Annotated in this window: 52 protein-coding genes (1 of these 52 running past the window's edge); 4 read left to right on the top strand and 48 right to left on the bottom strand. The window is 28.0% G+C overall.

The genetic code is table 11. From position 1 onward, the window contains the following. The 7 genes from INR60_RS15290 to INR60_RS15260 all read right to left on the bottom strand — a co-directional run. Positions 1 to 2,044 carry the 5' portion of an FAD-dependent oxidoreductase gene (locus INR60_RS15290; protein ID WP_194192369.1) on the bottom strand. 416 nt of this gene lie to the left of the window's left edge, so 2,044 of the gene's 2,460 nt are visible here — the first part of the coding sequence; its start codon is at positions 2,042 to 2,044; its stop codon lies off the left edge, out of view. 35 nt (positions 2,045 to 2,079) lie between these two features. Beyond that, on the bottom strand, positions 2,080 to 2,361 hold the full coding sequence (locus INR60_RS15285; RefSeq protein ID WP_194192368.1) for an ArsR/SmtB family transcription factor: 282 nt from the start codon (positions 2,359 to 2,361) through the stop codon (positions 2,080 to 2,082). Between the two features lie 153 nt (positions 2,362 to 2,514). Continuing rightward, positions 2,515 to 3,144, bottom strand: a complete 630-nt coding sequence (locus INR60_RS15280; RefSeq protein ID WP_194192367.1) for a hypothetical protein — start codon at positions 3,142 to 3,144, stop codon at positions 2,515 to 2,517. Between the two features lie 9 nt (positions 3,145 to 3,153). Continuing rightward, positions 3,154 to 3,789, bottom strand: a complete 636-nt coding sequence (locus tag INR60_RS15275; protein WP_194192366.1) for a DUF4878 domain-containing protein — start codon at positions 3,787 to 3,789, stop codon at positions 3,154 to 3,156. A 143-nt stretch (positions 3,790 to 3,932) separates the two neighbouring features. Further along, the gene (locus INR60_RS15270; protein ID WP_194192365.1) at positions 3,933 to 4,796 is read right to left on the bottom strand and encodes a YitT family protein; all 864 of its coding nucleotides are present in this window, start codon (positions 4,794 to 4,796) and stop codon (positions 3,933 to 3,935) included. Between the two features lie 185 nt (positions 4,797 to 4,981). After that, positions 4,982 to 5,629, bottom strand: coding sequence for an NAD(P)H-dependent oxidoreductase (locus INR60_RS15265; RefSeq protein ID WP_194192389.1), 648 nt, complete (start codon positions 5,627 to 5,629; stop codon positions 4,982 to 4,984). A gap of 55 nt (positions 5,630 to 5,684) precedes the next feature. Further along, positions 5,685 to 6,419: a peptidoglycan recognition protein family protein gene (locus tag INR60_RS15260; protein ID WP_194192364.1), complete on the bottom strand. Its 735-nt coding sequence runs from the start codon at positions 6,417 to 6,419 to the stop codon at positions 5,685 to 5,687. A 195-nt stretch (positions 6,420 to 6,614) separates the two neighbouring features. Here INR60_RS15260 and INR60_RS15255 point away from each other — a divergent pair, with 195 nt between their 5' ends. Further along, a complete protein-coding gene (locus INR60_RS15255; RefSeq protein ID WP_194192363.1) occupies positions 6,615 to 6,902 on the top strand; it encodes a DUF1294 domain-containing protein in 288 nt (95 codons plus the stop codon). Between the two features lie 45 nt (positions 6,903 to 6,947). On the opposite strand, the gene INR60_RS17665 is transcribed toward INR60_RS15255, so the two are convergent. The 17 genes from INR60_RS17665 to INR60_RS15170 all read right to left on the bottom strand — a co-directional run bounded on the left by INR60_RS17665 (position 6,948) and on the right by INR60_RS15170 (position 32,114). Then, a complete protein-coding gene (locus INR60_RS17665) occupies positions 6,948 to 7,640 on the bottom strand; it encodes a TrkA C-terminal domain-containing protein (RefSeq protein WP_194192362.1) in 693 nt (230 codons plus the stop codon). 144 nt (positions 7,641 to 7,784) lie between these two features. Then, positions 7,785 to 9,320, bottom strand: coding sequence for a cardiolipin synthase (cls, locus tag INR60_RS15245; protein ID WP_194192361.1), 1,536 nt, complete (start codon positions 9,318 to 9,320; stop codon positions 7,785 to 7,787). Positions 9,321 to 10,472: 1,152 nt separating this feature from the next. Further along, on the bottom strand, positions 10,473 to 12,830 hold the full coding sequence (locus INR60_RS15240; RefSeq protein ID WP_194192360.1) for a putative bifunctional diguanylate cyclase/phosphodiesterase: 2,358 nt from the start codon (positions 12,828 to 12,830) through the stop codon (positions 10,473 to 10,475). Positions 12,831 to 12,922: 92 nt separating this feature from the next. Continuing rightward, positions 12,923 to 14,893, bottom strand: a complete 1,971-nt coding sequence (pulA, locus tag INR60_RS15235; RefSeq protein ID WP_207729588.1) for a type I pullulanase — start codon at positions 14,891 to 14,893, stop codon at positions 12,923 to 12,925. Positions 14,894 to 14,896: 3 nt separating this feature from the next. Continuing rightward, entirely contained in the window at positions 14,897 to 16,924 is a 2,028-nt protein-coding gene (locus INR60_RS15230; RefSeq protein ID WP_194192359.1) for an amylo-alpha-1,6-glucosidase, read from the bottom strand. Positions 16,925 to 17,051: 127 nt separating this feature from the next. Continuing rightward, positions 17,052 to 19,415 (bottom strand): glycogen/starch/alpha-glucan phosphorylase, encoded by a 2,364-nt coding sequence (locus INR60_RS15225; RefSeq protein WP_194192358.1) that lies wholly within the window; start codon positions 19,413 to 19,415, stop codon positions 17,052 to 17,054. Further along, on the bottom strand, positions 19,415 to 20,896 hold the full coding sequence (gene malQ, locus INR60_RS15220; protein WP_194192357.1) for a 4-alpha-glucanotransferase: 1,482 nt from the start codon (positions 20,894 to 20,896) through the stop codon (positions 19,415 to 19,417). Before malQ ends, INR60_RS15225 begins: the two co-directional genes overlap by 1 nt. A 19-nt stretch (positions 20,897 to 20,915) precedes the next feature. After that, positions 20,916 to 23,063, bottom strand: a complete 2,148-nt coding sequence (locus INR60_RS15215; protein WP_194192356.1) for a TIM-barrel domain-containing protein — start codon at positions 23,061 to 23,063, stop codon at positions 20,916 to 20,918. An 18-nt stretch (positions 23,064 to 23,081) separates the two neighbouring features. After that, positions 23,082 to 24,101: a LacI family DNA-binding transcriptional regulator gene (locus tag INR60_RS15210; RefSeq protein WP_194192355.1), complete on the bottom strand. Its 1,020-nt coding sequence runs from the start codon at positions 24,099 to 24,101 to the stop codon at positions 23,082 to 23,084. 116 nt (positions 24,102 to 24,217) lie between these two features. Then, complete coding sequence (locus tag INR60_RS15205; protein ID WP_194192354.1) at positions 24,218 to 25,933, bottom strand: glycoside hydrolase family 13 protein; 1,716 nt, start codon at positions 25,931 to 25,933, stop codon at positions 24,218 to 24,220. A 25-nt stretch (positions 25,934 to 25,958) separates the two neighbouring features. Further along, positions 25,959 to 26,822 carry a sugar ABC transporter permease gene (locus tag INR60_RS15200; RefSeq protein ID WP_194192353.1) on the bottom strand — a complete coding sequence of 288 codons (864 nt, stop codon included), beginning with the start codon at positions 26,820 to 26,822 and terminating at the stop codon, positions 25,959 to 25,961. Between the two features lies 1 nt (position 26,823). After that, complete coding sequence (locus tag INR60_RS15195; protein WP_420797499.1) at positions 26,824 to 27,711, bottom strand: carbohydrate ABC transporter permease; 888 nt, start codon at positions 27,709 to 27,711, stop codon at positions 26,824 to 26,826. A gap of 112 nt (positions 27,712 to 27,823) precedes the next feature. Then, complete coding sequence (locus INR60_RS15190; protein WP_194192351.1) at positions 27,824 to 29,038, bottom strand: sugar ABC transporter substrate-binding protein; 1,215 nt, start codon at positions 29,036 to 29,038, stop codon at positions 27,824 to 27,826. Between the two features lie 200 nt (positions 29,039 to 29,238). Further along, a complete protein-coding gene (locus tag INR60_RS15185) occupies positions 29,239 to 30,201 on the bottom strand; it encodes a PucR family transcriptional regulator (protein ID WP_194192350.1) in 963 nt (320 codons plus the stop codon). A 43-nt stretch (positions 30,202 to 30,244) separates the two neighbouring features. Beyond that, on the bottom strand, positions 30,245 to 31,357 hold the full coding sequence (locus INR60_RS15180) for an ABC transporter ATP-binding protein (protein WP_194192349.1): 1,113 nt from the start codon (positions 31,355 to 31,357) through the stop codon (positions 30,245 to 30,247). 109 nt (positions 31,358 to 31,466) lie between these two features. Beyond that, complete coding sequence (locus INR60_RS15175) at positions 31,467 to 31,772, bottom strand: hypothetical protein (RefSeq protein ID WP_194192348.1); 306 nt, start codon at positions 31,770 to 31,772, stop codon at positions 31,467 to 31,469. Between the two features lie 69 nt (positions 31,773 to 31,841). Next, complete coding sequence (locus INR60_RS15170; RefSeq protein WP_194192347.1) at positions 31,842 to 32,114, bottom strand: hypothetical protein; 273 nt, start codon at positions 32,112 to 32,114, stop codon at positions 31,842 to 31,844. A gap of 168 nt (positions 32,115 to 32,282) precedes the next feature. Here INR60_RS15170 and INR60_RS15165 point away from each other — a divergent pair, with 168 nt between their 5' ends. After that, complete coding sequence (locus tag INR60_RS15165; protein ID WP_194192346.1) at positions 32,283 to 32,714, top strand: nucleoside 2-deoxyribosyltransferase; 432 nt, start codon at positions 32,283 to 32,285, stop codon at positions 32,712 to 32,714. Positions 32,715 to 32,745: 31 nt separating this feature from the next. Here INR60_RS15165 and INR60_RS15160 read toward each other — a convergent pair whose 3' ends face one another. From INR60_RS15160 to INR60_RS15150, 3 genes are all read right to left on the bottom strand, one after another. Then, the gene (locus INR60_RS15160; protein WP_194192345.1) at positions 32,746 to 33,471 is read right to left on the bottom strand and encodes a hypothetical protein; all 726 of its coding nucleotides are present in this window, start codon (positions 33,469 to 33,471) and stop codon (positions 32,746 to 32,748) included. Between the two features lie 93 nt (positions 33,472 to 33,564). Further along, complete coding sequence (locus tag INR60_RS15155) at positions 33,565 to 33,726, bottom strand: hypothetical protein (protein WP_194192344.1); 162 nt, start codon at positions 33,724 to 33,726, stop codon at positions 33,565 to 33,567. Positions 33,727 to 33,791: 65 nt separating this feature from the next. Next, positions 33,792 to 34,130: a hypothetical protein gene (locus tag INR60_RS15150; protein WP_194192343.1), complete on the bottom strand. Its 339-nt coding sequence runs from the start codon at positions 34,128 to 34,130 to the stop codon at positions 33,792 to 33,794. A gap of 189 nt (positions 34,131 to 34,319) precedes the next feature. Here INR60_RS15150 and INR60_RS15145 point away from each other — a divergent pair, with 189 nt between their 5' ends. Further along, positions 34,320 to 34,745, top strand: a complete 426-nt coding sequence (locus INR60_RS15145) for an IS1/IS1595 family N-terminal zinc-binding domain-containing protein (RefSeq protein WP_194192342.1) — start codon at positions 34,320 to 34,322, stop codon at positions 34,743 to 34,745. Between the two features lie 584 nt (positions 34,746 to 35,329). On the opposite strand, the gene INR60_RS15140 is transcribed toward INR60_RS15145, so the two are convergent. From INR60_RS15140 to INR60_RS15130, 3 genes are read right to left on the bottom strand one after another with little or no spacing between them, the layout of a single operon-like run. Beyond that, the gene (locus INR60_RS15140) at positions 35,330 to 36,121 is read right to left on the bottom strand and encodes an ABC transporter permease (RefSeq protein WP_194192341.1); all 792 of its coding nucleotides are present in this window, start codon (positions 36,119 to 36,121) and stop codon (positions 35,330 to 35,332) included. Between the two features lie 3 nt (positions 36,122 to 36,124). Further along, positions 36,125 to 36,940 carry an ABC transporter permease gene (locus INR60_RS15135; RefSeq protein ID WP_194192340.1) on the bottom strand — a complete coding sequence of 272 codons (816 nt, stop codon included), beginning with the start codon at positions 36,938 to 36,940 and terminating at the stop codon, positions 36,125 to 36,127. Further along, complete coding sequence (locus INR60_RS15130) at positions 36,933 to 37,949, bottom strand: ABC transporter ATP-binding protein (RefSeq protein ID WP_194192339.1); 1,017 nt, start codon at positions 37,947 to 37,949, stop codon at positions 36,933 to 36,935. Before INR60_RS15130 ends, INR60_RS15135 begins: the two co-directional genes overlap by 8 nt. Positions 37,950 to 38,664: 715 nt before the next feature. Here INR60_RS15130 and INR60_RS15125 point away from each other — a divergent pair. Further along, a complete protein-coding gene (locus INR60_RS15125; protein ID WP_194192338.1) occupies positions 38,665 to 39,336 on the top strand; it encodes a YczE/YyaS/YitT family protein in 672 nt (223 codons plus the stop codon). Positions 39,337 to 39,387: 51 nt separating this feature from the next. Here the strand turns inward: INR60_RS15125 and INR60_RS15120 are convergent, their stop codons facing one another. From INR60_RS15120 to INR60_RS15035, 18 genes are all read right to left on the bottom strand, one after another. Then, the gene (locus INR60_RS15120) at positions 39,388 to 39,726 is read right to left on the bottom strand and encodes a hypothetical protein (protein ID WP_194192337.1); all 339 of its coding nucleotides are present in this window, start codon (positions 39,724 to 39,726) and stop codon (positions 39,388 to 39,390) included. Between the two features lie 364 nt (positions 39,727 to 40,090). Beyond that, positions 40,091 to 40,495 carry a PH domain-containing protein gene (locus tag INR60_RS15115; protein WP_194192336.1) on the bottom strand — a complete coding sequence of 135 codons (405 nt, stop codon included), beginning with the start codon at positions 40,493 to 40,495 and terminating at the stop codon, positions 40,091 to 40,093. A 194-nt stretch (positions 40,496 to 40,689) separates the two neighbouring features. Then, the gene (gene glpK, locus INR60_RS15110) at positions 40,690 to 42,186 is read right to left on the bottom strand and encodes a glycerol kinase GlpK (protein ID WP_194192335.1); all 1,497 of its coding nucleotides are present in this window, start codon (positions 42,184 to 42,186) and stop codon (positions 40,690 to 40,692) included. Between the two features lie 33 nt (positions 42,187 to 42,219). Continuing rightward, positions 42,220 to 42,930 carry an MIP/aquaporin family protein gene (locus tag INR60_RS15105; RefSeq protein ID WP_420797498.1) on the bottom strand — a complete coding sequence of 237 codons (711 nt, stop codon included), beginning with the start codon at positions 42,928 to 42,930 and terminating at the stop codon, positions 42,220 to 42,222. Between the two features lie 217 nt (positions 42,931 to 43,147). After that, positions 43,148 to 44,575, bottom strand: a complete 1,428-nt coding sequence (locus INR60_RS15100) for a DUF2705 family protein (RefSeq protein ID WP_194192333.1) — start codon at positions 44,573 to 44,575, stop codon at positions 43,148 to 43,150. A 177-nt stretch (positions 44,576 to 44,752) separates the two neighbouring features. Further along, the gene (locus INR60_RS15095) at positions 44,753 to 45,007 is read right to left on the bottom strand and encodes a hypothetical protein (protein WP_194192332.1); all 255 of its coding nucleotides are present in this window, start codon (positions 45,005 to 45,007) and stop codon (positions 44,753 to 44,755) included. 13 nt (positions 45,008 to 45,020) lie between these two features. After that, the gene (locus INR60_RS15090) at positions 45,021 to 46,271 is read right to left on the bottom strand and encodes a DNA polymerase Y family protein (protein ID WP_194192331.1); all 1,251 of its coding nucleotides are present in this window, start codon (positions 46,269 to 46,271) and stop codon (positions 45,021 to 45,023) included. A gap of 139 nt (positions 46,272 to 46,410) precedes the next feature. After that, positions 46,411 to 46,542, bottom strand: coding sequence for a MetS family NSS transporter small subunit (locus INR60_RS15085; RefSeq protein ID WP_194192330.1), 132 nt, complete (start codon positions 46,540 to 46,542; stop codon positions 46,411 to 46,413). Positions 46,543 to 46,560: 18 nt separating this feature from the next. Next, entirely contained in the window at positions 46,561 to 48,108 is a 1,548-nt protein-coding gene (locus INR60_RS15080) for a sodium-dependent transporter (RefSeq protein WP_194192329.1), read from the bottom strand. 261 nt (positions 48,109 to 48,369) lie between these two features. Then, positions 48,370 to 51,531 carry a DEAD/DEAH box helicase gene (locus INR60_RS15075; RefSeq protein ID WP_194192328.1) on the bottom strand — a complete coding sequence of 1,054 codons (3,162 nt, stop codon included), beginning with the start codon at positions 51,529 to 51,531 and terminating at the stop codon, positions 48,370 to 48,372. A 94-nt stretch (positions 51,532 to 51,625) separates the two neighbouring features. Beyond that, positions 51,626 to 51,814 carry a hypothetical protein gene (locus tag INR60_RS15070; protein WP_194192327.1) on the bottom strand — a complete coding sequence of 63 codons (189 nt, stop codon included), beginning with the start codon at positions 51,812 to 51,814 and terminating at the stop codon, positions 51,626 to 51,628. Between the two features lie 198 nt (positions 51,815 to 52,012). Further along, the gene (locus INR60_RS15065; RefSeq protein WP_194192326.1) at positions 52,013 to 52,324 is read right to left on the bottom strand and encodes a hypothetical protein; all 312 of its coding nucleotides are present in this window, start codon (positions 52,322 to 52,324) and stop codon (positions 52,013 to 52,015) included. A 12-nt stretch (positions 52,325 to 52,336) separates the two neighbouring features. Then, positions 52,337 to 52,960, bottom strand: coding sequence for a nuclease-related domain-containing protein (locus INR60_RS15060; RefSeq protein WP_194192325.1), 624 nt, complete (start codon positions 52,958 to 52,960; stop codon positions 52,337 to 52,339). 212 nt (positions 52,961 to 53,172) lie between these two features. Next, positions 53,173 to 54,075 (bottom strand): sensor histidine kinase, encoded by a 903-nt coding sequence (locus tag INR60_RS15055; RefSeq protein WP_194192324.1) that lies wholly within the window; start codon positions 54,073 to 54,075, stop codon positions 53,173 to 53,175. A 19-nt stretch (positions 54,076 to 54,094) separates the two neighbouring features. Beyond that, positions 54,095 to 54,838: a hypothetical protein gene (locus INR60_RS15050; RefSeq protein WP_194192323.1), complete on the bottom strand. Its 744-nt coding sequence runs from the start codon at positions 54,836 to 54,838 to the stop codon at positions 54,095 to 54,097. 10 nt (positions 54,839 to 54,848) lie between these two features. Next, on the bottom strand, positions 54,849 to 55,583 hold the full coding sequence (locus INR60_RS15045; RefSeq protein ID WP_194192322.1) for an ABC transporter permease: 735 nt from the start codon (positions 55,581 to 55,583) through the stop codon (positions 54,849 to 54,851). Then, a complete protein-coding gene (locus tag INR60_RS15040) occupies positions 55,576 to 56,496 on the bottom strand; it encodes an ATP-binding cassette domain-containing protein (protein ID WP_194192321.1) in 921 nt (306 codons plus the stop codon). The genes INR60_RS15045 and INR60_RS15040 overlap by 8 nt, the downstream gene beginning before the upstream one ends. Before the next feature lie 94 nt (positions 56,497 to 56,590). Beyond that, positions 56,591 to 57,283 (bottom strand): response regulator transcription factor, encoded by a 693-nt coding sequence (locus INR60_RS15035; protein WP_194192320.1) that lies wholly within the window; start codon positions 57,281 to 57,283, stop codon positions 56,591 to 56,593. Positions 57,284 to 57,671: the final 388 nt, after the last annotated feature.

Genomic DNA, 57,671 nt, shown 5'->3' with positions numbered 1-57,671 from the left:
ATGCTATAGCTTTATCTAGATCACCACTGAAAACAACCATAGTTTGACCGTTTTTAGTAGCTTCTTCTTTTACTTCTATACTTTCTACTTTTCCTAAACCTTTTATTAATGTAGCTTTTACAAGACCTTTATCCATGGTTACATCTACTAAAGTGTTTTTAGTTTTCTTTGCGAAAGCTTCAACATCTTTAAAAAATCCAGTATCTGAAGCTGTTACTTCTAAAGTATCACCATTTTCTATCATATCCATCTTCATTTTAACTTCCATTAAAGGCCCTGGGCAACAAAGCCCTTCACAATTTAGCCTATGAACTTTAGATGGAGAAGTTACAGCAACTTCTTTTTCTTCATCTGTATTATCTAGCAAGGGACACTCCTTACTATCTACTTCTTTTGCTTTATAGTTAAATGTTCTATATGAAGTATAGCCACCAGTTAGGTTTTTTACATTTTTAAATCCATTGTTTCTAAGGATTCTTTCTCCTATCCATCCTCTAAGACCTACAGCACAATAAATTAAAATTTCTTTATCTTTTGGAAGTTCATTTAATTTACTTCTTAAAGAATTTAGAGGGATGTGGATAGCACCGTCTATCATTCCGTTTTCTACTTCTATGTCATCTCTTACATCTAATAGGATTTGTTTGTCTTTATCTATATTTTTTATATCTTCTATATAGAATAATTCAGTTAATCCATTTTCTACGTTCTCAGCTACAAATCCTGCCATATTCGCAGGTGATTTTGCTGAAAGATAAGGTGGTGCGTATGCTAATTCTAATTCAGCTAAGTCTTCCATAGTTCCTCTTAGCTTAATTACAGTCGCTATTACATCTATAAATTTATCTACACCTTCGTATCCTACAGCTTGAGCCCCTAAAACTTTCCCTTCTAAATCATATAAAACCTTTATATGAAGCGCTTTAGCTCCAGGGTAATACCCTGCATGAGTCATAGGGTGTATATAAACTTTTTTATATTTGATTCCTTTATTTTTTAAAGTTCTTTCGTTATTTCCTGTTGAAGCTGCAGTTACATCAAATACTTTTATTATAGATGTCCCTATAGTTCCTTTATAAGAAGAGTCTAAACCTGCTATATTATCAGCTATAATTCTTCCTTGTCTGTTTGCAGGTCCTGCAAGTGGAATAAATGCAACTTTACCATTAACGTAATCTTTAACTTCTACTGCATCTCCTGCTGCAAAAACTCCTTCTTTGTTAGTTCTCATGTGGTCGTCAACTCTTAAGTGACCGCGTTCTCCAAGTTCTATTCCTGAATCTTTTAAAAATGAAGTATCAGGCATAACCCCTATAGCAGATACAACTATATCAGCTTTTACTTCTTTTAAACTATCAAGTTTGACAACTACTTTATCTAATTCTTCTTTAAATTCTACAACCTTATCGTTTAATATTATAGAAACTCCTCTGTCGTTCATTTCCATTTCTAGTAATTCTGATATTTCTGAATCAAATGGTGCTAGTATATGAGGTGCAGCTTCAACTAAAGTAACGTTTATATTTCTGTGCTTTAAGTTTTCAGCAACTTCAACTCCTATATATCCTCCACCTATAACTACAGCTTCTTTTACGTTTCCACTATCTACTTCTTTTTTTATTCCATCCATATCGTTTATAGTTCTTAATCTATGGATCCTCTTATTATTTATTCCAGGTAGGTTTGGCATAATTGGTTTTGCACCTGGTGCTAAAACTAAATAATCATAATCTTCTTCGTAATTTCCATCTTTTTTTGATTTAACCTTAACTTTTTTGTTTTCTGTATCTATTGAAACAACTTCACTGTTCACTCTTACATCAATTTCGAATCTATCTCTCATCTTTTCTGGAGTTTGAAGTAATAATTTACTCCTATCTTTTATAACTTCTCCTATATGATAAGGTAACCCACAGTTAGCAAATGAAATATAATCACCCTTTTCAAATACTACTATTTCTAAATCTTCATTTAATCTTCTAAGTCTAGCTGCAGTAGACGCACCTGCTGCAACTCCACCAACTATTAAAACTCTCTTTGACATAATTTATCCTCCTCGATATAAAACTTACATCTTTATTATTTCTCTTCGATTATTTTAATGATATCTATAACTCTTTTATCTTTTACTTTGTAAATTACTTCAAGTCCTATTCTTTCACCTTCAATTATTCCTACACTTCTAAGTTTTTGAAGATGTTGTGATATTGTTGATTGAGGCATTCCTAGGCAGTCTTGCATAAAACCTACGTTGCAGCTCCCCTTATCTAAAAGCCCTCTAACTATGCATAGCCTAACAGGGTGTGCTAAAACTTTTAAAAATTCTGCTGCCTCTTGTAGTTCCTTATAATTATTTTCCATAATTTATTACCTCCTTGTTATCACTATATCATAATATTACGATATAACGATATATGTGTCAACTATTTTTATTTTATACTTTAGTTTATATTATTAACTTTTATTTTATTCAAAAAAATAGAGCTTTAAAAGCTCTATTTTAAATTATTAATCTTATCCTAGTATTACAGATACAGGTAGTCCCCCAAGCATAGCTTGTAAAACTTCATCATCATTTTGGATTTTGTATTTTCCATCAGCTTTTTTAAGTTTTACTAAAACTGTAGTTTCTTTCATAGGAACAGTTTGATTTTCAAGTGCCGCTATAAATTCATCAACGTAATCTATATTACCGTAATTATTTTCTGAGTAATTTGTTTTAGTGTAATCTTCTTCACTACTATTTATAGGATTTTTAATATCGTTATTTACCCTAGCTGGTGCCATACTTTTTATTCCTTCTTCGTAATCTTTATAAATAACATTACCATCTAAAGCATTTATAGTAACCTTTACCTCAGCTTCATCGTTTCCTAAATCTTTAACTTCTCCTATTTTATAAGAAATTTTAGACACCCAGTATCTTAAAGCATTTTCACGTTTTTCATCATAACTTTCAAATTGAGTTATAACTTTTGATATATCATTCCCGTTTACAGCATATTGATTTATATTATTAAAATCTAACGCTTTATAAGAATCAAAAAAATCAGTAACATCTTTTTTAGTGTTATCAGTTCCGCAAGAAACAAGTATTCCTACTGATATAACTAAAGTTAATACAAAGCTTATAATCTTTTTCAAATTTACCACCTACTTAAAATTCACCTTATCTGGGCTTAGTCCCCCGTATATTGCAGTTAATAGTTCATTATTAAACTCTAATAACCATTTTCCATCTTTTTTGTTTAAATTTATATCGACTGTTTTAGATACTATTTCGTTATCCTTATCTTTTAAGGAATTTACTAAAGCATTCCCGTATTTTTCGTCTGCAAGTTTTGCACCTTCTTCATCTAATTCTTCCTGTGCACTTGGCTTTATTTTTAAGATATTATCTTTATACTTGTTATAAATTTCATTTCCATCTAAAGCTGAAACTTTAACTTTAGCAGTAGCCTCATCTCCGTTTACATCAATTTTTATGATCTCATAACTTAATTTTTCAAGCCAATATTTAATCGCCTTTTTCTCCGAATCTGAATAATCTTCCATTCCTTCAATAATTATACTAGATTCTGTTAAGATATCCTTTTGTACTCCACTAAAATTACAATTTTTAAATTTAGTAAAGAAATCTGTAATAACATCTTCTGGTTTTTGCGCTTTAAGTTCTTCTTTAATCTCCGATTTGTTTTTAGGTTCAGTGCTATTTGTAGGTTTGTTATTGCAAGAAACTAAACTTCCTACCATTATAATTCCTAATAAGACCGTTATAATTTTTTTCATAAGCTCTTCGCTCCTTCTACATATATGTAACTATTATTTATTATAACAATAATAAATATATTAATTCCCCATGTTAACACTAATTTTACTTATATTATAAAAAAAATTAAGCAATACGCACTAACATATTGCTTAATCTCTATTTAAAACCCTGATACTATAGGGAATCCTTTTCCCTTAACTTCATCAACTACACCTATAGTATAGAAAACTTCTGTATCAACTTCTTCAATATACTCTTTTAATTTGTCTAATTCTTTTTTATTTAAAACTGAATATATAACCTTCTTTGAATCTCCAGTGTGTGCACCTTCACCTTTTAAGTATGTGCAACCTTTTTTTAATTCAACCCTTATATATTTAGATATTTCCTCTGTCTTTTCGCTTATTATAGTTATTTGTTTTCTTTGATTCATAAATGCAATCAACCTATCTATAAGAGGCCCGTTTATTATTACGCTAGCTACTGCATACATACCCTTGTCTGCGCCAAATGTTATAGCCCCTAAAAGTGTAACTATAAAATCAACACATAAAAGTGATATTCCTATATTGAATGAAGTGTACTTATTTAATATCTTAGCTAAAATATCAGTTCCTCCTGTTGATGCATTTTGGTTAAATACTATAGCTAGTCCAACTGCTGTAAATAGCGTTCCAAATAGCGTAGCTAAAAATAAATCGTTAGTAAGTGCATCTGGTTTTATTACTCCGTCAAAAAACCAAAGCATACCTGATAAACCAAAGCTTGAATATATAGTTTTTACTCCAAAATCTCCACCTACAACTATAAATGCTAAAATAAATAAAACTAAATTTGTAATAAAAGTAAAACTTCCAACATCAAGTGCCGGGAAATAGTTTGTTACTACAACTGCAAGCCCTGTTACTCCACCTGCTGCTAAATCGTTTGGTGCATAAAAATACTCAATACCTACTGTTACAAAAAATACTCCAAGTGTTATTAAAAAATATTCTTTAATATATTCCTTCGTCTTTTGCTTCAACTAAAATCTCCCCTTTACCTATTAGACTTATATAGAATAACAGAATAATTTATATTTGAACAGTATTTTAAAATTAAAATTTCTTACAATTTAAGTTCTAAAAAAAAGCTTAGATACTTTAATAAAAATATCTAAGCTTTTGTTTTTATTTATAAATAATCTATTAGTTTGCATTTTTATAAATGTTATTCTTCTAAATCATTTATTATCTCGTCTATTTTTCCTGTAGCCTTCTCTTCCGCTCTTAACCTATCATCTTCTGTAAAACCTGTTCCATCTATAAGAAGCTCTTTGAATTTTTTAATACCTAAAAACTTCATAATATCTTCTATATACTCAACCCCTTGACTTAATTTTCCTCTAAGTAAGAAAGGAATAGTTCCTCCAGAAGACTGAACGTATACCATTCTTCTGTATTTGTCGTCTAAGAGACCTTTAATTTTGTCTTCTTTAACCATTATAGTTTTTCCCTCTTGAACTATGCAATCTACATATTCTTTTAAAGGAGCTGGATACGAAAGGCTCCAAAGAGGTGCTGCTATAACGTAAATATCTGCTTCTTTGAATTTATCACCTAATTCGTTAATCCTATCTACATCACGTTTTTCTTCGTAAGTTAGATTTTCACAAGTTTTTGAATCAACTACACAGTTACGACCTTTAAATAAGTTGTATTTAAGTTTTGGGATATATTCTTCGTATAAATTTATTTCTTCAAGCTGAAGATCTTTATAAATCTCTAGATATTTGTTTACAAGCTTTCTAGATATTTTTCTACTTGAGGATTCTTCTTCTTTTTTAGAGTTTACAATAATATATAAAAGTTTCATTATATCACCTTCCATTTTTTAATATTATTTTGATATAAAAATACTTTTATTATACATACTAAACTTTTTCTCTGTTATTTTTTATATTCCTTAAAACATCTTTTTTTATAGATTCAATATCTATATTTTTTCCAGGACATGCTGTCTCATTTAAATTTCTGTGTCCTACTATATCTTTAAGGTTATAAGTTACAATTAAACTAGTTGCTACATCAATCAAACTTTTCTTTTGACTATCAGTTAATTCATCTTCTTCAAAATTTCCATCTAAACAAATAGCAATGCTCTTTCTATTGTTATTATAGGCATGTGCACCAATTTTTCCGTCTGGCCTTCCTTTAAATATAGTACCATCTTTTTTTATATAATAATGATAACCTATTCCTCCATATCCTTTTTCCTTATGCCACTTATTGATTTCTTCAGGGCTTGCCCCCTTAGATACAGAGTGATGAATTACTAAGGTTTCTGGATTTTCTAAATCCTCTAGTTCAGGTGAAAAATCATAATTCACATTCTTTATAAGTATTTTATTTTTAAAATTTTTTAGTTCTTCGTTAAGCTCACTATTACTTATCTTTTCATCGCTTCCATAAACCTTTAAATATGTCGAATATTCTTTTCTAAATAAAAACTCATAAGAAGTTATAGAAACTATACTTAAAACTATAAGTGTTACTACTAAATATGTTCTTCTTCTTCTTTTTTTCATAAGCTTATCATACTCTGCTTTCTTCTTTTTATAATAGAATTTTTCTATATCTTGTAGCTTTTTATAATTTTCACTTTTCATAACTACACCTCTACATTAATAACAAAATAATTCAAATATTTTTATTTATGTACAAATTCTACTCTACAATATTTTACCATTAAATGTAATATTTTTCAAATTTATTTTATTTTGTTTTTATTTTTGAAATTATAATTCTTTTATTGATAATTTTATGTTTAGACAACTATAATAATATAGTGGAGGTTTTATATTATGAAACATTATATTTATTTATATTTAGTAATTATTAATATAGTAGGTTTTCTATCTATGTATATTGATAAAAGAAAAGCAAAAAAGCACAAGTTTAGAATAAGTGAAAATACTTTAATGCTTATTGCACTGATAGGTGGAAGCGTTGGAAGTTTAATTGGAATGAATATTTTTAGACATAAAACAAAACATATAAAATTTAGTATAGGTATTCCATTAATATTATTATTACAGCTTGTTTTTATTATGTATTTTGAGTTAAAAGAAATCTATTGGTTTCATCTATAATTAAAAACTTTAAGTTTTAACTTTTCTATAAATAAAAAAAAGTGGCTAAATGCCACTTTTTGTTTTTTTAGATACATGGTCAAAATTCTCTTTTATACTTTTGATATTACCATACACAGTTAGCTTGTCTAAAGGTTCAAATACATAATCTGCTGTTGCAAATTTTATAAAATCATCACCTTTATCTATGTTTAATACCTCTATCTCCATTTCTTTAAGACCACTTTTCTCTATAGACTTTCCTACTAAAAAGCTATCTGCACTTACATAAACTTCGTATACCCCGTAACCTCTATTGCTTGTTATAGCATTAGAGTGCAATAAATTAAGTTTCTTCCATATATTTGATGAAGCTATAACTTTTTCAAAAAAAGTTTCTATCTTTTCTAAAGAATCTGTTCTATATATCAAAAATACTACTATACAAAAAAAAGCTATAACTGCAAAGAATCCAATGCTAGTTACGCTATCTGATAACATTCTAACAAAAAATGATATAAATGTAGCAGTACTTACGTAACTGATTATCATAAGCCAACTTGCAAGTTTTCTTCTTACAGGATGCTGCACAATAGTTTCACTTTCCTTTGTTGTATATCCTGTACTTGATAATAAAGATATAACCTGAAACCTTGCCTTTTGTACTGGAAGTCCTGTCATCCTAAATAATATAGTAAAAAAATTGATTACTAATAAAAATATAGTTAAAAATAAAATAAAAGTTAAAATTAATACCACTTGGTTAATCCTCCATATAAGTTATAGGTATTATTATATATTATGTCTAAATCATTTCTGTTAAGCTTTTTTAAACAAGATATAAAAAATAGGTTTGATTTAAAAATTAATTAAATCAAACCTATTTAAATAATAAATTTCCTATTACATAAGAGGTGCAAAAACTCTTAATATAGCAGTTAAGACTCTATTGTACCAACATACGTGTTTGCAATCATACAAAGATACTTGCTCTGATTTTTCTAAAATATCTAGGAAGTCTTTTTTGATGCTATTTATAGATTTTGTTTTATATAACCATACACCACACTCAAAATGCAGATATAAACTTCTATAATCAAAGTTAATAGTACCAACTGTTGCAATTTCATCATCTGCTACAACAACCTTTGAATGTATAAACCCTGGAGTGTATTCATATATCTTAACCCCAGCTTCTATAAGTTGTGCGTAGTAAGCTCTTGTTACTATGTGCGCATACCATTTATCCTCTATATGAGGAGTAACTATTCTAACGTCTACTCCATTTTTAGAAGCTAAAGTTAGTGCTGTTACTAGCTCATTATCTATAATTAAATAAGGCGTTTCTATATATACGTAATCTGAAGCTTTATTTATTATATTAAGATATACATTTTCCCCAACTATTTCATCGTCTAATGGGCTATCTGCATAAGGCTGCACGTACCCATCTGTAGGAACTTCTTCTCTTTCATCAAATATTTTCTTATAATAATTATAATCGATATCCTCTTTACTATTAAAGCTCCAAGCTTGAAGAAACATAACAGTTAAGTTCCAAACTGCATCTCCTTTTATCATAATAGATGAATCCTTCCAGTGACCAAATCTAACTATCTCATTTATATATTCATCAGCTAAATTTATTCCACCTGTAAAAGCCGTATGTCCATCTATCACAGTTATTTTTCTGTGATCTCTGTTGTTTAAAATTAGAGATAAAAAAGGGACAAAAGGATTAAAAACTTGGCATTTTATGCCTTTCTTTATAAGAGTTTCATTATATTTGTAAGGAAGTGTTGTTAAACATCCCATATCATCATATATAAATCTAACATCTACGCCTTCTTTTACTTTTTCTTCTAAGATGTCTAATATAGTGTTCCACATCTTACCTTCGTGAACTATAAAGTATTCCATAAAGATATACTTTTTTGCTTTTTTAAGCTCTTCTATAAGTCTTTCAAAAAAATCTTCTCCTGGTGATAAAAACTCTGTTTGAGTATTTTTATATATAGGAGACATAGCAAAATTACTAGTATACCTAGCTTGATTTGCTACGTTTTTATTTATTTTCTCAATTTCTTCAATTATATCTGCATCTTGAGATACTACTCTTTTAGATTCATCATAAACCTTTTTTACTTTTTCTTTGTATTTTTTATTCATTTTCTTTCCGCCAAATATCAGATAAAAGAACCCTCCAAAAAGTGGAAATAATAATACAGGTATAGTCCAAGCTAATTTATAAGATGGATTATCACGTCTACTTAAAATATAAATTACAACTAAAATACTAATTATAAAGAAAAATACATATAGGTAGACAAAAGCTTCCGTAAGCTTCCAGATTGCAAAAGTTAAGATAGTTAATTGAAATAATAGTAAAATTCCAACTATCACCATCCTACTAAATAAAAATTCTAAAATCTTTCTCATTCTAACCTCACAAAACTTGTTTCATTTATATAACTTAATTATATAATAATATACAATATTTTTTAGCATTTAGTTATAATTTTATGTTATTTTAAGGTTATTAATCAATACTTAATTTATATAAATTTTATTTTAACCAAAACAGTTTAATTTGTGATACATTAATTTTTATAATTTCCTATACATAAAAAAAGATTTATTGCTACTAGAGTACCAATCTAGTAACAATAAATCTTTTAAATTCTAATAACCATATTCTCATAATACCATTTTATACTAAGTTAAAAAGACATTAACCGTTTAACTTTGTATACGTAAAAAGCTTTACACTTTAAATCCCTTTTGTATAGATATCCCGTCCCCTAAAACGTTTAACCTATAAACTAATCATATACTATTTATAGCCCTTTGTTAATACTTTCGACATTATTAGTACCTAATTATTTTTAAAGTTTTAATAAGTATTTATTTTTCTATTTTTTTTAATATAATTAACTATAAAAATATATTTAACCTAAATTTTCCTAAATAAATAAAAATAAAAGGCTAATTCAAACGAATTAACCTTTTCCCCTAAGATATAATTTATTTTCCGTTAAAATAAAAAGTCCCCACTTTCTATTTTAATAAATATAGCCTGTCACCGTATTGTACATGTGAAAAAGTGCTTTAAAGCTATCCATACCTTAAAATAACTTCTCTTTCATTTTTAATTTAAAATTATATACCATTGTATTATATATACAATCTTAAATTTTGAAAGTCCCTTAGAAGTATTTTATTTTTAATAATTTCCCCTATTATTACTTTTAATTTTAACTCTACTGAAAATATGATCTATAGCCTAAAAAGTAATCTTACTTAGTAGTAGTCTTTTGTATCCCTTTAACCTTATCGTTAAGTACTTTTTTATAATCTTACATTATGTTTTAAGCTTCCATACACTAAATCTCTTATATAATCTTATTAAATTTTGATTATTTCATCGGCTGTTTATAATATTATATCTTTTTATTAACAATTTCAATATATTATTCATATTTTAGACATATTTCGCATTTTAATCTTTTTTTCTACATTTTTTTGATATTTTATTATTTGAAATCGTGCTATTTTAATTATTTTTTCTAATTCTATAAGACTGAATTAAAATTATTTTATTATTTTCTTAAAAACGAGTCCTTTTTTTAAATACTCTATTTCAAATTCTTCTTCTAAAAGTGGTTTACTCCATACGTATCCTTGTATTTCATCGCAACCTAATGATCTAATTTTATCTAACTGCTCTTCTGTTTCTATTCCTTCTGCGATAGTCTCTATATTCATTCCTTTTGCCATCATTATTATAGCTTTAACTATTTTTAAATCAGATTTTTTAGTAGTAATGTTATCTACTAAACTTTTATCTATCTTGATTTCATTTATATTGAATTTTTCAAGATAACTAAAAGATGCATATCCAGTTCCAAAATCATCAATCGAAATCGAGAAACCTAAATCGCTTAAATTTCCTAATACATCTTTTATATAATCATTTCCTTCTAATTTTATTCCTTCTGTTATTTCTAAATTAACTAGACTTGTTTCTACATTATATTTTTTAACTACACTTAATAGATTTTCTGTAAATCCAATACTATTAATTTGTCCAGGTGAAACATTAACTGAAGCTCTTAAGCTAGTCTTGTATTTTTCATTCCACGCTTTAACCCTCTTTAAAGCCTCTATTAAAACCCAATTTCCTATTAATTCAATCATTCCACATTCTTCAGCTATTGGAATAAATTCCGAAGGTGAAATATTACCGCATTCCTTGCTTTCCCATCTAACTAGAGCTTCTGTTCCTATTACAGTTCTCGTATTTATATCAAATTGAGGCTGATAAAGAACTTTAAACTCTTCATCAAAAGATACATTTTTAAGTAATTTTTCTATTTCATTTTTTCTTTCTAATTCTCTATTTAATTCTTCATCGTAAAACTCATAAAAACTTCCTTGAGTATTTTTACATCTATACATAGCAAAGTCCGCCCCTTTTAAAAGTGATCTTCTTGTGCTATCTTTTTTTGATGTGGCAATTCCAATACTTGGCTCTATGTAAAACCTGTAATTATTTATAATTATTTCTTTACTCACAGCTTTAATTATTTCTTTTGCAAAAAGACTAAGTTCCTCTTTAGTTTTTTTACCTTCCAAAATCACTGCAAACTCATCTCCGCCAAGCCTACAAACAATTCCTTCTTTAGGTAATATTTTAATTAATCTTCGCCCTACATATATTAAAATTTCATCTCCTATATCGTGTCCGAAAGAATCATTTATAAATTTAAATCTTATAAGGTCTATAAAATATAAGTTAACGTTCCCAGCTTCTTCTTCTCTTAAAAGTTTATCTACTTCCATATTAAAAAATCTTCTATTATAGATCTTAGTTAAATAATCTTTATTAACTATATCCTCTAATCTCTTATTAGTATTTAATAATTCCCTAGTTCTAACTCGAACCATCTTTTCAAGTTCATATTTTAATTCTTTTTCTTGATTTAGTAATTTTTTAGTGTAATATGAAAATCTAACATAGTAGCTTAGTAATTCTCTAATTAATATTATTCCTGCAAATACTAAAAGTGCAAAAAATTCAGTTTTTTTAATAAATAACATAAAAACTATAGGAAGAAAAATGATTAAACTATTTTTTCTTTTAACTGTTATATTGTAAGGCATTTCGTAATCAAATTTATTAAATTCGCTTTCTTTGAAAACATCAGAATAAATAGCTATAAAAGAAAAAATTAAATATGGCATGAAATTATAACTTTCTACTATACACATACTTTCATAATGACCCTTACTTAAAACTTGATATATAAACCCTAGGTCTACTATAGTAAAAATAATTATACCTATCCCAAAGAGTGAAATAATATTTTGGTTTTTAAAATTTGAAATAGATAATTTTATTATTATAATAATACTTATAGCCGATATATCCGTTAATACATAACATACAGCAACTAAGTGTTTTAAATTTATTATGTTTTTAAAATTTACGTCCATGAAAAATATTATGGAAAAACTCATCATAAGAATAACTACAGTTACTATATCTATAGTTAATTGAACTGATTGAAGATTATATATATTTCTCTTAAAATAATGGATTGCAGCTAGAAGTATAAATATGTTAGGTATAAAATTTATCATGACTATTAGTTCACTATATTTAACTACAGGCCCATTTAAGATATAGCTAAATATCCAAAAACAACCTACTACATAATTACTTAATGCAGCGCTAAATAATAGGAGTACAGTTGTTTTGTACTCCTCCATTTCCCTTACTGATTTATAAAACACTATTATTGTAAAAAATGAGGTAGATAAATACATTTCTGTAGAAAGAACTGTGCTATTTAAAAGTTTTAGAATTATATAAAGGGAATATACAATACATAAAAATAAAATCTTTTTATTACTTTCTTTAATATCTCTCTTTAAATCTACAGTCAATTAACTCGCCTCACTTCAAAATACTTTTTTACATATTTTATCAATAAAATATATATTCTATATAAATAAAGTGTAATTTTAAAGTAAATATACTATTTGTCTATTTTTTCTAAAATAACAGAGCTTCTGCCTAAAACCTCTATAAATTTACCAACAAAATGAACATTATCTTTGTAAATGCCTTTGTGATCTAAAAGTATTTTATAACTTCCATTATCAATTTTTACTACTTTATTCTCTTTGTTTCCATTGTGAATACATATTAGATTGTTTTCACTATTTATTTTGTAGTAAATCAAATTTCTTATTCCTGTGTCTTGAAACCTTATTTTATTATTTATATCTTCTGAGCTTTCAAGTCTAAACTCCTTATATTTTTTTCTAAGTTTTATAAGTCCTTTGTAGTGATTGAATACATCTTGATATTTTTCTTTTCTAGACCAATCAAGTTTATTTACACAGTCAGGTGAATTATAACTATTTTCTATTATATTCCCATTTAAATCTCTTTTAGTTCTTAAAAACTCCTCACCTGAATGAAGGAATACTATACCGTTTGACGTAAGAGTTATATTTGCTATAAGCTTATTCATCTTTATAACTTCTTCTTTAGAACTTCCAGAACTTATAGTTAATTTATCAAATAGAGTATAATTATCGTGAGCTGAATTATAAGTTATAGTTTGATAAGGTTCATTTGCCCAAGGTCCGTTAGAATAAATTACTCTATTATAATCTATTTCACTATGATTGGTAGACGCTACTATTCCGCATTTTATAGTTTCTTCAAAACCTTCTCCCCCACTTGCAAAACCTCTTGCATAAGAATTAAAAACATCTCCTTTTACTCCATCTCTTATATCATCACTAAATGCTGCTATTTGCATTTTGCCGTATTTTGGAGTGTTTACTTTAAGAGCTCTTAAATCTTCTCTTAAAGGAGTATTACCTCCAGTCCAGCCTTCCCCATACATCAAAATAGATTTATCAATTTTATCTAATTCTTCTCTTATTTCTTTCATAGTATCAATATCGTGAAGTCCCATAAGATCAAATCTGAATCCATCTATATGATATTCTTTTGCATAATATTTAACTGAGTCTATCATATATTTTCTAAACATATATCTATCTGATGCTGTTTCGTTTCCACAAGCTGATCCGTTTGAAAAACTTCCATCATCCCATTCTCTATAGTAGTACATAGGAAAAGTCTTATTAAAGTTAGAATTATCTCCTTCAAATGTATGATTATAAACAACATCCATAACAACTCTTATTCCAGATTCATGTAATTTCAAAACTGCTTCTTTAAATTCTTTTATTCTGCTTTTAAAATCACTAGGCGAAGTAGAATATGACCCCTCTATAGAATTAAAATTATCAGGGTCATATCCCCAATTATAATCATTAGTATCAAATTTACTTTCATCTACTGATTTATAATCAAATACAGGTAAAAGATGAACGTGAGTTATTCCAAGTTCTTTTAAGTGATCTAAACCAGTCTTTACAGAATTATATTTAGTCCCATCTTCTATAAGTCCTAAGAACTTTCCTTTATTAAAAACTCCTGATGTTTTATCTATAGTAAAATCTCTAACGTGCATTTCATAGATTATAGAATCTAGAGGAGAATTTAAATTTGGTTTAATATCTTCATTAAAGCCCTTCGGGTCAGTACTATTTAAATCTACTACTACAGAAAACTCACCATTTAAAGAAACAGCTTTAGAATAGATATCACAAGCTTCTGTAGAACTATTATTTATTTCAAAAGCGTATCTATAAAAAGTTCCATCTAAATCTCCCTCTTTTGTAAGAATAAATATCCCTTTTTCATCTTCTTTCATTTCTTCTACTTCATAGATTACTCCATTTTTATCGTAGAATTTTACAAACGCCTTTTTAGATACTGGTGACCAAACTTTAAATATAGTTTTTTCTTTAGAATAAATTGCACCAAGTTCTCCATCATATTTATATTCATTTTGGAATTCAGTGCTATTTAAGGTTTTTACTATTTCCCATTTGTCCTTGTTATACAAATTCTTAACATCCATTTTTTATACCTCAAATCCAAATAAATTTTCTCTTGCCTTATCTAAATTTTTATAATTACCTAATATATCTTCATAATAAACTCTAAGTATTTCTCCAACTCCCCAAGCTTGGTTGTAGCATCCTCTAGCTTTGTTTGGAAATTCACCATCAAATATTTCTGCTATCCCGTAAAGGCAATCATCTTTAATATGCTCTTCCATATCTTTTAAACATTCATCTACAAATTCTAAACTATCTTTACTATAATCATTAGCTTTACATACTCCTGTTAAATAAGCTCCAAGTGGGAAAGACCAAGCTGTTCCTTGATGATATGCCATATCTCTTTTAAATAGTTCTCCTTCATAGTAAGGTTTATAATCTTTATTATTTTTATCTAAACTTCTTAGTCCAAAAGGAGTATATAATTCTTCATAGATTTTATCTAAAATCATCTTTTCTTTTTCTTTATCAAGCATTGTAAAAGGAAGTGATACTGCATATACTGCATTTGGTCTTATTGACTTATCTTTTAAAGTATCGCTTAAAGCATCATATAAATACTTATCCTCTTCTGACCAAAACTCTCTATTAAAGCTTTCTTTTACCTTTTCTCCTAAATCTTTGTATTCTTTAAAGTCTGGATCTTTAAATTTAATAGCTAATAATTCCATTATTTTTAAAGCATTATACCAAAGAGCATTTATCTCTACTGGTTTACCATGTCTTGGAGTTACAACTATTCCATTTACTCGTACATCCATCCAAGTTACTTGATCTAACCCGCTTCCTGCACTTATTAAAGAGTCTTCTTCCATCTTAATAGAAAAATCAGTTCCTTCTTTATATGCCTTAACTATTCTTTTCATAGTAGGATATAATTCCTTATATACAAAGTCTAATTCTTTTATATCATTTTTATATAAAAGATAAGTATATATAGCGTGGATATACCATAGTGATGCATCTACTGTATTATAAAGAGGTTCTTTTCCAAAGTCCGGGAACATATTTGGAATAAGTCCATTTTTCTCATATCTTGAAAATGTCTTTAAAATATCTTTTGCATCATCTAATCTTCCTGTAGACATAGTAAGTCCTACTACTGCAATCATAGTATCTCTTCCCCAGTCTAAAAACCAAGGATAACCAGCTAGTATAGTTTTGCTATCTGTTGAATCTCTATGAACTATAAAGTGGTCTCCCCCTATAGGAAGTGCTTTAGCTAAAATTCTATCTTCTTCAAATGTATTTCTTAAATTATCTATTCTTTCTGTTTCTTTTTTTATAATTTTTATAGGGTCTATTTCCCCTTCTTCTAAAGTACACACAAAGTGGATTTCTTTAAAAGAATAAGGTTTAATACTTATTTTAAATTCACCTGGTATATAGTATTTTTCTAAATATTTATCCCCTGTAGTTTTATCCACATCATAATAAACTTTATCTGTTAATAACTTATATTTTTCTTCTAAAACTGTGCATTCTTTATCTAAAAATAATCTTATATTTAAATCTTTTTTTAGTTCTGGGTTTAATTTGAATCCAGAATCTATAATTTCTCTTTTGAATTTTAAATTTTCTTCTAAACTAACTTCACCTGGGTCTCTAAAAGACATAAATGGAGTTAGTATTAAATCTCCAGAAGTTTTTTTTGATTCTATTTTATATTTTATTACCGCTGTATTTTTTTCTCTTTCTAAAAATACTTCCTTTACTATTTTTATTCCATTAACTAGATAAGTATAAGTAGGTATTCCATTATAATTAAAACTCTCTAAATTTTCATATCCTTTAATAACTTTATCTTCGTATTTAGTTGTAGTTAAAGGATATTCTTTTTCTTCTATTAAAAGCTTTTCTGAAACCTTTGGAAGTATCATATATCTTTCATCAGGAGATTTTAATGAAGCTATTAGTATGCTATGATATTTTCTACTATTTGCCCCAATAATAGTACTTCCTGAAAAGGCACTCCTGCCGTTTGATAACATCCACTCTTTTTCTATTCCTCTTTCATATGTAGGATAACTATTTTTACTAAACCTCATTTTGACTATTCCTCCTAATATAAAACTATAGCTTAAGCCAATTAAGTAGAACTTAATTTTAGCTTAAGCTATAAATTTTAGTTGTATTTTTGATATTAGATTATCACTTCAAAGAAGTGTAATTTAACTATTTTTCATTTTTTTCTCTTTTTACATTCCAAATATCTTTTGCATATTCTAATATAGTTCTATCTGATGAGAATATTCCTGCATTACAAGTATTTAAGAAGCATTTTTTAGCCCATCCATATTTATCTCTATAGCTTTCAAATACTTTTTCTTCTTCATCTTTAAATCCTTTAAAATCAGCAAGTAAGAAGTATTGATCTCCCTCAACTAATAATGAATCATAAAGGTCTTTAAATAATCCTGTATTTGAATCATCTAAAGTTCCATCTATTAAAGCATCTAAAACTCTCGCTATATCTTTATTATTTTTATAGAACTCTTTTGAATTATACTTTTCTTTTAAGCTTTCAATATCTTCAACTCTTAAACCGAATATAAAGTTATTGTCTTCTCCTGACTCTCTAACTATTTCAACATTTGCACCATCAAATGTTCCAAAAGTAGGAGTACCATTTAGCATAAATTTCATATTTCCTGTTCCTGATGCCTCTTTACCTGCTGTAGAAATTTGTTTTGAAACGTCTGCTGCTGGGAATAATTTTTCAGCATATGAAACTCTGTAGTTTTCAACAAATACTATTTTTATTTTTTTACTTACTTCTTCATCTTCGTTTATAAGTCTTGCAACTTCATTTGTAAGTTTTATTATAGCTTTTGCTCTTCTATATCCTGGGAAAGCTTTTGCACCGAAGATAAATGTAGTTTTTTCTATATTCATGTTTGGATTTTCTTTTAATCTAAAGTATAAATCTAATACATATAAAGTATTTAATAATTGTCTTTTATACTCGTGAAGTCTCTTAATTTGAATATCGAAAATAGAATCTGTATCTAGTTCTAACCCTTGAGTTTCTTTTATATATTTTGCAAGTTCTTCTTTTTTCTTATGCTTAATTTCCATAAATCTATCTAATATAGCTTTATCGTCAGCATATTTTTCTAAAGTTTTTAATTTTTCTAAATCAGTTACCCAAGATTCATCTCCTATAAGTTCTGTTATAAGAGCTGATAATTCTCTATTACAAAGTCTTAGCCATCTTCTTGGAGTTATTCCATTTGTTTTGTTTTGGAACTTTTCAGGATATAATTTGTACCAGTTATTAAGTTCTATATCTTTTAATATATCAGTGTGAAGCTTTGCAACTCCATTAACTGCAAATCCTATATGAATAGCTAAGTTAGCCATTCTAACAGTTCCATCATTTACTATTCTAAATTCTTCTATAGCTTCCTCGCTATATCCTTTTCTTTTTAATTCTTTAATAAATCTTGCATCTATTTCTTCTACTATTTCAAGGATTCTTGGGAATAATTCATATATTAATTTTGAATCCCACTTTTCTAAAGCTTCTGCTAATATAGTGTGGTTAGTATAAGCAAATACTGTCTTTGCAGTATCTATAGCTTTATCTATATTTATACCGAAATCATCTACTAAAATTCTAACAAACTCTGGTATAGCTAAAACTGGGTGAGTATCATTTAATTGGACTGCATGTAGCTTTCCGAAATTATCAAAATTTTCACCATGCATTTTTACGTGACTTCTTATTATATCTTTTAATGATGCACTAACTAAGAAGTATTGTTGTTTTAATCTTAATAACTTTCCTTCTTTCATATCATCGTTTGGATATAATACTCTTGATATATCTTCTGCTCTATTTTTATCTTTTACAGCATCATCATATCTTCCTTCATTAAATGCTATAAAATCGAATTCTTCTAAAGGCTCACATTTCCAAAGTCTTAAAGTGTTTATATTTTTATTTTTATAACCGATAATTGGAGTATCATAAGGAACAGCTTTAACTTTCATTCCTTCAAATTCTACAAGTACTGTATCTTTATCTTTTCTAATGCTCCAAGGGTCATTGTATTTAAGCCAGCTATCTGCACATTCATATTGGAATCCGTCTTCGAAGTATTGTTTGAATAATCCGTTTGAATATCTTATTCCATAACCTTTTAAAGGAATTTCAACAGCTGCTGCTGAATCCATAAAGCATGCTGCAAGTCTACCAAGACCACCATTTCCAAGTGCAGCATCTTCCTCTGCTTCTTCAACTGCATTTATATCTATATTTAATTCTTTTAAAAGTTCTTCTACCTCTTCATATAATCCAAGACTTATTAAGTTATTTCCTAAAGCTCTTCCCATAAGGTATTCAGCTGATAAATAATAAGCTTGTTTATCTTCATTATATAAATCTGTTGTATTGCTCCAATCGTCTACTATAGTTCCTACTAAAGCTTTTGAAAGTGCAGCAAATATTTGCCCGTTATCTGCTTCTTTTAAATTAACACCGTAATTAACCTTTAATTCTCTCTCCATATTAGCCTTTAATTCATTCTTAGTCATTAATTTGTCCTCCCGTATAACTTAGTCATATCATATAAATTTTTAGCTAACTCTTTTGTTAAGCTACCTTCTTTCATTCTCCACTGCCAGTTTCCTCCAAGCGTTGAAGGTATATTCATTCTAGCTTCAGTTCCTAATTTTAGAAGGTCTTGCATAGTAGCTATACTTAGTCTACTAACAGAACCCCATATACCTCTTATTAACCCGTAACTTACACCTTCATTAAGGTCTAACTTTAAGTATTTAATAGCTTTTTCTCTTTCCTCTTCACTTATACTTAAAAACCATCCTAGTGCAGTATCATTATCATGAGTTCCTGTATAAGCTATTGAGTTTTCAATGTAATTGTGAGGTAGATCTGTGCTATCTTCACCACCGAATCCAAATTCTAATACTTTCATTCCTGGGAATCCAGTTTCGTCTCTAAAATCTATTACTTCTTTAGTCATAAATCCTAAATCTTCTGCTATTACGTTTACATCACCTAGAGCTTCTTTTATCTTATTAAATAATTTAATTCCAGGTCCTTTTACCCATTTACCGTTTTCAGCTGTTTTATTTCCATAAGGTATTTCGTAATAACTTTCAAAACCTCTAAAGTGGTCAATTCTGATCATATCGTAGATTTTTAAGCTCTCTTTAACTCTTAAAATCCACCAGTCAAATCCATCTTTCTCCATCTTATCCCAATCATATATAGGATTTCCCCAAAGTTGTCCTGTTTTTGCAAAAGCATCTGGAGGACACCCTGCAACTACTTTTAGGTTATTGTTTGAATCAACTTTGAAGTTTTTAGGATTACTCCACATATCTGCACTATCATCTGCAACATATATAGGTAAATCTCCTATGATTTTTATTCCCTTTGAGTTTGCATATTCTTTTAGATTACTCCACTCATAGAAAAACTCATATTGTAAAAAGTTATAATACTCTATTCTTTCTTTTAGTTTTTCTCTATATTCTTTTAATGTTTCCTCGTCTCTATTTACTAACTTTTCATCTTCCCATTCTCTAAATGATTTAAGATCAAAGCTTTCTTTTATAGCCATATAAAGACTATAATCATCAAGCCAAAAGCTATTTTCTTTTTTAAATATTTCAAAGTCCTCATTCTTTTCTTTATAGAAATTATTATATGCAATTTCTAAAATTTCGTTTCTCTTCTTAAAGATTAGCGCATAATCTACTTTTTCTTTATCTTCACCAAAGTTTATATCTTTATAATCTTCTTCTTTTAAATATCCTTTTTTACTAAGTGTATCTAAATTTATAAAATGTGGATTACCTGCAAAAGCTGAGAAACATTGATATGGTGAATCACCATAACTTGTGTGTCCAAGCGGTAGTATTTGCCAATATTTTTGACCTGCAAGCTTTAAAAAATCTACAAACTCATATGCTTCTCTTCCAAAGGAACCGATTCCAAATTCGTTAGGAAGAGATGAGATATGCATTAATATCCCACTTTCTCTTTTCATTTTTAATCCCCCTTATACTCTAGGAAATAGTTATTTTTTTCTCTACTCTACTTCCATCTAAGTTAAATATAGTTAAATTTAACTTTTTCTCTTTCTTTAATCCTATGCTTTTTGCTTCTATTTTATAATTTTCATTATCTTTCTCTATTACTATATCTATTTTTTCGAATTTACCCTCTTTAAAGTCATTTGTTATACCATCATCATTATAGTAAGTGTAAATAGCTTTATTATCTACAAATGCAAATATATCTAATGTATCTTCATTTATTTCTTCTACTCTCTTAGCATTACTATTATTTATCACTAACATCTTATTCTTTCTTATAAAGATTGGTACTTCATTAAGTTCTAAATCCATATAGCTTACGCCTTTTTTGCATACCTCAAACTCTATATTTTCTAAAGAATTTGCTTTTAAAAGTAGCATGTCTTCTGGAATATATACATATCTTCCTTTTGCATTTTCTTCATAAACTGGAGCTATCATTAAGCTTTCTCCAAGAAGTAATTGATCTTCAACTCTCTTTGAAAAATCATCATTGTATTCAAATGCTAAAGGTTTAAAATACATATCGTTATTTAGAATTGATTTCATATATTCACTATATAAATGAGGTATTAGTGCATACCTTAAATCTAATATATTTTTTAATGTCTCTCTTCCTTCTTTTGAGAAAGAATAAGGTTCCTGATTTCTAGTACCAAGTGCTGCATGATTTCTAAATAAAGGAGTAAATAAGCTTAGTTCTGACCATCTTATAACTAATTCCTCATTTGCATCAGATCCAAAGCCTCCTGTATCTGCTCCTGTAAATATAAATCCGCACATATTAATTCCTGGCATCATTTGAAGATTTAATTTTATATGTTCAAACCAAGACGCATTATCTCCAGTCCATATTCCACCGTATCTATGCATTCCAACTGTTGAAGCTCTTGAAAATAGTAAAAATCTCTTATTTTCATCTATCTCTTTTAATCCTTCACTAGCTGATCTTGTCATATTAAATCCAAAAAGATTATGAACTCTATCATGTCTTATTAAATTTCCATCTATGTTATGATAAAAACTTTTGTAATCTTCAATACTATTTTTTAATTTATCGAAGCTAGAACTTAAATCAAAATAATCATAAATTCCAATATTTTTATCTTTAAAAGAATCTATGTAATTAAAAGCTTCTTTTAACCTTTTTTCTGAATAAAATATTGCAGGTTCATTCATATCATTCCAGAACCCTTCAATTCCTTTATCAGTTAAAAATTTATATTTTAATCCAAACCATCTTCTAGCATCCTTATTTAAAAAGTCTGGAAAGTGAACAAGCCCTGGCCACACAGCTGCAACAAAAGGATCTCCATTTTCATCATTGCAATAAAAATTATTTTTTATTCCTTCTTCGTAGACATCATACCCTTTTTCTATTTTGCAACCTGCATCTATTATAGGTATTAGTCTTATTCCTTTTTCTTTGAATTCCTTTATAAACCCTTCGAAATCTTTAAACCTTTCTGTATCTACAGTAAAGTTTTTAAAATCTTTCATATAATCAATATCAAGATAGATCATATCAAGTGGCATTTCTTCTTTTTCATAGCTAGATAAAACATTTCTTACATCTTCTTCGTTTTTGTAACCCCATCTGCTTTGACCAACTCCAAGTGCCCACTTTGGCGCTACGTAACTCATTCCGATTATATCTCTAAAGTTTTTAACTATATCTAAAATATTATCTCCATCAATTATATAAAGGTTAAAATCATTTTCTAAAACCGTTATTTTTAATTTATCTTTATCGTTAAAACCTAAATCAAAGATAACTTTTCCTCCAAAGTCTAAAAACACTCCAAAAGTTTTTTCACCGTAAACTACAAAGAAGTTATGAGCCCCATAAAGACTCTTTTTTTCAGGAGTATGAGAGAAATCATCAGTACAAAAACTTTCAAAAATTCTTCCTCTCTTATTTATTCCTCCGACATTTTCTCCAAGACCATAGATTATATCTTCTTTTTTTAGTCCAAATGTAAGACTTTCTTCTTCTAAAGATAAATACTTTAGATTTTCTTTTACTTCTTCACCTTTATTTTTTATAACTGATTCAGTTTCTAATGGATCCCCAAAAGTATACTTAATTATATTTTTATTTATTTTAAAACTTCTCATAATACCCTCCATTAATATTTACTTAACGCTTGTACAGGACTCTCTTTCAATTATTTTAGTTCCAAAAACAATATGTTTATGGTTTTCTTTTTTTGTTAAAAGAGCTAGTAATAAATCTATACTATTTGTTGCCATATCTTTGTTTGGTTGTTTAACTGTAGTTATCCCTGGATTATAGTATTTTGCTATATCCATTCCGTCAAATCCTGAAATTGATATGTCTTTTCCTACTTCAAGCCCTAAATCTAAAGCTGCTTTAGATGCTCCAACTGCCATAGTATCTGATATAGCAAATATAGCTGTTATATCTTTATTTTCTTTTAAAAATCTCTTAGTTTCTTTATACGCACCATCAAATGTGTATTCACCTATCAATATATTCTTTTCCTCTATTTTTAAAGAAGACATTTTCATAGCTTCCTTGTACCCTTCAAGTCTTTGAGAACTTATTCCGTCGTGCTCTTTATCTCCAAGCATTATAGCAATATTTTTATGTCCTCTATTTATTAAATACTCAGTCATATCTCTAGCTGCTTTTTTATTATCTATACCAATAGATGAAAATTGATTTTCATTTGCCTTATCCATATATAAGGTATTTACAGATGTTAAGATAATAGGTATATTTAAAAATTTAAATGTATCTTCGTTTATATGGTTAAAGTTTCCCCCTAAACAAATCAGTGCTTGAAGTCTCTTTTCTTTTGCAAATGAAATTAATCTATCTGAATCTTCACCATCATTAAAATCATTTTGCTGAAGTATCATAGTATACCCAGCTTCTCCTACCCTATTTGAAATAATACTTATCATTTCTGAGAAAAATGGGTTAAATACACCTTTTACCAAAACTCCAATGTTATTGTTATTATTCTTTTTAAGTATTCTTGCACTATCGTTTGGGATATAATTACTTTCTTTTATTATTCTTTTAACCTTTTCACGAGTTTCATCTTTAACATCTGGATGATTATTTATAACTCTAGAAACCGTACTAACTCCCACTCCAGCCATCTTTGCTATATCTTTTATATTCATATAATTTCCTCCCACATACTCTCTAACTTTATACTTTTTCTGAAAATATTACCGGTATCGTTCCCGTCTATATGGTATATTATACCCCTTACTTAAAGAATATGGAGTAATTTTCCTTATAATTTTAGTATATTGAAGTTAAATTCATTAATCTTTAATTTCTCATCTATAAATATATCTTTTTCACTGTAGATATCTTTATAGTTACCTCTTAAACCTAAATCTAATTCTAAAGGATCTTTAGAATTGTTTATTATTACCATAATTGAATCGTTTCCTAAAACCCTTTTATAAACTAAAGTCTTTTCTTCTGAAACTAAAATCTCTGTAGTTCCATCTATAAGCTCTTTATTTTCTTTTCTAATCTTAGCTAATTTTTTATAATGATTTAAAAGATCTATATCTCTTTTATCATCTTCCCAAATCATACATCTTCTACAATCAGGGTCATCTCCCCCTGTAAGTCCAACTTCATCTCCATAATATATATATGGAACGCCTTCACTTGTAAATTTAAAAACTTCAGCTAAGGCAAGTTTTCTCTTATCTTCTTTGCACTCATGTAAAAATCTAGCTGTATCGTGAGAATCTAAAAGGTTTAGCATCTCTTTATACATAGAATTAATTAAGCCTTCTTTTCTTAAAATTATCCTATCTATTAATTCTCTTGATGATATATTTCCATAAGCAAAGAAATCTAAACAAGCTTCTCTAAACGGGTAATTCATAGTTGAGTCAAACTCATCACCTTTTAAAAATTCATTTCCAAGGTGCATAACTTCACCTATTATTAAAGCTTCTTCTTTTAAATCTTTAACTGCTTTTCTAAAGTCTTTCCAAAATGAATGGCATACTTCATCAGCTACATCAAGTCTCCAACCGTCGATATCAAACTCACGAATCCAATACCTTCCGACTTCTAAGAAGTATTCCTTTGTTTCTTTGTTATCCATATTAAGCTTTGGCATATACTTTAGTCTTTCACCAAAAGTTTTATAATTAATTTTCTCTTGGCATACGCTATCACCATCTATATAGTACCAATCCTTATATTTTGAATTACTATCTTTTTTTAATTCTTCAAAGGCAAAGAAATCATCACCTGTGTGATTAAATACCGCATCTAAAACTATTCTTATACCTTTACTGTGAGCCTTTTCTACTAATTCTTTAAATTCTTCTTTAGTTCCAAAGCTCTTATCTATCTCAAAATAATCCATAATATTATATTTATGATTAGATTTTGATTTAAAGATAGGTGTTAGATAAATAAGGTTTATTCCTAAACTATCTATATAATCTAAATTGTTTGTTATTCCTTTTAAATCTCCTCCAAAGAAACTTTTAGGCTTAACATCGCTTCCCCATTTTTCTATATCTCTTGGATCATTTTCTTTATTTCCATTACAGAATCTTTCTGGAAATATTTGATACACTATAGAATCTTTAGCCCAAGTAACAGGCTTATAAATTTCACTTTCGTGAACATAAGGCTTGTGGAAATTTCCAAGTTCATCAGGCTTATTTTTTGATACTCCCCTTTCACTAAAGAAAATCTCTAAGCCATTTTTATCTTCTACAGAAAAGAAATATTTAGCTTTTCCTTCACTTACATCTATAAGAGTTCCAAAGAATTTAAATAATTCAGTTTGAGCTTCTAAATTCATTTCTTTTTTTGTAAACCCAGTTTTCCAAGCATATTTTTCTTTGTAATAAAGATTAACCTTTTTTAAATCTTCATTAGCTGTTCTAAGTTTTAAATAGATAGTGTTTTTAGAAGTTCCATAACAATATGGAACTTCGGGGATGTGATAAATTGCATGTAAATTCATAGCTTTAGCCCTCCAAAGTTATTTATTAACCTTTTACTGAACCTGCAACTAAACCTTTAGCCATGTATTTTTGACCAACTGTTGCAAGAATCACTATAGGAAGTGATGCCATAATAGCTGCTGCTGAGTATTGAGTCCAGTTAGTTGAGAATTGGTTTCTTATAAATTGTTGTAAACCTATTGGAATTGTTTGACTTGCAGGGTCTTTCATAATTGCTGAAGCAAAGATGAACTCACTGTAAGCTCCTATAAATGTAAATAAGAATATTACAAGTAGCATATTTTTAGTTAAAGGTAATATTACCTTTCTAAATGCCTCGAATTGACTTGCTCCGTCAACATAGGCTGCTTCTGTAAGTTCTTTTGGAATTCCATCCATAAATCCTTTCATAAGCCAAATGTTATATGCACTAGCACCACATTGAATTACGATAAGAGTTATAAGGTGGTCCATTCCGTTTATTCTATAAACTACTGCAAGTATTGCAGGTAATGCCATAGTTGTTGGGAACATTTGAAGTAAAAGTAAGAACATAAGTCCATTTTTTCTTCCTGTAAACTTCATTTTTGAAAATGCATATGCAGTTGGTATAGTTAACATTAATTGTATTATTGAAATTGCAAAACATACAAGTAATGAGTTTTTCATCCAAACTAAGAAATCTGTTTCTGTTAAAACCTTTTTATAGTTTTCTAGTGAAAATGCCTTAGGTAAAATAGAAGTTTGTGTAAAAGCTTCACCTTTTGCCATTGAAGCTCCTATTACCGAAAGTACTGGGAATAATACTATTAAAACCATAAAAATTAAAAATATTCTAGATATCCAAACGCTTCTTATTTCAGCTGGCCTTAGCCTCTTTTTATATTTAATTGCTTCTCCGTTACTCATATTATTCCACCTCCTCGAATTGACCTGACATTTTCATTTGAATGTATGAAATACTAGCTAAGATAATAAATAAGATTATACTGATTGTCGCAGCAATATCGAATCTACCAAATTGAGTTGATAATTTGTAGTTAACTGATGCTAGTATATCTGTGTAACCTGCAAAAGATGTTCCTACCCTTGCTGGTAACCCTTCTGTAATTAAGAATGCTGAACCGAAGTTATTAAAGTTAAATGCAAATGAAGAAATTAAAAGTGGATAAGCTGTTCTAGCTAAGCTTGGAAGAGTTATCTTTCTAAATTGAAGGAACTTGCTAGCTCCATCAACATCTGCTGCTTCATAATAACTATCTGGAATTGAACCAAGTGCTCCTAAACAAACGTTCATCATATATGGGAAACCAAGCCAAACACTAACTACGATTATTGATAATCTAGCCATATTAGGATCTGTTAACCATTGAACTGGTTCGCTTATAATGTGTAAATTCATAAGTAAATTATTTATAGCTCCATAACTTCCATTTAAAAGACCTTGCCATGAAAGAACGGCAACTGTTGCTGGAAGTGCCCATGGAATTATAAGTATTGCTCTATAAAATGCTTTTTCCTTTAAGTTAGGATTATTTAAAGCTATAGCAACTATAAGTCCTAATAAAAATGTTAATACTGTTGCGCAAACAGCAAATATAATATTCCATCCAAATACAGGCATAAATACCTCTTTAAATGGACCTGTAAATACGTCTTTAAAATTTTCAAGTCCTACGAATTTTGGACTTCCTTGAGTAAACATAGTGTAATCAGTAAATGCTATATAAACTGTGTATACTATCGGTATAACTGTGAATATTGCAATTGATATCATAGCCGGTATTAAATAAGGCATTGATTTTATAGTGTTAATTCTATTCTTTTTACTTTTTGGCACCGTTTCCATCCCCTTTCAAAAAAAATAACTTATTTGACAGGGAGGCTTAAACCTCCCTATCTTAAGTTAACTATTTTTGTTGTGCAATACCTTGTTTAATTTGTTCTACCATATTTTTACCGCATTCTGCTGGTGTGATTTTTCCTGAAGTTAATAATGTTAAGTTGTTACCTGCTGGTTCCCACATAGCTTGAACTTCTGGAATGTTTGGCATTGGAGTAGCGTTTTTAGCTTGCTCTGCGAATGCTGCCATTAATTTATTATCTTTAAATTCTTTACTATCTAAATATTGTTTAGTAACTGGTATTCTGTGTCCTGTGTTAAGAATTACTTCGCCTGAATTTTCAACTAAGTATTTACATAACTTCCAAGCTGCATCTTGATTATCTGATTTGTTATTAACAAATGCTGCTTGTACACCCATAAATGTTGGAACTTTCTTACCATCTAAAGTTGGCATTGGAACTACATCAAAGTTAACTCCACCATCTTTGAAAGCTTGAACATCCCAAGGTCCTGAAATATAAAGACCAGAATTTTTATTTAAGAAATCACCTTTAGCCATATCACCTTTGATATCAGCTGGCATTAATTTATCTTTAACTACTAAATCTTGAATGAATTGGTATCCTTTTATTGCACCTGCATTATCAAGTCCTATATTGTTTGGATCTAATGTTCCGTTATTATCTTTAAATACATATCCACCGTTTGCAGCTATAAATCCGTAGCTGTTGTAGAAGTTATTTATATCAAATTTAAATCCAACGCTTTCTCCAAGTTTTGCTACTTCTTCCATAGTTTTTGGAGCTTCTTTCACTTTATCTTTATTGTAATATAAAGCTATAGTTTCTTGTGCTAGTGGCACTCCGTATTTCTTTCCGTTTATTGTTACTGCATCTAAAACTTGTTTTGATGCGAAATCTTCATCTTTAATTAAATCGCTAGGTACTTCTGAAAGTAATCCTGCTTTTTCATAAAGCCCTAAGTTATCATGTGCTATACCAAACATTAAATCTGGACCTTTACCAGCTTTAATCGCTTGCATTGACTCTTGAGTTTTACTCTTGTCTATAACCATAGTAACTTTATAGCCGTTTTCTTCTCCCCATTTTTCAGCCATAGGCTTAATTTTTTCAACCTCTTGTTCAGTAAGTCTTGACCATACTTTTAATTCTTTAGATGCATCTGCTGATTTTTTATCTCCGCCTCCGCATCCTACAAGTGTTCCTGCAACTACAACAGCTGCGATAATTCCTGCTAAAATTCTTTTTCTTTTAATCATTTAACCTTTCCCCCTTAATACTTTTATGGAATTTCGGTAACGATTCCAAAATTCTTAAAAAAATTTATGACCTTTATGATTATAATAAGTTCTGTCTTGTAACTTCTGGTATCGTTTTCAATTATATTTTATAACTTTTTCTACCTAATCACAATATATTTTTTCTAATTATTGTCTTTTTGTAATCTATTACAATTGAATTATGAACAAACTGTTAATAGATTTTCTTTCCATATAGATATTATCATTTTAAATTCTACAGCCTGATTAAATTCTCTTATATCATACCCTGTTATCTTTTGAATCTTTTCAATTCTATAAATAAGAGTATTTCTATGAATATATAAGTTTTTAGCTCCTTCGCTTAAGTTTAACCCTGCTTTATAAAACATATCTATAGTTCTTAAAAGTTCATCATCTAACATTTTAAGCTTATTATCGAATTCCTTGCATATTCCATATTTAAACTTACTATTTATGTTATCTACCATACTTTCAAGAAATAAATCATCATCTCCAAATACTCTTTTGCTTAATTTATTTTTCTTTGCAAGCATTACTTTGTAACTTATGATTTTAAAATCTTCTTTTAGATTTAAAACATTACTAATTGTCCTATATGATATATAGCATTCTGAATAAACATTAGATTCAATAACTTCAAGTATACTGTTTATGTGATCTAACACATTATCAAAATCTCCAAGTAACAAAATATGATCTTTGTAAATTAAATTTACGACCTCATTATTTTTATATAATTTATCTATAACTTCTTTAGCTATTTCTAGCCTTCCTCTATCTATAAATATATCAATTAAATAAAAACTATCTTTAACTACAGTTATCTCAGCTTCAATATCTTCTTTTTTTATTTCTTCCCCATTTAAAATCCTTTTAATTAGCATCTCATTACTTTTAAAATACTCATGTAATTTATCACCTATAAGATACTTTAGAAGACTCATACAATTTCCGTCTCTCTCTAGAGTTATAATACATATTTTATTTTTTCCAATCTCTAATACCTCAGCTTTTATCATACTTTCAAGAAGTTCTTCTTTGCTGATTTTATTAAAAATTTCTTCCCCATTAATCTTTACCATAAATGGTATTTTCGTATGTGAATATATCTCTTCTAATAGCCTTTTAAAATTTCGCATTTGCCTTCTCTTCCCCTTTTTATTTTATATACCTCACTTACTATTATCCTATATTTAAATTAGTTTCTCTATCAAAAATATGCATTTTTTCTGTATTCATATAAAACTTAGCTTTATCGCCAGTTCTTAAATCACTTGCATAATTTAATTTTATAGATACATCTTGATTGTTAAACTTAGTATATACATAACTTTCAGAACCCATAAGTTCAGTAACTTCTACGTTAGATTCGATTATGCAATCTGGATTTGCTTTCATATATTTTTCTTTGTCATTTAAATCTTCAGGTCTAATTCCGAAAATTATCATTTCTCCTAATTTGTTTTGAGCCTTAAGTTTGTCCCCTTTTTCTTTTGGGAATCTAACTTCTCCACCTTTTTTAAAGTAAGCTTTATACGCTCCATTCTCTTCTTCTACCTTACCTTCTAAGAAGTTCATTTGTGGGCTTCCTATGAAACTTGCAACAAACATATTAGCTGGTTTTTGATAGATGTTTTGTGGAGTATCAACTTGTTGAATTATTCCATCTTTCATAACAACTATTCTAGTTCCCATTGTCATAGCCTCAACTTGATCGTGAGTTACATATATAAAAGTTGTTTGTAACTTTTGATATAATTTACAAATTTCAGTTCTCATTTGAACTCTTAATTTTGCATCTAAGTTTGATAAAGGTTCATCCATTAAGAATACCTTAGGCTCCCTAACTATAGCTCTTCCAAGTGCAACCCTTTGTCTTTGTCCTCCTGATAAAGCTTTTGGTTTTCTCTCTAAAAGATGCTCTATATCTAATACTCTAGCTGCTTCTCTTACTTTTTTCTCAATTTCCTCTTTTGGAACTTTTCTTAGTTTTAAAGCAAATGCCATGTTATCAAATACGCTCATATGAGGATATAATGCATAGTTTTGGAAAACCATAGCTATATCTCTTTCTTTAGGTTCAACATCATTTACTACTCTATCTCCAATTTTTAATTCACCTTTTGAAATTTCTTCAAGTCCTGCAATCATTCTAAGTGTTGTTGATTTACCACACCCTGATGGTCCAACAAAAACTACGAACTCCTTATCTTCTATATCTAAATTAAAATCCTTAACTGCTACCACATCTCCTGGGTAAACTTTATAAATATGTTCTAAAACTACTTTTGCCATATTTTATTCCCTCCTAAAATTTTATACCCTTATTCTACATTAGTTAAACCTTTTCATCTATGCACAAAATTCACAAAAATAAGCTAGGTTTATAAAATATAAACCTAGCTTATTTAAACTTTTCTAATCTTTTTTTACAAATATCAATCTCTTCTTTAGTAAATATCTTTTTATATTTACTCTTAGTGACTAAGGCTTCAACAGTAAGGTCTAACCTATCTTTTTCTTTTAAAATACTTATATCTAAGATTTCATTTTCGTCTTTAATTAGCTCTTTTGCTGCGTTTATTGCGCCTTTTACACTAATAAAATTCAAGTATTTTTCTGGCCTATAATTACACTCAATATCAGCTTTTTTGTAAAGTTCTAGCATATCCATATATAAATCCGATTCTAATACTAATCCTATTCCCACGTCACTTTCCCCACTTTTACTTTATTACTAATATTTTATGTTATTTCAAGCTATATTATTACAAGAGCCTTAAGTAAGCTCACTTATATTATCATTTTTATGAGTTAATCTTCTTTTACAAATATCTCTATCCTCTTCACTAAATATTTCTGAATATCTATCTTTTAATACAATTTCTTCTATATCAAAATCCATATCGTTATTTCTGATAAGTTCTTTAGCGGTAAGCACTGCCCCCTTATTATTTAACATTTGTAATAATTTATCTGTATCTCTATTATTATGTAGGTTGTTTACCCTATATATTTCTAGAAGATCATTATATAATGTAGAACTATTCATTTAAATTCCTCCTTAAATTTAAAATCTCATAAAAATATTATTACCAAATTTTCTAATAATATATAATTTTTTATTAGAATTTATATATTTTCATTTTACCCCTTATGTAAATTAAATTTATTTCATATAATTAGACTAATATAAATTATTAAAATTTGGAGGAAACCTATGAAAAAAATATATTTAGCAAGTCCGTTCTTTAATGATGATGAACTTGAAAGAATGACTAGTGTATTAAAAGTTTTAAGAGAAGAAAAGGGATTTGAAGTTTTTGCACCATTTGAATTAAAAAGCGACCTAGAATTCGGTTCACTTGAGTGGAGAAAAGAAACTTTCCTAGCTGATAAAACTGAAATAAACAAAGCGGATTTAGTAGTTGCAATAATAAGTAATGGAAATTACTCTGATAGCGGAACTGCTTGGGAATGCGGATACTCTTATGCTATAGGCAAAAAAGTTATAGTAGTAAACTTAACTAAAAACCCAGTTAACCTTATGATAAGCGATAGTTTACATGCATATATAGATTCTATTGAAGCATTAAGATCATACGATTTTGAAAAGCTAGAAACTAGTTCTTATATAGGAAAAGTTTTTTAAATTTAAAAGAAGCTGTATAGTATACAGCTTCTTAAAATCTATATGTTTTAAAAACTTCTTCTTTAATCATAAATTCCTCATAAAAAAATCTATCTATTACTTCTATAATTTCTTCTACATTTTCTACTTTTAGTTTAGTTACTTTTGAATTTTCAACTGCCTTGTTATAAAGTTTCATAAAATCTATTGCAAACATTTCTTTGCAAACTTTATTTTTTAATCCATATTTTTCTGCAATAAGCCTTCTTTGATCTGGAGGTAAATATCCTGAAATAACATAATCCTTATCAACAAATACTATTCCCCTATTAAAGTAAGCATCAATCTCGCTTATATCCGCTTTCATTACTTTTATAGCATTTATATCACATAGAGTTTCAAGAATCATTCTTTTAATTATAACTTCTTTCCCTAAAAATCCCCCTAGTTTCAAAGTTAATCCTAATCCTTCTTGTAGTTTTTTTAAAGTGTTTTCTTCATTTTTACTTTTAAAAAATTTAGCATGCGTTAGTTCATGTCCTAAAAGCAATTTTAATCCTTTGTCCGCATATTCTAAATCCATTTTAGAAATTCCAACTTTAAGTTTATTCTTTCCTATAAAACTTTTGCTAATAAAAGCATTATTTATATCTCCTCTTTCGTAAACTACATGTATTTCTTCATCTTCTAAATCAAATAACTCTTTATTATTTTTTATTATTTTTTTTGCTTTTTCAATTACCTCGTCTTTGTCTTTAAAACAAATTATTTTCTTCATTACACTCACCCATATAATTTTTATGAGTTATAATATGAAATATAATTGATTTTTGTTACAAAAAAGCTACGCCTTAATAGCGTAGCTTTTAAATTAGTCATGCAGAGTTGGATCAAACATTCTCTTATTATCATATTCTGTCATCATACTTTCTAGTTCAGCAATTGTTTTACTTTCAAGTGCTTCTTCTGACTTTCCATCTTTTGATAATCTTTTTATTATCTCTTTTTTGTATAGTTTATCTTCATATGTCATAAAACCACCTCCGACATTAATAGTATTCCTAATTAATTTGATATTTAAAGAGGTAGTTTCTGTATTTAATTTTCTCCTAATATTCCACTTAAGACTTTTTTAGGTGTATATTCACCATTTAGATATTTTTGTTTATTATAAACTATTTCTTTTGCTGTTTCTTGATCTAAATTACCCTTATTTAATAATATATCTAAAACAACTTCTTCGTCTATTAATGCTTCATAATCCGAAACAGTGCAATTATCGTATTGCATTTCTCCTACTATATTTAATATATATTTTAACTTATTTATTATTTCATTTCTATCTTGTGAATCCACTATACAATTAGATACATCAATTACAAATTCTCTTAACTTAGCAACTGATTTTTCTTTTAAAATTAATTCATTTATATTCATAAAATACTCCTTTTTGTTTTTATTATATAATAATTATTATTAATTTCAATGTTTTTTTAAATTTTTTATCCATTAATAATATATACCCATAAACCCATCTCTATCTCCCTATCCCCTCTGTTCTGAACTTTTGTTGTTTATGTATATAACTTTGTCAAGTTGTAAATAATAAAAATTGAGGTGATAAATATGAATGATTCAATATCCTGTCCGCATTGTAGTTCTAATTTATATATTAAACACGGTCATTATAAAAATAACCAGCGCTATAAGTGCAGATCATGTCTAAAAACTTATACTAGCGGAACTAACTCAATCTGGAGCAAATCTAAAAAATCTCATATTCTATGGCTTGAGTATTTTAAATTAATGTCTTCTGGATTGTCAATTAGAGAGTGTGCTTCTAAATTAAATATTTGCATAGATACTTCTTTTAGATGGCGTCACAAAATTCTAAACAAAGCTGAAATTCAAAACTCACCATATAATTTACATGGGAGAGTTTTAATAAAACATACTTATTTTAAGGAAAATTTTAAAGGTCAAAAGACTCCACCAGTTTTAAAAAACCTTAATAAACGTGATAAAATCTATGTTTTGCTTGCAATAAATTAATACCAGAATTCATTTGCAAAGGTTTCTTTTAGAAAAAGTATGTCTCTTAATGATATAGATAATGCTATATCCTCACTAAAATACAATAAAAAAGCCAAGTTTATACCAGCACATGATATCCCCTCAAAAAGAATTTGCATTAGAATATCTAGACGAGACTTAAAATTATCTAAATATAATCCTAAGCTTATTGAAAACTTGACCTATTTATCTCAATATTTCATTAAATTTTTACGTAAAATAATTTTCAAAAAATATCATGGAGTAGCTACTAAGTATTTAAACAAATATCTTAATTGGATTGTAATATGGTTTGAAAATAAACTTGATTCAAGATTTTTTTACCCTAATATTCACCATGATATTTTCTGCTAATTTAAAAACTTGTCTAATTTATTTTTTTATAAATTAATTACTTATAGTACAACCATATTAAAATAAGATCTTAATAGCTTATTTCCTAATGTCCTTAAAAAATATAATAATATTTTTTCATCTACTGCACAAACAACATAAGTTCAGAACAGATGGGTGAGTAATTCTCATAAATTTTATTTTAATATACAAAGACTAATCAAAACCCATTAATTCCCAATACCTTCATATGACTTTACTCCTTTAAGCCATATAAAATAGGCTATACTCATTGTTAAAATACCAATAAAAGCAGTAAGTAACACTCCTTTCAAAAAGCTCTCCTTACCTAAAATATAAGCTGCCGGATAATATCCTGTAAAAGCAAATGGTATTACAAAAGTTAAAATTCCCTTTATCCCACCTGGATAAATATTAACAGGATACTTAGAAAATCCACTCATTTCATAGGCTACCCTTAAATAGCTCATACTTCTTTTAGTCCAAAATGCAATAGCTGCCATTCCAGTCTTTATTCCTGTATATATTAAAGTTCCTCCAAAAACTGCTATTATAAATCCTAAAACATCCATAAACCCCAAAGATATATTAAGTTTTATCCCTGAAAAAACAATAAGGATTGCCCCTGTTAAAAGTTCACCAAATCCATCTGGCTGAAATCTTTGCGCAATAACTTGAAAATACGGATTTAAAGGTCTTAAAAGATATCTATCCATTTCACCTGTAACTATAGACTCTCTACTAAATATCCAAAGGTAATCGGTAAATATATGATCTATCCCTCTAGGAATTTGAGAAAATCCATAGATAAATAATATCTCATAAAATGACCATCCATTTAAGCTTGGAATATTATTAAATACTAATCCTATAAATACTATTGAAGAAATCTGAACTAAAAAAAATCCAACTATACCAGCTAAAAAGTCTTCCTTATACTCCATAAGCACCTTTAAATATTGCTTTAAAAATTTAATATATATACTAAAATACCTTTTCATCTTTTAACCCCCTTGTACACTTAAACTTCCAATAACTTTGCTAAAAATAACCTTTGATAAATATCCAAGTATTATTACCCAAAACAACTGAAATCCTAACTCTTTAAGAATTGATACACCTTGAATTTTCCCAAGGTATATCATAGATGGGGTATATATAACTGAGCTAAAAGGAAGTACTTTTATTATTTTTCCTATCACATCTGGGAAAAAGTTTAATGGTATTAATGCTCCTGAAATAAGCATTACAATAGCATTTTGAATTTGAGAAACTCCCCACATATTATAAATTTTAAAGGCAGCTAGTCCAAACATATATGAATAATATACATTAATTAAAAAAGCTAAAACTATACTTAAAAGTCCAAAAACTATATTAGAAAACTCTATATTTATACCTTTATATATTCCAAAAATACTAATAAAAATCATAGCCGGTATAACTACCAGTATAAACTTATAAAGGAATTCCCCAACTCCTATAGCTATCATCCTTCTCCTATAAGAAATGGGCTTAGTTATACTCATTGCAATACTCCCATCTCTAACTTCCTTTGAAACTTCGTATGAAATAGTTGAAGATGTAGCCATCCCAATTATATAGCTTATAAGAACATAAATAAGCATCTCATTTAAAGTAAACCCCTTAATTATACTTTCATTTGAACTACTGTATATTGCTTTCCATAAAAAATAAGTCACAATAACAACAATAAAACTTCCAAACATCCACATAAAAGTCTCAGCTTTATATGCTAATTCTTTTTTTAATGCTCCCTTTATGAACGTACAAAATATCTTAAGGTCTCTTTTATTCATACTCAGTCATCCCCTCTCTATAAATCTTTTTGATTATATCCTCTATGCTACTTTCTAATATTTTAAAATCATTAACATATATTTTTTGCATAAGTTTATATAATATATCAGATGATGTTATTAGATTCTTGTTATATTTTATACTTATCTTTTCACCATCTAATTTTAACTTTAATTCATCATTTCCTATCTTAAATAAATTTCTTAAACTATCGCAGCTAATATTTTCTTCTTTATTTTTAAAAGATATATCTAATGTAGTAATATATCCAAATCTCTCTTTTATCTTATCTAAACTACCATCATATATTTTCTTTCCTTTATCTATAATTATTATTCTTTCACAAAGTTCTTCTATATCACTTAAGTCGTGAGTAGTTAATATTACAGTTGTACCAAACTCTTTATTAATTCTTTTTATAGCCTTTCTAACATTCTCCTTTACAACTATATCAAGCCCTATAGTTGGTTCATCTAAATAAAGTATCTTAGGATTGTGTATTAAAGACGCTGCTAAATCAGCCCTCATCCTCTGTCCTAATGACAGCATTCTAACTGGCCTGTCTATAAATTCCTCTAATTCAAGAACCTCATTTAAAAACTTCATGCTTCTATCAAAATCACTATCACTTATAGAATATATATCTTTTAATATATCAAAAGTTTCTCTAAGGGCTAAATCCCACCAAAGTTGAGTTCTTTGCCCAAATACTACTCCAATATTAATTGCATTTTTTTCTCTTTCCTTATAGGGTACTATTCCATCTACTATTATTTCTCCAGCTGTTGGCGTTAAAATTCCAGTCATCATCTTAATAGTTGTTGACTTTCCAGCCCCATTTGCTCCAATATATCCTACAACTTCCCCCTTGTTTATATCAAACGAAATATCTGATACAACTTTTTTAAGTTCAAAGTCATTTGTAAACAATGACTTCATCGCACCTTTTAATCCCTTTTCTTTCTTCTTTATTTTAAATTCTTTATTTATATTGTTTACCTTTATCATAAATTCTTATTTCCCCCATTCACCTAAATTAAACACTCTTATAATGAAGTAATAAATTTATTATACATCGAAAACGTTACCAATAATCTATTTACATAATACTTTTACATTTCTTTGTAGATTCTTACAAAGAAAACTTCATATTTTTTCATGTTTAACACTTTTTCCATTTTATGTTTTTACATTGTTCAAAATTTAACATTATAATTTATATAAGCATAGTTTACATTTTAAAACAGTCATTAACTTGATTGTTTTTTCAATAGCCAGTAATCTAGATTATTTAAGAAAGTAATTATAATTTAGATTTTTGAATTTAGATATGCCTGACATATCGCGTTACAACAATATTTTATATCCTTAAAAAAGAACTTGATATATTATCAAGTTCTTCTTATTTATATATACTTTTTCCTTCAAGCAGTTGAAAACCTTTCACTCAATTCTACTAAATACGACTTTGTATTTGATATTTATATATTTTTATTCACACTTTTCCCATTTATTTCAAATCTTTTTCTTAAAATTATATTAATTTTAAAACAAATATTGAACTTTTTTGATAATTTGATAATTTGTAAAAGTATTCAATTAACATATTTTTATGTAAACCTTATGTAACTTTGATGATATTTAAAAATACCCCGTTTTTTTTATTAATCTTTTTATGATATCGTATGATTGTTAAAAATTTAAGTAATGGAGATTGAAAAATATGAAAAATGTAAACGTAAAACAAATGCTATTAAAATTATTATTCTTTTTCCTTGGCGTTTGGATAATCCAAGCTGGGGTTGCTATTTATCTTGAATCAAATATAGGATCAGATCCTTTTACAATATTTACTCAAGGTTTAGCTGATATATTAGGTATTATGCCTGGTACTGCAAATATGATTATTACTTTCACTTTCTTAGTAATAATATTCTTCGTAGCTAAACATCATATATTTATAGGAACAGTTTTAGCTATGTTCACAGCTGGACCATTCATCAATTTAATGATGACTGTTTTAAGACCTTTCCATTTAGAGCAATATAACTTCTTTATTAGAATGGTATTCGTTGCGATTAGTTGTGTAATTATAGCAATCGGATTCTCACTATTAAAGTCAACTGACTTAGGAGTTGCTCCAAATGATATAATTCCATTTATCTTAGCTGATAAAGCAAAGAAAAGTTACAGCGTAGTAAGAATGTGTATAGATGCTACTTTCTTAATCCTTGGATTCTTCCTTGGAGGAGTTGTTGGTGTTGGTACTGTAATCGCAGCATTACTTACTGGTCCATTAATACAATTCTTTATGCCAAAGATTGAAGCTGTATCTCACAAAATAATTTATTCAGAAGACGAATTAGCTGAGAGAAAGAAAAACGCACAAGCTTAAAATAACACTTACTTATATACAAACAGACAAGCATTACGCTTGTCTGTTTTTTTATTTTACTAGTTCATTTACTATTTCTATTATTCTATGGATACAATTTATCCCTGCTCTATTTTCTATCTCTTTATGCCTTAATTCAAGTTCATCCTCTCCATCATAACTAAAGTCAACTTTTAAACCTAATACGTAGATATTATGATCTAAATTATCTAAAACTGTGTCATTTAACTTACCTCGTAAGCCTTTTACTGCAAAATCTAGTTCATCTAATATTCTTTTTATCTCTATAACATCATCTTCTTCATAAATATCTCCTTCAAAGATATTTATCTTTTTCCCTAAGTTATTACTCTCATTTAAAATAACGCCTAGAAGTTCAATAAAATCCATATAAAGTCCCCTTTTTATTTCTATCCTAGTAAAAATCTATTATAAAACTCTATAATTTATTACATATAAACTAGTTTTTTTATAGAATTCTACATAATTTTCTTAAGGTATGCATGTCTATACCACTAACCCTCATATTTTTTATGCCTCTATATTGATTTTTAAGCTATATTTCTCTTCGTATATGTCCTTTTGCATATAACTACACAAAAACCTATTATATCGCATTTTAAATGCATTATAATTACACCGCCAATTTTACATAATTTTTATTTAGTTAATTAAAATATTATTTATTACCCACTTTATAGCCTGTTTCCTAATATATAAAATAAAAAAGATGCCCTAAAGCATCTTTTTAAAACTATGTTAAATAATATTTTTTTACTATTCCTATTACTTCTTTTGCTTGATTTGCTTGTGATTTCGGAACTTTAAATGAAATAGGTGCATTATAAAATACTCCTGTACTATGAATAGCACTATTTCCATCTACTCCTATTTTTATATCTACGTCATAATCAAATGTTCCTGCCGTTTCAAAAGTTACACTCTTAACATTTTTCTTTGGGAAAAACTTAACTTCTACCTTTTTACCTGTCATTCCTTGAACATCAACTTGATAAATTCCTAAGTTAGTTAATATTATAGAGTCTCTTAAAAATTGATATGAAGCTATAACCTCTTCACCTTCTAATAAAAAATCTTTTATAGGTCTTATATCAGCTCCAACCGTTGCTTTCCCTACCATTTTATCAAATAATCCCATTATTCTTCTCCCCTTTTCAACATAGTATTTATTAACTTATAATATGATATTAATATACCTTTATTTTTTTGTCAATTAGTTTTACATAAAAAGCATCTAAAAATAAAAAAAGCACAGTATCTAATACCATGCTTTTCTCATACTCACTCATTAATTTTTATTATTTTAACTTTACTTATTTTGACTTTAATATTTTATTCTTCTTCCCACTCCATAGATCTTTTAACCGCCTTTTTCCAGCCTTTAAATAATTTATCTACTTCTTCTTTTTCCATTCCCGGTTCAAAAGTCTCACCTATACATTGCATTTCTTTTATTTCTTGTTTATCTTTCCAGAAACCAACTGCAAGTCCAGCTAAATAAGCTGCTCCAAGTGCTGTTGTTTCTATTATTATAGGCTTTTGAACTTTTCTTCCTATAATATCTGATTGGAATTGCATTAAGAATTTATTTCTACTTGCTCCTCCGTCAACACTTAAGACGTTTAATTCTGAACCTAAATCTGATGCCATCGCATCAATTACCTCTTTAGTTTGGTAAGCTATAGCTTCAAGTGATGCTCTTATTAAATGATTTCTATTTGCTCCTCTAGTAAGTCCTAGAACAGCACCTCTTGCATACATATCCCAATAAGGTGCTCCTAGTCCAACAAATGCAGGAACTACATAGACTCCACCATTGTTCTTAACTTTTTTAGCAAAATATTCTGAATCAGCTGCATCTGTAATTAATTTCATCTCATCTCTTAGCCATTGTATAACTGCACCACCGACGAATATTGAACCTTCTAAAGCATATTGAACATTGTCTTTTGTACTTGCTGCTATAGTAGTTAAAAGTCCATGCTTACTACTTACTGCTTCATTTCCTGTATTCATAAGCAAGAAACATCCAGTTCCGTATGTGTTTTTAGCATCTCCTTTTTCAAAGGCAGTTTGTCCAAATAATGCTGCTTGCTGATCTCCAGCCATACCAGCAACAGGAACTCTAACTCCCCCTGTACCACCAAGGTTAGTATAGCCATATATTTCAGAAGAGCTTTTTACCTCTGGTAGCATGCTCTTTGGAATATCTAATTCTTTTAATAGTTTTTCATCCCATTTTAATTCTTTTATGTTATATAACATAGTTCTTGAGGCATTTGTATAATCTGTTACATGCACTTTTCCATTAGTAAGTTTCCAAACTAACCAAGTATCAACTGTTCCAAATAACAAGTCTCCTCTTTCTGCTTTTTCTCTTGCACCTTCTACGTTATCTAAAATCCATTTTATTTTAGTGCCTGAAAAATATGCATCTAAAACTAGTCCTGTAGTTTCTTTAATATATTCTTCTAAACCTCTTTCTCTTAACTCATCACAAATTTTAGCTGTTCTTCTACACTGCCAAACTATAGCGTTATAAACTGGTTCCCCAGTATTTTTATCCCAAACTATAGTAGTTTCCCTCTGATTTGTTATACCAATTGCTGCTATTTCATCTTGAGTTATATTTGCTTTAGCGATAACTTCTTGCAAAACTCCAAATTGAGATGCCCAGATTTCCATTGGATTATGTTCTACCCAGCCTTCTTTAGGATATATTTGCGTAAACTCTTTTTGACTAATTCCTAATATATTTTGACCTTTATCAAAAATTATAGCTCTTGAACTTGTAGTTCCTTGATCTAATGCTATTACATATTTTCCCATATTAATCACCTCATAAAATTTTTAAAATGTCTTTTAGAATACAGTTACAAAAACAAATGCTCCAGCTAATGCACCAACAATAGGCGCAACTACTGGTATCCAAGCATACTTCCAATCTGAATCTCTCTTACCTGGAACAGGTAAAATAGCATGTGCTATTCTTGGTGCTAAGTCTCTAGCAGGATTAATTGCATACCCTGTTGTACCCCCAGAGCTTAAACCTATAGCCCAAATTAAAAGTCCTACTGCAAGTGTGTTTAAACCATTTGCCATTTCTACATTTCCAATACCCAAAATACCAAACACTAATAAAAATGTTCCGAAGAACTCACTTATAAAATTAAATTTACTATTTCTTAGTGCTGGACCTGTACAGAATACTCCAAGCTTCCCATCTTTATCCTCTGTTTCTTCAAAGTGATTGTAATATTGAAGAAAAACTAAAACTGCTCCAAGGAATGCCCCTATCATCTGAGCTGTAATATACATTGGAACTTGACTCCAAGGGAAATCACCTATTGCAGCTAAAGCTATTGTTAAAGCTGGATTAAAGTGAGCTCCACTAGTTGCTCCAAATATAAATGCCGGTATTGCAACTGCAAATGCCCAACCTGATGAAATAACCATCCATCCTGAATTATGTCCTTTAGTTTTTTTCAAAACTACGTTAGCAACAACTCCATCCCCTAAATAGATTAGGATCATTGTTCCTATCATCTCTGCTAAAAAATTGACCATGTTCATTTCCTCCTATAATAATGCTTTTTTTCTATATTAATTAAAATTAAAATAGGCAAAAATAAAAAGAGAGCCCGCAAAGAAAACACCTCTGTCATCTATGCTAAACTCTCCTTCTCTTCCACATAAATTAAAGAAAATTTTATGAATCTTATAATTTGAAAACATTTACAATATAATTATATCATGCTTGTCCTTAAAATCAATCTTTTTTTTAATTTGATTAATTTTTTATATCATTTTTTATAAATACTATAACTGATATCACTGACATGATAACAAACCCTATTAATAACTGTATTGATCCAAATTCAGGACTTAATTGCACCACTGTATTTGTAACTATCATTTCCTTAAATACATCTACCAAATTAAAAATAGAATAATCTATATACGGAATAAATGTTTTTAAAATGCCTCCTACTCCATTTGAAGCTAATATTAATGTAATAGGTAACGCCCCTAAATATATAAGCATACTTACTGCAACAGAAATAGCGGTATTCTTTGTTACTGTAGATAACATAAATACTAACCCCGTAACAAATAGTAAGCCTGATAATGATAAACTAATATTTTTAATAAAATACCCTAAATAGCTCACCTCAAATATACTATTCCCATTCGCTTCTAAAATTGGTGTCTTTAATGTATCAAATCCATAAACACTTCCGCTTGAAATTAAAAGTACAATAACAGAACCTAAAACAATCGAAACTCCAATTACTAGAAGTGCCAATAATTTTGATAATAATATCTTCCATCTACTAATCGGTCTTATTGCTAATACTTTAACCTCATACTCTTCAATATCATTTAAAACTAATCGTTTATTTACTTTAGCAAATCCTTCTTTTGAGAATGTAATTATTAATTTGTCATTTTTCATTTTAGCTAAAACGTCATTTTTTATATCTTCTATAACTATAAATGCCTTATCCATATCCGATATATCTAAAGCATAAGTATGAATTTTATCATTTTCTTCTTTAATATCTGATATAGTTTTAATTCCTATTATTTTCCCGCTATCTATTATTCCGAATCTATCACACATAAGTTCCATCTCACTTAAAAGGTGACTTGATGCTAGAACTGATAATCCCTCTGTTTCTGAAAGTTCTCTAAGCATCTCCCTAAGTTCTTTTATTCCCATAGGGTCAAGTCCATTAGTTGGTTCGTCTAATATAAGTAGTTTGGGTCTATGAAGTAGAGCCTGTGCAACTCCTAATCTTTGTCTCATTCCTAAAGAATATTTATTTACCTTATCATCTATTCTGTTTCCAAGTTTAACAAGCTTTGCAACTTCTTCTATTCTTTTAGCATCAACATTATCATGCATCCTACCAAAGATTTTTAGATTTTCTCTTCCCGTTAAGTATCCGTACATCTCAGGATTTTCTATAATTGCACCAACACCTTTTAATGCTTTTTTAAAGTTTTTTGAAACATTAACCCCATCTACAAATATATGTCCTTCTGTAATTTTATAAAGTCCTGTTATCATCTTTATAGTAGTTGTTTTTCCTGCGCCGTTTGGTCCTAAAAATCCAAATATCTCACCCTTATTTATAGTAAAAGTAACTCCTTTAACTAGCTCTTTTTTTCCTATTCTCTTTGTTACATCTTTTAACTCTAAAACTGCATTCATACTTTCACCTCATCTTTTTATTTATATAAACTTTTTAATTTTCCACTTTATATTTTTAGTATATTTTCTTAAGCTTACTTTTCTATAATTCTAAAATTACAGTTTCATTACAAAATAAAAGCACTAAATTTTATTAATATAAATTTAGTGCTTTAAAATAATCTATTTTTATTTACTCTAAAAGAAAACTATCCATCTATTAGATAACATATCGTATTTAATATGATATATATTCTTCTTCCCATCTATTTTTGACGTACAAGTAAAAGTCCACGTAGGAGTGCCTCCAAGGTTTTTAAATTCCCTATTTAAAATTTCTTCTATAATAATCACCTTAAGTTCTTCCTCATCTTCATATCTAAATCTTACAGGTCTAATCTTACCCTTTTCATCAAACCAAGCAATAACTTGAATTACTTTAGAAACTTTCATAATTAATCAACTCCTATAAAATACTTCCCATCATCATATAATCCTCTTCTTCTACAACTCCTCCACTAAGAGGTTTAATTTTTGAATTGATAAAAGTAGATCTAAAGACTGATTTATTACCATATCTAAATCTAATTTCATCAATAGTTTTATCAAGTGCTCTTCTCTTATCTTTTTTATCATCATCAAATAAATTCTTTTGATAAAATTCATTAGAACAAAGTTTAGAAAATCTTACTCCTAAGTGCCTTATACCTTCACCTTTCCAAACTTCATCAAATGCCTTTGTAATTTCTTTAAATAATTCCTCTGTAGAATCTGTTGGTGCATTTAGAGTTACTTGGTGCGAGTATCTTATAAATACATTAGTTTTTATAGAAACATGAACTAAAGTGCACATAGTTTCATTTTTCCTAAGCCTCATAGAAGCTGTTTCAACTAATGATAATAACACCTTTAAAGCATCTTCTCTCCTAAAAATATCAAAAGGAGCTGTAGTTGAATTTCCAATACCCTTAACTTCAAGATAATTTTTATCCCTTACCTTTGAATTTTCAATTCCATTTGCATAGTTATATATAACTTTTGCATAACTTTTAAACATATGACTTAAAATATCAAAATTATAATGAGCTAAATCACCTATAGTTTGAATATTAAGCTTTTTTAACTTTTTTTCAGTTCTACTTCCTACCATAAATAAATCCCTTATAGGTAAAGGCCACATCTTATCTTTTATTTCTTCTTGAAATAAAGTATGAATTGAATTCTTTTTCTTAAAATCACTAGCCATCTTCGCTAAAAGTTTATTTGTACTTATCCCGATATTTACTGTAAATCCTAATTCTTTTTCAATTCTATCTTTTATCTCTATAGCCTTATCAATATAATTATCTTTTAAATGACTCATATCCATAAAAACTTCATCTACTGAATATCTTTGGATAAGCGGAGAATACTCTCGTAAAAGCTCATACATAGCATCACTACATCTCATAAAAATTTTATAATCTGGCGGATACACTTTAAGGTCTTTGCACCTTCCTAAAGCTTTTACAACAGGCTCCCCTGTTTGAATATTATATTTTTTAGCAGGGATAGATTTTGCTAAAACTATCCCGTGACGCTCCTTTATATTTCCTCCGATTATTGATGGAATAGTTCTAATATCAATATCATCTTCTCCAAACTGAAGTCTATGAACTGCTATCCAAGATAAATAAGCTGAATTAACATCTACATGAAAAATTATTTTATCATCCATTTTACCGCACCTTCTAAAAATATTTATATTAAAATAATACCGAACATACGTTCTTTTGTAAATAGTAAATTTTTGGAGACAAAAAAATTAAGACTTATGTTTTTTAAATTTTAAACATAAGTCTTAATTAAAATATATTTTATTTATTGTTTTTAGATTCTTCTAAACTAGCTTTCTTTTCGCTTTTTATAAGCATTGTTAAAGATATCGCTAAGCCTCCCCACAAGACTGTTGCACCTATCAAAAAGAAAACTATCGCTACTTTTGTCATATAAAAAAGCCCCCTTTTTTAAAGATCTAATTCTAAATTATTATTTAATTCCTCTTCTAAATCATCCTCTTTAACCTGCTCTTCACTAATTTTATTAGCCCTCCAAGGCTTTTTAGTTATAACTAGTGCTACAATAATCCCAAACCCTATTACGCTCCATCCATAAGCTAAAAGCTGACTTACTTCATACCCTCCGTATGGTGCATTAATTTCTTTTAATACATTTTGAACTATCATATAGATTAAAAGAGCTGGTGTGATGAACTTAATAGCTACATCCCACCATTTCCCTATCTTAAAGTGAGAGATAGAATTTGCGTGCTCTCTTAATTCATCAGGTTTCAAAATCCAACCAATCAATATAACTTCAAATAGTCCCACTACAACTATTCCATAGCTATTTATAAATTGATCAACTATATCTAAAATATATAAACCTGCTCCTGTTGCAAATAGTGAACTAAGTGTTGCCCCAATTAAACACATAGCTGTAACTACTTTTTTTCTGCTCCAACCAAACTTATCATTAAAAGGTGCTGAAACAGCTTCAGTTAATGATACTGATGAAGTTATTCCTGCAAATATTAAACATAAGAAGAATAACGGTCCAAGGAAGTTCCCTACAGTTCCCATAGTACTAAATATCTGTGGAAAAGCTACAAATGCTAATCCTATCCCACTTGATACAACTTCTGAAACTTGAACTCCTTGCGCTGTTGCCATAAACCCCAATATAGCAAAAACAGCTATCGCTGATAAAAACTCAAATCCACAGTTTGCAAATGCTGTTACAAATGCACTATTATTTATATCAGTTTTTTTAGGAAGATAACTTGAATAAGTCATCATAATTCCAATAGCTATACTTAATGAATAAAATACTTGTCCATACGCTGCTATCCAAACATCTGGCTTAGTTACCATTTCCCAATCTGGGGTAAATAAAGTATTAAGTCCAGCCATAGCCCCCTCTAACGTTACAGCTCTAACTGCTATAATTATCATTATTAAAACCAAAGTTGGTAATAAAATCTTATTTACTTTCTCAATTCCCTTTTTAATACCCTTATAACAAACTACCCAGTTGATAACCCAAATAACTGCCACTCCAAGAAGTACATACCAAACTACTCCTCCTATTTGAAATGGTGATTCACTTAAATTAAGGAAGTCACTATGGAAAAATGAATTTGCATCACTTCCCCAGCCCTTTTTAAAACTAAGTACAAAATAATTCATAGCCCAACTTATGATTACTGAATAATACGCTACTATAATTGCTGATGTTATAGTTGGCCACCACCCAAGCCATTCCCACTTTTTAGATGCTCTTGCTATTGCAAGTGGTGTAGATCCTTTGTACTTATGCCCCATAGAATATTCAAGGATTAATAATGGTATACCTGCTGTAAATATTGCAAAGAAATATGGTATTAAAAAAGCCCCTCCACCATTTTCGTATGCAACATAAGGAAATCTCCAAATATTCCCTAAGCCAACTGCTGAACCTATAGCTGCAAGTATAAATCCAATCTTTGATCCCCATTGTTCTCTGTTTTCTTCCATTCGCTTGCCCCCTTTAAAATTATCAACTTATCACTTTTCAATTCTTTTAGTTGATAATTTAATAATTTATTTCTCTATATGTAAATATATTATTTATAATATTATACTATTTTTAATAAATTTCAATTATTTCTTTTGTGCTTGTACACAAATTCCAAATTTGTTCGCCATTCGTATACTTTTTTTACCAAATACCTCTTTTCACTCAAATTAATCAAACTATAAAAAATAGCACTAACAAATCTGTTAGTGCTATTTTCACTATATAATAATACTTTTATTTGCTTTATTTATAATATTAGCTGGTATTTCTTCCTTAAGTTCAAAAATAAAACTTATCGGTTTATTACCTTTATGGCTTCTATATTCACATGTTCCTAAATACATAAAACTTTCTGTAATACCATCTTTTTTACTATTTTCTCTAACAAATAATACTATCTTGCTTTTTAATTTTTTATGGTTAATATATCTTTGTCCTGTGTTACTTTCTAACGAAGTTGTGCTTTGACTCTGCCAGTGAAATAATTTATCATTTATTGCATAGTCTTCATAAAGGGTAGATGGTGAAAATTCTTTATCGCTTTTATTTAATGTTATAAAAAACGCATCTAATTTTTTATCTTTAAAATACTTTACCCCTTCTCTAAAACTTGGCTTTTTTTCATTATAATATCCTAAGGCGGCCATAATTTGATTTCTACTATATACGCAATGTAAGTCTAAAGGACATTCAAATACTAAATCTACTTTTTTATCTATAAATGAAATATTGCTATAATTAAATTCTAATATTTCTTTAACTTCATTTATCATATTTGTATTTTTTAATAAATCATTTATACCATCTTTTAAATCTGTATATCCTAATTTTTCAGGGCTCGCATCAAACATTGTATAATAAAACATATACGCCATTAAGATATCTTCATTGCTCATATTATTAAATTCTACTCTTCCATTAATTAATTTTAAAATAAAATCAATAAATCTTCTTGAATTAATACTAAATAAGTTTTTAAGTTTTTTAGTGATATCTTTTTCTAATTTTTCATTAAAATCTTCTTTCTCACCTGCATCAACTAATAATCTACTAAAACTCCTATCACCTGATTTACCATAAAAATCTATCAAAGATAGGTTATAGTGAGATATAAAATTATAAAAATTAAGCTCTAAATTTGTATCACTTTTAAAATTCTTTATTTTAGAAATTAAATTTCTTTTATTATTAGTTAAACTTTTTATATTTTCTAAAATATATTCTTTTGCTCTCTTTTCTAGCTTAATATATGAACCTCTAGGCAAAGTTAAAAATCCATTTTCAATATATTCTTTTACCGGTTTATTAGTTTTTCCTATTAAAGCCCTAAACTTCTCTTCAAAATTATAGTTTTTATTAGCTTGTCCTACAAAGTCTAAAACAGTCAAACATTCCTTATCATCTGAAAGTCTAAGCCCTCTTCCAAGCTGTTGTAAAAATACAGTTAAACTTTCCGTAGGTCTTAAAAACATTACAGTATTAATTTCAGGAATATCAACCCCTTCATTATAAATATCTACTGCAAATATAAATTTTATTTCGCCACTTACTAACAATCTTTTTGCATCTTTTCTCTCATAATCTAAGCTCTCTCCAGTTACAGCTATAGATTTTATGCCTCTTCTTTTAAAGCTTTCTGCCATATATTTTGCATGCTCAACGCTAACGCAAAAACCTAATCCTTTAACATCATCTAAATCAGTAACATATTCATTTAAACTTCTTATGATTTGGTCTACCCTTAAATCATTTCCTGTATAAACTTTATTAAGTTCTGATAAATCATATCCTTTTCTTTTCCATTTTAGTCTAGATAAATCTATATCATCTGTAACTGCAAAATATTGAAAAGGACATAATAATTTTCTATCTATTGCTTCTGGTAATCTTATCTCTGCAGAAATTCTATTTTCAAAATAACTGAAAACACTTTTACCATCTGCTCTCTCAGGAGTTGCAGTAAGCCCTAATAACACTTTAGGCTTATAATATTCTAGTAATTTTCTATATGAAGGTGCAAGTGCATGATGAAACTCATCTACAATAATAAAATCATATTTATCCTCTGATGTTATATCTATTAATTCCTTGCTATTTAAGCTTTGAATAGATATAAATAAATGATCTAAATTTTCTCCTTTATATTTACCTACGACTAGATCTCCAAAATTTCTATCTTTTAATATTGCCCTAAAAGTATCTCTACTTTGCTTTAAGATTTCTTCTCTATGTGCTACAAATAGTAATGTATTTTTGTTAGAAAAATTATTCTTTTTGCAAAAATTTTTGTAATCAAAGGCTGATATTACAGTTTTACCAACACCTGTAGCTGCTACTAAAAGATTTCTATGCCTATTAAAGATTTCTCTTTCTACTTCTAATTTTTCTAATATTTCTTTTTGATACGAGAAAGGTCTTATATCTAAAGTATAATTAAAATCTTCACTTTCATCTCTAACTTCTTTTTTCAATGCTCTTTTTAAAAGTAACTTATCCTCATCAGTTCCTTTATATAAAACAAATTCTGAATCGTTAAAATAGCTCTCAAAGGTTGCATTAAACTTATTTACTATATCAAAAGAATCTTTTTCCGTAATTTTTATATTCCATTCTAACCCAGAAGTTAGCGCTGCATTTGATAGATTAGATGACCCTATGTATGCTGTAGTAAATCCAGTTTCTCTTGAAAACATATAAGCTTTTGCGTGAAGTCTAGTCCTTTCAGTATCATAAGAAACTTTTATTTCTGTATTTTTAAGCCTACTTAACTCATCTATAGCTTTAAAATCAGATGCTCCCATATATGATGTAGTAATTATCCTTAATCTTTTTCCATTGTTAGTAGCTTCCTTCAAGCTATCTATTATGCACCTTATACCACTCCACTTTACAAATGAAACTAACAAATCTATAGAATCACAAGATAATATTTCTTTATTAAGTTCTCCTAGCATATTAGGTTCTAAGCTAGCCCCCGTAAAAAGAGAACTTTGTGATATTGGAGTTACTGGTCTTACTGCTTTTCCTTTTTTAAGTGATCTACTATTATTAATTTTTGAATATAGAGAAGTTAGTATTTCTCCTCTTTCTTCAATTTTATATTTATCTATTTCCGCATCATTAGATATCTTTTCAAGTATATTTATTATTTTATTACAAGCCTCAATCTGGCTTAAAAGCTTCTTTGACTCTTCTTTTTCATTATCTCTTATATAATTAAGTGACTTTCTTATAACTTCTTCTATGTAACTTGATAAAACCACCTTAGCTTCTTCTTTATCTATTTTTTCTGTATCTACTAAATACTTAGTTTTATCTAATAATTCTATATTTTTTAATACCTCTTTATTTATAACTTGCTCATATATTCCCTCTTTCAAATAATTCACCTCTTTATTTAATTATACCAAATGAAAAACGGGTGTTACAAAAATACTGTAACACCCGTATGTATATTCCATATAAAATATTATCTTATTTAGCTAATTTAATTTTGTGCATAAAATACATTACTGCAAATAATATTCCGATTCCTGTAATTCCTGAAATAATATTTAATGAATTAAAGCTTAAATCGTATTTACTAAAATATTCTACTATTCCTAGTAAAATTAAAGATACAAATGAAGCTCCTAAAATTACGTTTAATGATTTATTTAACATTTTCTCACCTCTAAAATAAATTTCTAAGCATTTACTTCTAAGTCTTCCTCATAGGTCAAATTTAAACGACTTACCTATTATAGTACAAAGTGAGAAATATTTACACCTTTTATTATAGATTTTACATTTTATTAAATGGTATTCGTTTACCTTATCATATTACACAACATAATTTTATCTTTTTAAAATATATTATATTTAAACAATATCTTCTACTTCTTCTTTCCATATCAAAAAATATAGTAATGCTAGTCCCACTCCAACAGCTATTCCTATCCTTATGTTTTCTGAATTGTATAACCTTAAGCTATCAAAAATAATATTAATCGCTATAAGTACCACTGCATAAGATATCATACTTATAATCCCTACTCTATAATTGTGTTTTCCATCACTATTTTTTTCTTTTATCTTTTTTATTATATTTAATTTATTAAGTAGTTTTATCGATATAAAGTATGCTATTATTCCAATTAAAGCTACTTGTAATACCTCTTCTAACAACCCCATTTTATACCGCCTCTATTTTTTTAATTTGACCTTTTCTAGATGCTCTTTTCTAGATTTTTTATCTAATATATTTGCTTTACTTAGATTATAATAAATATTATCTATCTCTTCCTTTGTTAAATTCTTTTTATTACTATAATTTTTAATAGTCTTATTTAGCATATTTCTTTTTATTACTATATCTTTTGCTTTTATCTTTTTTAACTCACATCTATTTGAAAATACTATTACTGATACTGCTTTTACTTTAAACTTATCAGTAATTATATTATCTATAGCCTTTACGTGTCCTTTGTTTTGCCAAATTGGATTATAAAATCTACTCTTCTTATTATATATAACTTGAGTCCAAAATTTATAATTTTCATCTCCATAAATCCACCCACTATAGTTTTTATCTTCTATTGAAAAGACTCCATTTGGACCTATAAGTATGTGATCTATTTGAGTCGTTCCCCTTTGAGTTTTTAAAAGTACATCATCTAAAATCCTATATTCTTTTAGATTTGATAAACTCTTTTTAGTTTCTCTTTCTCCTATATATCCTGTAAGTTTTGCTTTGTGCTTTGTTTCTATTATTTTAACTGTAATAACTAAAGCTAAAATAATTATACTTAAAATAATTATTGATTCCATTTCTTCTTTTGTTCCCCCTATTTAGTTTTAAATCATACTTATAAATACTTTACACCCTTATAGGCAAAAATACCTATGCTCCTATAATTCCTAGCATCCTATCACCTCTTAGTAAAATTGTATCATAATGAATATATGTTATAATTTTTCATATAGAATATTTACATTTTATTCAAAATAAAGCCCTGTAGAAACACTACAGGGCTAATATTTTATATCCTATTGAATTTTAATTTTATAACTAATCTATCATCTACTTTTTCGCTACTTATTTCTCCGTTCATTTTTTCTACTAGTAGCTTAACTATCGCAAGTCCAAGACCTGTGTTTTGTCCTGTTCTCATCCTATCTCCAGTAAAAAATTTCTCAAATATTCTTTTTGCGCTTATCTCATCAAGAGATTCTGCTTTATTTGAAAATTCTATAATTAAACTCTCTCCTTCTGGTTTTAGCCCTATCTTTACATCACCTTCGCCATGTTTTAAAATATTTTCTATTATATTCGTAAATACTCTATTTAAAGCGCTTTTTTCACCTAATATTTTATATCTTTTTTCATCTATATCTATAATAGGCTCTCCAATTTTATCCGCTATTGATTCGTAAAAAGCTGCTATTATTTCTACTAAAACATCTGCTGGGACTATTTCTGTAAGTTCCAATTCATAATGTTCTGCTTGTATCCTTGAAAGTGAATAAAAATCTCCTATTAGTTTTTCTAAAACTTCTGATCTTTTCTTAACTATTGATAAATAAATTTGTTTATCTTCTTCTGTTGTTTCTTCTTCCTCTAATAAATAAATATATCCCATAATAGATGTCAAGGGAGTCCTTAAGTCGTGTGACATATTTGCAATAGAATCTCTAAGTTCTATATCCTTTTTCTTATATGCTTCTATATTATCATTCTTTTCTTCTATTAATGAGTTTATTTCTTTAACTAATTTCCCTAAAACCTTAGAAGGTGCCTTAAGTCTTATATTTCTTCTACTGTTTTCTGTATTTATATTATTTATTTCAGATGTTATATTTTTTATTTCTCTATTCCTAACTAATAATATAAAAGTTAAAATTAATATTATTATTAATAGTAAAAATATCAATAATCCTAACAAAACTTAAGCCACCTCCTTATTATTTTATATCTTTTTTCTTCATCATTAAAATCCCTAAAAACATAAATATTATTGTATTAATTATCCCTGCACTAATACATCTAGTAGCATCACTAAATGTAAGTAATTCCTTACTTATAAGATCTAATGAATTCATTAAAAAATATTTATCTATAATTGTAAATATATGACCTATATTTTGACTTAATAACACTGATATCGTTGGAAATATAAATGCAACTATTAGAGATAAAAAAGCCCCTCTTCCTTCACCTTTTACAAAAAGTAATATTAATGTATAAAATGATATACAACCTAAAAGTGTTGGGATTGATACCATATACCTAAAAAACACATCTATAAAATCATTTATTCCTCCATTTGGCATGATATCAAATACATAAGATACTATAATTGTTACTATAAAACAAATAAAAAAAGTTATTAACCCTAATATTAGTTGAGTTATTACTTTTCCTATAAAAATACTACTTCTCTTAATATCTGATGAGGCTATATTTTTTATAGTATTATATTTACCTTTTTCAATTATGTTATCTGAAAATGTAAATACAAAGATTCCTGAAAAGTTAAGCATAAATAATAATGGGTTAATGAGGCTTTCCTTTGCCCCTCTCATCCTAAATGAATAACCGTAGGAAAACCCTAAAATTATTATTCCACTTACTAAAATTATATTTAATATATAAATATATGGTCTATTTATATATTTGTATAGGTCAGCTTTTATTAAATTAAGCATAAAATATCACCTACTTAATATCTCTTTTATTAAATACAATAATTCCTATAGCTAAATAAATTATAAGACTTGCTACTCCTCCTATTAAACATTTATTTAAAGAATCGTTTGTTATGTTATTATTAAAAATAATTGTTTTTAATGGATTAGTTAGTATATATGGTGTTATATCTTGTGCTATTTTCCCACCGTAATAATCTATTAATGCACTTAAAGCATTAACAGCTTGAATAACTATTACACACATAAAAATAGCTATTCCTTCTTTTCTAAATAAGCTAACTACTAAATCATATAACGCTATAAGTGAAATATAAACAGGTAATGATATAAAAAGCTTTTTAATTATAAGAAGTATATTATTAAGTTGATCATTTCCACCTATGTTAAATATGTTTATTATAATAACAAATGAAACTAAAGCTACCACTATTGAAATTATTAATAATATAACCTGATTTAAAAACTTCCCTAAATATATTTCATTTTTTGAAATGCTTGATGATACTGAATTTTTTAAAGTATCGTATTTATTATCTTCAAAGAAATATGAAACATATACAAGTGAAAATAAAGGCAGCATCGAAAAAGCTATATCAGTTAAAAAGAATATTCCATGTTCCTTAATTCCATTATCCTTAGTTAATAAAGCTAAAAGCAATATTCCTAATACTATTATTCCGTTTATTATATAAGTTCCAAGTCTGTTACTCTTATAAAGTTCTGATTTTAAAACTCTAAACATTTTGCTCACCTCCGATAAGGTCAACAAAGTATTCTTCTAAATTTACACCAACTCTTTCTATTGAGTATACTTCTATTCCTGATTCTACTAAATTTCTATTTATAACTTCTGGTTTATCTAAATCTTTATATATTTTAATAAAACCATCATTTAAAACTTCGTAAGAAGTGTTTCTCATAACTTTTTCTAATATAACTGTAGATTTTTTAGGATCGCTTACTTTTATTAAAAGGTGATGCTTGCATTTTTCATTTAATTCTTCTTTTGTTATTTCTTCAACTATTTTTTTATCACTTAAAAAACCGTAGCAAGTTGCAAGTTGAGATAATTCACCTAATATATGGCTTGAAACTAAAATAGTAACTCCTTTAACTTTGTTTAAATTTATTAAAACTTCCCTTATTTCTTTTATTCCTACTGGATCTAATCCGTTAGTAGGTTCATCTAAGATTAAAAGTTCTGGGTCTCCAAGAAGAGCAAGTGCAAGCCCAAGTCTTTGTTTCATACCTAATGAAAATTTGCTAAACTTCATTTTCCCAGTATGAGAAAGTCCAACTAGTCTAAGAAGCTCATCTATAGATGTTCCTCCCACTACTCCCCTTTGAATTTTGTAATATTCTAAATTTTTCTTAGCTGAAAGGTAAGGGTAAAATGCAGGAGTTTCTATAATATTTCCGATATTACTCCTAACTTCTCTCATTTCTTTTTTTGAAGTTTTATTAAATAATGCTATTTCTCCTGATGTAACCTCAGTTAGGCCTAGTATCATTCTTATAAGTGTTGTTTTTCCAGCACCATTTTTACCAACTAAGCCATAAATTTCACCTTTTTTAACATTCATATTTAAATCTTCTAGTATAATATTATTTCTAAAGCTCTTATTCAAGTTTCTAACTTGTATAATGTTATTCAAGATATCATCTCCTCTTAAATTTTCTCTATAGGTTGTATTTTAAGGTATAATTTTCAAATCCCACTAAAGAAACACTTAAGAAAGACTTAATTTTCTATTCCATCTTAAATCCAACGCCCCATATTGTTTTTATATATTCATTCTCACTATCTAATTCACTTAGTTTATTTCTTAAGTTGCTCATATGAACATTAATAGTGTTATCATCTCCTAAAAATTCTTCTTCCCAAACTCTTTCAAAAAGGTTTGCTTTAGTAAAAACTCTCTTAGGATTTTTAACTAGTAATTCAAGAATTTTAAATTCCTTTAATGTTAAACTCAAAAGTTCTCCGTTTATCCTAACTTCTCTTGAACTTGGGTCTATCTCTAGATTTTTAAACTTTAATTTTTCATTCTCTAAAGAGTTGTTAAATTTACTTCTTCTTATTTGGACTTCTACCCTTGCTAAAAGTTCTTCAATATTGAAAGGCTTAGTAATAAAGTCATCGGCTCCAAGTTTTAAAACATTCACCTTATCAAAAACCTCATTTTTAGCTGATACAACTATTATAGGAGTATTTTTGATTTCTCTTATTTGTTTAATAAATTCTTCTCCTGTTATTCCAGGTAACATCAAATCTAAAAGAACTAAATCATAATCATATAATTCTAAGCACATCTTTCCTTCTGAACCTGAAAAAGCTTGCCTTGCATCGTAACCATTCTTTAATAAAACTTTATATAATAATCCGTTTATATCAATATCATCTTCAACTATTAAAATATTACCTTTAGATTCCTCTCTCATACTTACCTCCCAAAGACTTTCTATTTATCTAATTTATATCTTACTATAATTTTATTTTCTTCTATTATTCTAACTGATTAATTAACATATAGTTAATAATTATCATTTTTTTCTACAATTTCTATCTTTAACTTTAATTTTCCCACTTAACATATTTTTTATTATATTAATCAATTTAATATTAAAAAAGTTTTATTAATACAAGTTAAATTGATTAAGTATAAAATTATCGCTCTACCTATATAGTATCTTTCATTTCCACTACAATATTGTTTTGCTTCTTTGTTGGTATTTTAAAGTATTTGCGTGAATAGAGACTATTTTTTATGTCCATAATCAAAATATCTAAAAAAATAAAAAAATTTTTCGAGGTGAGATTATGGTACAT

Origin of the sequence: Clostridium chrysemydis (assembly GCF_015234215.1) — a bacterium.
In the GTDB taxonomy this organism is placed as follows: domain Bacteria; phylum Bacillota; class Clostridia; order Clostridiales; family Clostridiaceae; genus Clostridium; species Clostridium chrysemydis.
Note: the sequence above shows the minus strand (reverse complement) of the source record. Positions and strands in the feature narration are given on the sequence as shown.

Bases quoted from the DNA above. Each gene is read 5' to 3' on its own strand.
- INR60_RS15085 (WP_194192330.1), bottom strand. From the start codon at position 46,542: ATGACAAAAGTAGCGATAGTTTTCTTTTTGATAGGTGCAACAGTCTTG.
- INR60_RS15035 (WP_194192320.1), bottom strand. From the start codon at position 57,283: ATGAGAGAGGAATCTAAAGGTAATATTTTAATAGTTGAAGATGATATT.
- INR60_RS15050 (WP_194192323.1), bottom strand. From the start codon at position 54,838: ATGCTTAATTTAATAAAAGCTGACCTATACAAATATATAAATAGACCA.
- INR60_RS15165 (WP_194192346.1), top strand. From the start codon at position 32,283: ATGAAAAAAATATATTTAGCAAGTCCGTTCTTTAATGATGATGAACTT.
- INR60_RS15180 (WP_194192349.1), bottom strand. From the start codon at position 31,357: ATGGCAAAAGTAGTTTTAGAACATATTTATAAAGTTTACCCAGGAGAT.
- INR60_RS15060 (WP_194192325.1), bottom strand. From the start codon at position 52,960: ATGGAATCAATAATTATTTTAAGTATAATTATTTTAGCTTTAGTTATT.
- INR60_RS15210 (WP_194192355.1), bottom strand. From the start codon at position 24,101: ATGAATATAAAAGATATAGCAAAGATGGCTGGAGTGGGAGTTAGTACG.
- INR60_RS15065 (WP_194192326.1), bottom strand. From the start codon at position 52,324: ATGGGGTTGTTAGAAGAGGTATTACAAGTAGCTTTAATTGGAATAATA.
- INR60_RS15070 (WP_194192327.1), bottom strand. From the start codon at position 51,814: ATGTTAAATAAATCATTAAACGTAATTTTAGGAGCTTCATTTGTATCT.
- INR60_RS15200 (WP_194192353.1), bottom strand. From the start codon at position 26,822: ATGAGTAACGGAGAAGCAATTAAATATAAAAAGAGGCTAAGGCCAGCT.
- INR60_RS15185 (WP_194192350.1), bottom strand. From the start codon at position 30,201: ATGCGAAATTTTAAAAGGCTATTAGAAGAGATATATTCACATACGAAA.
- INR60_RS15285 (WP_194192368.1), bottom strand. From the start codon at position 2,361: ATGGAAAATAATTATAAGGAACTACAAGAGGCAGCAGAATTTTTAAAA.
- malQ (WP_194192357.1), bottom strand. From the start codon at position 20,896: ATGAAAAGAGAAAGTGGGATATTAATGCATATCTCATCTCTTCCTAAC.
- INR60_RS15115 (WP_194192336.1), bottom strand. From the start codon at position 40,495: ATGGGATTATTTGATAAAATGGTAGGGAAAGCAACGGTTGGAGCTGAT.
- INR60_RS15215 (WP_194192356.1), bottom strand. From the start codon at position 23,063: ATGAGAAGTTTTAAAATAAATAAAAATATAATTAAGTATACTTTTGGG.
- INR60_RS15195 (WP_420797499.1), bottom strand. From the start codon at position 27,711: ATGCCTTATTTAATACCGGCTATGATATCAATTGCAATATTCACAGTT.
- INR60_RS15150 (WP_194192343.1), bottom strand. From the start codon at position 34,130: ATGAATATAAATGAATTAATTTTAAAAGAAAAATCAGTTGCTAAGTTA.
- INR60_RS15125 (WP_194192338.1), top strand. From the start codon at position 38,665: ATGAAAAATGTAAACGTAAAACAAATGCTATTAAAATTATTATTCTTT.
- INR60_RS15230 (WP_194192359.1), bottom strand. From the start codon at position 16,924: ATGAGGTTTAGTAAAAATAGTTATCCTACATATGAAAGAGGAATAGAA.
- pulA (WP_207729588.1), bottom strand. From the start codon at position 14,893: ATGGATGTTAAGAATTTGTATAACAAGGACAAATGGGAAATAGTAAAA.
- INR60_RS15120 (WP_194192337.1), bottom strand. From the start codon at position 39,726: ATGGATTTTATTGAACTTCTAGGCGTTATTTTAAATGAGAGTAATAAC.
- INR60_RS15080 (WP_194192329.1), bottom strand. From the start codon at position 48,108: ATGGAAGAAAACAGAGAACAATGGGGATCAAAGATTGGATTTATACTT.
- INR60_RS15105 (WP_420797498.1), bottom strand. From the start codon at position 42,930: ATGAACATGGTCAATTTTTTAGCAGAGATGATAGGAACAATGATCCTA.
- INR60_RS15170 (WP_194192347.1), bottom strand. From the start codon at position 32,114: ATGAATAGTTCTACATTATATAATGATCTTCTAGAAATATATAGGGTA.
- INR60_RS15160 (WP_194192345.1), bottom strand. From the start codon at position 33,471: ATGAAGAAAATAATTTGTTTTAAAGACAAAGACGAGGTAATTGAAAAA.
- INR60_RS15135 (WP_194192340.1), bottom strand. From the start codon at position 36,940: ATGAATAAAAGAGACCTTAAGATATTTTGTACGTTCATAAAGGGAGCA.
- INR60_RS15140 (WP_194192341.1), bottom strand. From the start codon at position 36,121: ATGAAAAGGTATTTTAGTATATATATTAAATTTTTAAAGCAATATTTA.
- INR60_RS15255 (WP_194192363.1), top strand. From the start codon at position 6,615: ATGAAACATTATATTTATTTATATTTAGTAATTATTAATATAGTAGGT.
- INR60_RS15155 (WP_194192344.1), bottom strand. From the start codon at position 33,726: ATGACATATGAAGATAAACTATACAAAAAAGAGATAATAAAAAGATTA.
- INR60_RS15225 (WP_194192358.1), bottom strand. From the start codon at position 19,415: ATGACTAAGAATGAATTAAAGGCTAATATGGAGAGAGAATTAAAGGTT.
- INR60_RS15130 (WP_194192339.1), bottom strand. From the start codon at position 37,949: ATGATAAAGGTAAACAATATAAATAAAGAATTTAAAATAAAGAAGAAA.
- INR60_RS15045 (WP_194192322.1), bottom strand. From the start codon at position 55,583: ATGTTTAGAGTTTTAAAATCAGAACTTTATAAGAGTAACAGACTTGGA.
- INR60_RS15095 (WP_194192332.1), bottom strand. From the start codon at position 45,007: ATGAAAGTTTCTAAAGTAATTCAAGTTATTGCTTGGTTTGATGAAAAG.
- INR60_RS15145 (WP_194192342.1), top strand. From the start codon at position 34,320: ATGAATGATTCAATATCCTGTCCGCATTGTAGTTCTAATTTATATATT.
- INR60_RS15090 (WP_194192331.1), bottom strand. From the start codon at position 46,271: ATGGATGATAAAATAATTTTTCATGTAGATGTTAATTCAGCTTATTTA.
- INR60_RS15190 (WP_194192351.1), bottom strand. From the start codon at position 29,038: ATGATTAAAAGAAAAAGAATTTTAGCAGGAATTATCGCAGCTGTTGTA.
- INR60_RS15205 (WP_194192354.1), bottom strand. From the start codon at position 25,933: ATGAATTTACATGCAATTTATCACATCCCCGAAGTTCCATATTGTTAT.
- glpK (WP_194192335.1), bottom strand. From the start codon at position 42,186: ATGGGAAAATATGTAATAGCATTAGATCAAGGAACTACAAGTTCAAGA.
- INR60_RS15275 (WP_194192366.1), bottom strand. From the start codon at position 3,789: ATGAAAAAAATTATAACGGTCTTATTAGGAATTATAATGGTAGGAAGT.
- cls (WP_194192361.1), bottom strand. From the start codon at position 9,320: ATGAGAAAGATTTTAGAATTTTTATTTAGTAGGATGGTGATAGTTGGA.
- INR60_RS15260 (WP_194192364.1), bottom strand. From the start codon at position 6,419: ATGAAAAGTGAAAATTATAAAAAGCTACAAGATATAGAAAAATTCTAT.
- INR60_RS15100 (WP_194192333.1), bottom strand. From the start codon at position 44,575: ATGAATGCAGTTTTAGAGTTAAAAGATGTAACAAAGAGAATAGGAAAA.